Source organism: Massilia psychrophila, assembly GCF_002760665.1.
Classification (GTDB): domain Bacteria; phylum Pseudomonadota; class Gammaproteobacteria; order Burkholderiales; family Burkholderiaceae_D; genus JAFCUW01.
The window spans coordinates 115344-163053 of the sequence record NZ_PDOB01000005.1 but is presented as its reverse complement, the minus strand read 5'-3'; the positions used below and the strand labels follow the sequence as shown (position 1 = coordinate 163053).

The window sequence follows — 47710 nt, the reverse complement described above, 5'->3', positions numbered from 1 at the left end:
CCTTGTCGGTATCGGACAGTTGAGTCAAATCGGGACGGGGCGGCTTCGGTGGCATGGCGGGATGATGCGGCAAACCAGCATTGTTTACAACTGCTAATTGCGGGGTTTAGTGCGGCTGAATAGTTACAATCCAACTAGGTTACGCGCATTAGAATGATGTTTAAGAGCGGCGAAGAAAGAAACGCATGATTGTTGAACGGATCTGGACTGGCAATGCCTACCGCAATTTTAATTACCTGATTTGCCTGCCCGGAAACCCGTGGAGCCCTCGCGATTGATCCGCTGGATCACGAAAAATGCCTGACGCTGGCAAGCGTGCGTGGCCGGCAAATTACGCAGCTGCTGAACAGCCATGAGCACAGCGACCATACCGGTGGCAACGCGGCCGTGGTCGCTGCTGCCACCGGCGCCAAGGTCATTGCGCATTACAAGAGCGGCATCGCATCAGCGGTGTCGACTTTAGTGCAGGCGGGCGATGTGATCAAGGAGGGCAAGACGGTCGAGGGGGCGCCGCCGACCATCAGGATCGCCAGATGCCGCGCAGCCAAACATTGCGAGGCTGGTCAAATGGCTTGATATCCGCGTCCAGTTGAGTGCGTAGTAAGGTCGCAAGTCACATCTTCAACAAGCCTACACTGATGACGGGATGCTTATTGGCCGGTCATCAGCGCCGCCATCGCTGCATTGCCATCCCCAGACAAGCCTGCTGCGATGCTGCTCTGGTCGGGTCCCGAGCGGTTCTGGCTGATCTTCCATTTTCCTTCAAGATGTGCAATCGGTATTTCAATGCCGACAATGGCCGTCATTATTTGCTCGATGAAAGCGGATGGCGCATCGCTCACTTGCCATGGTGCGCTACGAACCGCTTCGTGCCGATTGGTCAGACGTTCGAGCAGGGCCAGTAATTGCTGGGCGTCGTCGATGATGCGCAGCGGGCCGTGGGCGTGCACCACCGCATAATTGAAAGTCGGTACGACTTTGCCGCTGATGGATTTTTCTTCATACCAAGCCGGGCTGATATAGGCTTGCGGGCCCTTAAATACCGCCAGCACGTCGCCTGCCTGTGCATGGCGCCATAATGGATTGGCGCGCGCGACGTGGCCGCGCAAGACGCCAAAGGGCGCAGCGACGCTTGGTGCGGTCAACTCGAACGGGATGTGATCGGCGCACAGACTGCCGCCGTCCAGCGTAATCAACGTGGCGAGTGGGTGGCTGTGGATCAATTGATGCAGCACCTCCAGGCGCGTTTCGTTAAAGTGTTTTGGCGTATACATCAAGGGGCAATCGCTTCGACGCGCACATCGGTCTTCAGTGAGTTGGCGATGTAACACTGCTCATGAGCTGCATGATGCAGTGCTGCCAGCTGTTGTGTATCGGGCCGCATGGTGCCTGAAAAAATGACGTCTGGACGCAGGGTAATGATTGTTAGCGCCATTTTATGCTCGGCATTTTTGCCGAGCTGGCCCAGTGCATGATCGCTGTAATGGTCAACGCTGAAGCCATTTTTTGCCGTCAGCGATAAAAAAAATAGCATGTGGCAGCTTGATACGGCCGCCACCAATGCCTCTTCTGGATCGACATTAGCCGGGTTCGACATTGGCAGCGGCACCGACAATGGCGACGATGACGCCGGTACGCGCAAGCCGCCGTCAAACTGCCACTCATGGGCGCGGTCATACCGCTGATCCAAGAATTCCTGGCTGTTTCTTTCCCATACTATTTTGGCTTCGAATTGCATCAATGTTCCTGTCATGTTCAAGGTTTGCGGCTGATCCAGCCATTTTCTACCGAGATAAAGCCGATTTTCGGGTAATACGCCATCGCCGTCGGCGCCGCCAGCAGCAACAGCATGGCTGTGCTGCCGATCGCGCTGCGAGTTTCTTGCACCAATTGGGCACCGATGCCGAGCTTCTGGTAAGTGCGGTCCACCGCCAGATCGGCCAGGTAGCAAGCCGCGCAAAAATCGGTCAGGGAACGCGCCACGCCGACCAGGAAATCGCCATCCCACGCCGTCACTAGCAAGTCGGCCGTATCCGCCATTTGCTGCATGCGCGGTTGATCTGCGGTCGGGCGGTTGATGCCGGAGCGAGCAAATACAGACGCGAGCTCGGCGCCGGTCATGGCGTAGCCGCGCTCGAAGCGAAACTTTTGCATGGATGCCGCCTTTGTTGAAAGAGATTATGTGAAAAGTTGAGAGGTTAGTTTCATCATAAGAAAAATTTTGGCTTTTTGAAATAGCCATTAAATGGTATTTTAAAAATACCAATTTCAGGAGCTTCAATGCACGTCAACCGAATCCTTGCCGCGTTGCCGCTCGAGCGCAGCGCGAAAACACCATTGTTCCGCCAGTTGTACGAAGGCATCAAAGGCGCGATTTTGAACGGCACCATCAACCCTGGCATGCAATTGCCGCCGACCCGCACCTTTTGCCGGCTGCTGGCCATCTCACGCCAGACCGTCTTGAACGCTTATGCGCAACTGACGGCCGAAGGGTATTTGTGCGGCGCCATTGGCAAAGGCACTTTCGTCACCCTGCAACTGCCGCAAAGACCGCGTGCATGCGCGGCGCTCGGCTTGCTGCGGCCGTTATCGGCGCGCGGCGCAGGCTTTGTGGCGGCGTTGGGCCAAACTCGCTATCACCAGGGCAAAAACTGCGCCTTCCGGGTCGGCATGCCGGGCCTTGAACAATTTCCATTTGCCGTATGGAGCCGTCTGGAAGCGCGCCGCTTGCGCCATCCCGACCATCATCTCGGCTATAGCGACCCGGCTGGCTATTTGCCCTTGCGTGAACTGTTGTGCATTTACCTGAAAACGTCGCGCGGCGTTCAGTGCACGCCAGAACAAATTATTATGACTTCCGGTTCGCAGCAGGCGCTGTTCCTGCTGTCGAATTTGCTGCTCGGGCCGGGCGACGCGGCTTGGATCGAATCGCCCGGCTATCGCGGCGCCAGTGGTCCTTTGTACGCGGCCGGCGCGCACGTGTGTGCAGTGCCGGTCGATGAGCAAGGCTTGAATGTGGCGTACGGGGCGGCGCACTGTCCGCAGGCGAAGCTGGTGTATGTGACGCCATCGCATCAACTGCCGCTTGGCGTGACGATGAGTTTGCAGCGCCGCCTGGAATTGCTGGACTGGGCGGCACGCAACAAAGCTTGGGTGATTGAAGACGATTACGACAGCGAATACCGCTACACAGGGCCGCCGCTGGCGTCGTTACAAAGCCTGGACCGCGCCGCTTGCGTAGTCTACGTCGGCACCTTGTCGAAAGTGCTGTTTCCTGGTCTGCGTCTAGGTTATCTGGTGGCACCGCCGGCGCTGGTTGACGCGCTCGTGTGTGCCAAGTCTGTAATCGATCGCCATACGGCTATCGTGCCGCAAATGGCGCTGGCCGACTTCATCGCCGAAGGCCATTTCGGGCGCCATATCAAGCGCACGCGCGAAGCCAACTCCGAGCGCCGCGCGGCCCTGTTGGCTGGTATCGCGCACGAGCTTGGCGATGTGCTCAAATGTGGCCCAGCCGATGGCGGACTCGATCTGTGCGTCTACTTTCGCCGTCAGCAAAACGAAGCTGAGGTGGCCAGTGCCGGCGCTGCGCGTGGTATCGAATTGCGGCCCTTGTCTTTTTACGCCGATCCCGGCGCCAGCGCCGTGTGCGCAGTAGCGCCCGGCCTGGTGCTGGGGTTTGCAGCCATCCCTGTGCCCGAGATCAAGCATGGCCTAGCCGTGCTCGGCGCCATTTTGCGCGGCCGCTAAGCTCGACTTTTCGGTTTTAGTCAGTAGCTCGAACATGGTGCGGGGGAGAGTTTCGCCCATCGCCCGCGCGCCCCTACGAACGATGAATGGTCCAGCGGGCCTGTCCCGGGCACGACTATATCGACACAGACCTGAAATCTGCGTTTTCACGCGAGTGGTCGCCGGGCATGACCCGGCAGTGTCAGCGGCGACAACGCGACAGAACGTGCATTTATCCAATTTCCGCTTCGGCATTGCGCCGTCCACGACGGATAACACCAGGCGCTCGACGGCGGTTGCGGCGCTATTGAGTGGAATATTTTTCGATGCACACAAGGCGATGAGGTCGCCGGTGCCGGCTTCCGGCATCATCGGCGCAAGAGCCTGTATCGTTACCCCATGGTCTGCCATCAGCGCGGATTTCAATATTCCCACCGAGTTGATCTCGATGACGTTTTGCAGTGCAAGGCCTGCAACACGTGCGATTTGTTCGACGCGCGGACGAACGCCGTGCTTCCAGTGCGATGCTAAAGCCGCATGGCGCAAATCTTGAATTGGCGGCAGTGATGAGCATCATTTTCTCCTCGACCATTACTGTCGTCTTGAATCTCCCAAGATTGTCATCATCGAATAAAATGGCAAGATTGAGGAGACTCGAGAAAAGTTGTTCGGTCAGTGTGCCTGATAATTTTTCGGTAAGTTGAATCGTTATTTCCGGATGGCGCTCGCGGGCAGCCTTTAATAATGGCAATGCCAGAATGCCAGAATGCCGGAAATACTTTGCGGTATACCAAGTGCGACAAAGCCCGAAGGGTGGTTTGCCAGTTGGGTCATGCCGGCTTTACAGTCGCTTACTTGCTTCGTGATAGCTTGGGCGTGTTCATAAAATTTTCGCCCCGCATCGGTCGGAACAACTCCTCTCGACGACCTGTGCAACAGTAAAACGCCTAATTCATCCTCCAGTAAATGTATTGGCTGTGTCAGCGCTGGTTGGACGATATGCAATGCAGTTGCAGCGCGGGACAGTGAGCCGTGATCGGCAATCGCGATGAAATAGCGAAGCTAGCGGAGTTCCATAGGAGCATTCGTGGTGCAACATTAGTCCTGACTTTAGCTTGGCGGTGCGGAGGCCCGCAACCGCGACAGCGCCCCCCCGCAAGTACCATGATTTTCCGGCCCGGTTGCATGGTGTTTGAATCGATCATTCAAATAGCGCCGGGACTGAAGCCACCGGATAAAGCGGAATTGGTTCCATGGACGCGTAGCCGCGATAACGGCTGTCATTGCTTTGGGCCTCGTGATACTGTAGGTAGTGTACCAATCGTCTCAGGAAAAATACGAATACGAATTGAGGGCGGCCCGATAAGGAAGTCTTATGTCGAGCCGGTCCGCTTGGCCGTTTTCGCTATGCTACGTTGTTGGCTGTGGCCACAGCGTGCGCGGTGCTATCGGCGGCGCTACGCATGCGCTGGATCATGAATTTTGCCGCCGTGGTGATATGTTCGCGCGCCAGACGTTCGGCGTCCGCGGCATCACCTTTGATGATTGCGTCAAGAATGAGCTCATGCTGATTCCAGATATTGCGTGGCGTTTCGTCGCGCATCAGGACCTCGCCCATCACGCGCTGTGTCTGGATCCAATGTGCATCCATTTCAAGCTGGATCAGTGGATTACCCGACAGGCTATATATCAGCTCATGAAATTTCATGTCCGCGGCGATCATGTTGGCGACAGACCCGCTCTTGACGGCGCTGAATCCATTCTTGATGAGCTTGGGTCCTTGTTTTGCGGCTAACGCCGAATTTTCTTTGGCGGCAAGTGCGCATGCCAATCCTTCCACGACGGCGCGAATATCGTACAGGTTCTTTACGTAATCAAGATCTATTGGCGCGACAATCAACCCGCGGCCAGGCGCGCTCTGTAGCACACCTTGATTGCGCAGCAGGAGCAGGGCTTGCTGTACCGGTTGGCGCGATACCCCCAGTTTCTGGGCAATTTGTTCCTGGATAATGCGCGAGCCGGGTGAAAATTTGCCTTCCGAAATCTCGGTAATAATCGCCTGGTAGACGCGATCGACCACCGTCGGAGTTGCTGATAATTCTTTCATAAACCAATATCCTTGTTAAAGCCCGGTTTACAGATGCTCGCCGCGGTATTTACAGCATTTGCTCAACCTGCCTCCAACCCGCCTGCGCCATTGGAATGGCCAGGCGGCCGGTTTTTTCAGCTTCCGGGCTGGAAGCATTGCCGTTTTTAGCGCGCCACCAAATGCCCTGGAGTATAGCTGCCATGCGGAACATATTAAACACAATGTAGTAATTCCAGTGTGGAATGTCTTCGCGTTCCGTTTGCCGGCAATACTTCCTGACGTATTCATCTTCGCACGGGATTCCCAGCGTCGCCAGATCGTGGCCGTGCAGGCCTCTGAACTCTTCCGGAGTGACGCGCCACGACATGCAATGGTACGCGAAGTCGATCAAAGGGTTGCCTAACGTGGACAACTCCCAATCCAGAACGGCCAGGATGCGTGGCTCGGTAGGATGGAAGATCATGTTGTCGATGCGAAAATCGCCATGCACGATCGACGTTTCCCCAGTTACCGGCAGGTTTTGCGGCAACCATGCGATCAGATGCTCCATGGCGGGGATCTTTTCAGTCTCGCTTTCGCGATATTGCCGGGTCCATCTGTTGAGTTGTCGCTCCAAAAAATTGGCAGGCTTGCCAAAGTCCTCAAGCCCATATGCGGCAAAGTCGAGTTTGTGAAGTGTGCAGATCACCCGATTTAACTCGTCATAGATCGCCGAGCGCTGTGCTGCCGGCACCGCAGGCAGCGACGGATCCACGAAAGTGCGGCCCTGCACGAACGCCATGACGTAAAAAGGGGAGCCAATAATCGAGGGGTCTTCGCAAAGCGCGTGCACTTGTGGCACGGGCACGCTGCTATCGCGCAGCGCGGAAAGGATCCGGTACTCGCGCTCGATTGCGTGGGCAGAATTGAGAAGTTTGCCGGGAGGCTTCTTGCGCAGGACATAGCTCTCGCCGCCGGCATCGACCAGGTAAGTCGGATTCGACTGGCCGCCAGTAAGCGCTTTTAGCACAGGCAACCCGGAAAATTGTCCGACATGGGTGCGCAGATAGTGCGCCAGCGCGCTGTGCTGCTGCGCTGAAAATGGCGGCTGCGGCTCGCCGCTGTTGCTGGTGGTCATAGCGTGCTCACCAAATGACCGCCATCGACGTTCAGGATCGTGCCGGACATATAGCTGCCGGCCTGCGACGCCAATAGCAGCAACGGGCCATCGAGGTGCTCGGCTGCGCCGAAGCGCCGTTGTGGAATGCGCTTCCTGAGGCGTTCGCCCACCTCGGAGTGCAGGAAGTCATGGTTGAGTTCGGTGCTGATATAGCCTGGCGACAGCGCATTGACCCGGATACCGGCAGCGGCCCATTCCAGCGCCATGGCTTTGGTCAGATGAATCAGTCCGGCTTTCGACGCACAGTAGGGCGCCACGCCGCCTGCCGGCCTGGCGCCTGTAATCGAGGCGATATTGATGATCGATCCTTGCTGGCCGGCGGCCGTCAAGCGCCGTGCCGCCTCCGTTGATACCATCCACGCTCCCTTCAGGTTAGTGTCGATGACTGTGTCCCAATCGTGTTCGGATTGCTCCAGTGCCGGACGAAAGATAGCGACCCCGGCGTTGTTGACGACGATGTCGGGCGTGCCGAATGATTTGTCGAGTTCCGCAAACGCGGCGCGCACCGAGGACGCATCGGTGACATCCATGTGTACCGACACCGCCTGTTGCCCGAAGGCTTCAAGTTCGGCGCATGTTGCTTTCAGGCGGTCGGTGCGACGCGCGGCGATCGCCACGCGCGCGCCGGCTCTGGCCAGGGTTATCGCAAAGTGGCGGCCCAGCCCACTGGAGGCGCCTGTCACCAGCGCCGTGCGGCCGTCCAATCGGAACAGCGAATCAATCGGGTGCATGATGCTTCTCCGGCGAGGGGGGGCTTTTCAACAGGTGTTTTGCCAGGCTCCAGCGATGCACTTCAGAGGGGCCGTCATAAATCCGGAACGCGCGGATGTCGGTAAAGATGCGCGCAACGAGGGACTCGCCGGTCACCCCGCGTCCCCCGAGGATCTGCACGCAGCGGTCGACGACCCGCCAGACGGCTTCCGAAACGATGACTTTCGCACGACTCGATTCGCGCAGCGCAAGATCGCCCTGGTCCAGCACCCAGGCGCAGTGCATGATGACCAGGCGCGCCGAATGCATGTCCATGTCATTGTCCGCCAGGCCAAAGCCAACCCCCTCGTGCTCGCCGATCGGGCGGCCGAAGGCATGGCGATGGCGGGCGTAGTCGACAGCGATGTCGTGCGCCCGGCGAACCGCGCCCAGCCATCGCATGCAATGGGTCAGGCGGGCTGGCGACAGGCGAATCTGGGCAAAGCTGAAGCCGCTCCCTTCGGCGCCCAGGATGTCGGCTGCCGCAACGCGCAAGTGATCGAACCGGATCACGCCGTGCCCGCCGGGAAAGCAGGTGTCCAGGCTGTCCATGGTGCGCTCGATGACGATGCCCTTGGCCGACATATCGGCCAGGAACATCGTCGCGCCGGAACCGGGAACCACCGCCATGATGATGGCCAGGGTCGCCCCGTTCGCCCCCGTAATAAACCACTTGCTGCCGTTGATGACATAGTCGTCGCCGTCGCGCACTGCGGTTGTGGCCAGCATGCGCGGGTCGGACCCCGCGCCCGGAGCCGGCTCGGTCATGCAAAAGCACGAGCGTATTTCGCCGAGCGCCAGTGGGCGCAGCCATCGCTCTTTCTGGGCCGGTGTCGCGACCGCTTCGAGCAGGTGCATATTGCCCTCATCGGGCGCAAAAATATTCAGCGCGATCGGCCCGAGGGGAGAATAGCCGGCTTCTTCGAACACGACCGCGCGGGCATGATGCGACAAACCCATGCCGCCGTAGTGCGGCGATACGTGGGGCGACAACAGGCCTGCGGCCCGCGCGCGTTCGATCAACACGCGCCGCAGGCCCTCCTCGGGCCCATGCGGTCCCTGGCGGCAATCCGACTCGAGCGGGATCACCTCTTCGCGGATGAAGGTGCGCACACGCTGTTGCAGCGCAAGCAGCGGTTCTGAAATCGAGAAGTCCATGATTATTCCAGGTTCCTGTTGTCGGTGCCGGCATCGCGCCATGCGCGTTCAGCGTCGTCCCACGCTGCGAGCGCTTGTAAATCGGGAACCCACGCAAGGCCTGAACGCGCATCCGACGAAATCGCCGTGGGCGTGACCACCACGTCGAGCAAGGCGGGCCGGTTGGCCAACGCGCGCGCGATGGCTGCCGGCAGGGCGTCGGCGTCGGTGACGCGCTCGGCATGCATGCCGAAACTTCGCGCCATCCCGGCATAATCGGAGAACTGCAGGCGGGTCCCGACGACGTGGCCATGGGTTTCGGCCTGGTCACGCACTTCGATGGCCCATGCGCCGTTGTTGGCGACGACAATCAATAGCGGTGCCTTGTGGCGCACCGCGGTATCGATTTCCATGGCGTTGAAGCCGAACGCGCCATCGCCTGTGGCTACCACGACGGTGCGCTCCGGAAGCGCGAGGCTGGCAGCGATGCCGAAAGGGGTGCCGATGCCGATGCAACCAAGCGAGCCGGGGTCGAGGTAGGTGGTAGCGGGCAAGCCAACCCGCGCAAAGCTGAGGAAGTCGCCGCCGTCGGCCACTACCACGGCGTCGGCCGGCAGCGCTGCGCGCAGGGCGGCTAACAGGCGGTTAGGATGCATTTTGCCATCCTCGCCAGGCGGCGCCTGGCGCATGGTGTTGACCAGCTTCTCCGAACGGGCAACGTGCGCGCTTCTGACTGTGCTGGCCCAGGCCATGTCGGTTGAGGGCGCGCGCTCGCCGGCGGCTGCCAGGATCGCTTCCAGCGCCAGCGTTGATGAGGCAAAAATCTCCACTGCCCCGCGCCGATTGTCGCGCAGTTCCGCCGCGCAATCGGCGATGCGCAGGAACTTCGCCTGCTTGAAAACAGCCGGCGAGCCATAGCCCAGCTGGAAGTCCAGCCGTCGTCCCACCGTCACCACCAGGTCGGCTTCGCCCATGACCGAGCCGCGCATTGCGGCGACGACCGAAGGGTGGCTGTCGGCAACGATGCCCCGGCTTTCGCCGGTATCGAGGTAAAGGGCATTGAGGCGCTCAAGCAGTTGCGTCAAAGGCGCCGAGCTGCCGCGGGCGCCCCTGCCCGAGATGAACAAGGGACGCCGTGCGGACCAGAGCAATTCCACCGCTTCCTGAACCGACGCCGGATCGGGCAGCAAGCGGCGTTTCGATTTGGGTTTGAAGTGTTCCGGCATCTGCAGCGCCAGCGGCACCTCGGCGCGCAGCGTATCGACCGGGAAGTCGAGATACACGGGCCCAGGCTCGCCGCCATCGCCGAAGGCGCGCGAGACGGCTTCATCGAGCTCTTGCAATACCAGCGCCGGCTGGCGCACGGTGCGGGCATAGCGGGTAATCGAGCGAACCAGGTCAGTGTGCGAGATGTCCTGCAAGGCGCCGCGGTTTTCTTGCTGGCGCGGCGCCACGCCGGACAGGACCAGCACCGAGGCGCGTGCCACATGGGCATTCGCGATGCCGGTCATGGCATTGGTCACACCAGGCCCGGCCGTAACGAGGGCCACGCCGAGCTGTCCGGTCAGTTCGGCATGCGCATGCGCCATGTACACCGCGGCCCGCTCGTCGCGCACATCGACAATCCGAATGCCTTCGGCGTCGAGCCGCATCCAGATCGGCATGATGTGGCCGCCGCACAGGGCGAAGACCCGATCGACGCCGCGTGATCGCAGGAAGCGGGCAATGACCGCAGCGGACGAGTTATCGGAAATCGGTGAATGTCCCATAAATTCTTTCCTGTCAGATAATGGCTTGCCGGTCAAAACAAGCCGATTGAAATCGATGGCGCGGCGGCGACGGCAATGAACCTGGTCGCCAGTGCGATGAGATAGGCAATCCGATCGCCCGGCATGCTGCCCGGGGCAGCCGAGGTAACAATTTTTCCAGGGTTGAGGCCGACCAATTTTCCTCCCCATTATTTCGGTAAGCTTTGTTGGATGCCTAGTTTTGGAATGTCCATCGAGAATTATTGTATTCCGAATTCGGAATTCCATCGACCTCAATTTTGCTGGTGCAAAGTCTAGGTTGTCAAGAAAAAAATTGTTTTTTTAGTTCTTAAAAAAACAATGCGCGTCCACGATTTACTGTATTCTGAATTCAATCGCTTTGCGGCTGCAGCAGGTCCGCGCCAGGCGTTTTTTCAAGGGCAACATGGCCCGACAGGGGCCGACGAATTCGCCCTACACTGGGAGACACGATGGACCACTTCTTGACCCTCGCCGATGTAATTGCAACCCATGCGCGGCTCACTCCGCAGAAGATCGGGGTACTGGATTCCACCCGGTCGCTGACATTTTTGCAGTGGGAAAAACGCGCGTGCTGCCTGGCCAACGGGCTGCTCGCTTTGGGCTTGAAGAAAGGCGATCGGGTTGCGCTGCTGGCCTACAACTGCATCGAATGGATGGAATTGTACGTTGGCCTGGCGAAGGCAGGCCTGGTTGCGGTGCCGATCAATTTCCGCCTGTCGCCCGACGAGATTGCGTACATCGCGCGCGATAGCGGCGCCTCCGCAGTGATCGTCCAGGCCGCGCTGTGCGACCGGGTCGATGCGGTGCGTCCTGCACTGTCGATCCGGCCGGATCGTTATGTCCATATCGGGTCGTCGGCGCCGCAGGGCTACCAGGATTACGAAGCCCTGATCAGCGCCGCCAGTCACGCCGCTGTACCGGTGGCTGTCGACGGCGCCGACCTGTTTGCCCTGATGTATACTTCGGGCACCACCGGCCGGCCAAAAGGTGCCATCCGTAATCACGCCGGGAATGCGCAGATTGCCGTCGCCACCGCGCTGGAAATGCAATTTAGCCGCAATGACCGCGGCTTGCTGGTCATGCCCATGTGCCATGCGAACTCGCTCTATTTTTGCGTCACCTTCGCCTACCTTGGCGCCACCATCGTCATCGATGACCGTAGCAGCTTCGATCCCGAAGCCCTGGTCGCCGTTCTCGCGCACGAACGCATCACTTTCACCTCGCTGGTGCCGACCCACTACGTCATGATGTTGGCGCTTGGCGACGCGGTGAAAGGCAAGTACGACGTCAGCGCCGTCGACAAGCTGATGATTTCGTCTGCGCCGGCGCGCAAGGAACTCAAGCTGGCGATCATGGATTACTTCAGCAACTGCAAGCTCCATGAGTTGTATGGATCGACCGAACTGGGCTGGGTCACGCTGTTGCGTCCGGAAGAACAGATCGACAAGCTCGGCTCGGTCGGCAGGGAGTGGGCATTTTCAGGGGCCATCAAACTGCTCGGGCTGGATGGCCAGGAAGTGCCGGAAGGCGAGGTCGGCGAACTGTATTCGCGTACGCCCTATGTCTTCGATGGCTACTGGAATAACCCGGAAAAGACAGCGCAAGCGTTTGCCGGGAAATGGTGCTCGGTCGGCGATATGGCACGCCGCGACAGCGACGGTTACATCTATCTGGTGGACCGCAAGAGCAACATGATTATCAGCGGCGGCGAAAATATCTACCCCACCGAAGTCGAGTACGCGCTCGCTTGCCATCCAAAGATCAAGGACGTCGCGGTGATCGGCATGCCGGACGACAAATGGGGCGAGGTCGTGAAAGCGATCGTGATCGTGCACCCGGGCCAGCAGGTGGCCGAGGTCGAGCTGCTGGAGTGGTGCAAGGAGCGCCTGGCCGGTTACAAACGGCCGCGCTCCGTTACGTTTGTCACCGAGGCGGCGATGCCGCGCACGGCAACCGGGAAGATCCAGCACCGGCTGTTGCGCGAGCGTCTGGTGGCGGACGCGGGCGGCAGTTGAGTCATCGCCGCGCAACGTTCGATGGTCCGGGCCAGTGTCCTGGCGACAGAAGGAAAGACCCTCATGCGACATACTCTGGCGCGAATCGCCGTTATCATCAGCCACCTCGATTTGCAAGTCTATCCGAGCCGGCTGGCACGTGAAGTGCAAAACATCGCGGCGTCATTTTGCGCCGTGGCCGAAATCCGCGTCGTCGATTTGCCCATTAGCGAGAGCCTCGCGTACGCCAGGAACGCCGAGCAGTCGGGCGAAATCGACGTCTTTGTGTGCGCTGGCGCGACGGGGGCTTTTTTGCAAAAGAACCTGACGACTCCGGTCGTGCTGATGAAAAACGGCACCAACGACCTGATGCATGCAATGTTCGAGGCAGTGCAGCATTCCACCGGCATTGCCTTGCTCAGCTATCGGCAGTCCAACCTGGAACTGGACTACACCGAGCGGCTGTGGAAAATTGCGTTCAAGCATTTTCAATATGACACGCTCGCCGAGGTCAGGGCGCGCGTGAGCAGCCTGCGCGAATGCGGTTGCGAAGTGATCATCGGCTCGTCAATGGTGACTGAAGTGGCCGCCGGTGCCGGCATGAAAGGCGTGTTGCTGTCGTCGGCCCGTTCGATCCGCCAGGCGTTCGAGGACGCCATGGCCCAGGTCCGCCTGCAGCGGCTCGAGTCTTCGCAGCGTCACCACATCAACGCCATCGTGCAGCACTTGGCCGATGGCGTTGCCGCGCTCGACGAGACGGGCAAGATACAGGCAGCCAATGAGGTCTTTGCGGGGTTTTTCAAGACGGCCTCGGCCAGCCTCATCGGGTCTCACATCAACGACGTTGCGCCCGAGCTGGAGCTGCACAAGTACCTGAAAACGGGAACGCCACCTGGCGGGTGCATGGTGTCGGCGCGACAGCGCACCTTGTTGGTCAACGCCTATCCGCTATCAAACGAACCGGAGCATGACGGCACCGTCATCATCTGCCAGGATACGAATGCGTTGCAACGGGCGGACCGCCAGATTCGCTCCGGTGCAAGGCGGCGCGATTTCCGGGCGACCCACTGCCTCACCGAAATTGCTGGCGAATCGAAAGCGATGCAGTACCTCGTCAAACTGGCCAGCGTCTACGCTCGTACCGATTCCACCATTTTGCTGCTGGGCGCGAGCGGCACCGGCAAGGAAATGTTCGCTCAAGGAATCCACAACGAAGGCGCGCGCGCGAATGCGCCTTTTGTCGCGGTCAATTGCGCTGCGCTGCCAGAAAGCTTGCTGGAGAGCGAACTTTTCGGATACGAAGACGGCGCTTTCAGCGGCTCGCGCCGAGGGGGCAAACCTGGCCTGTTCGAACTGGCGCACACCGGATCAATTTTTCTCGATGAAATTGGCGACATGCCGCTGGCGCTGCAGACCCGCTTGCTGCGGGTACTGCAAGAGCGGGAGGTCATGCGGCTCGGCGGCACCCACACCACCTGCGTCGATGTGCGGGTCATTGCCGCCACACACCACAATTTGCTGAAGCAGATCGCAAAAGGAATTTTCCGCGAGGATCTGTATTACCGGCTCAATATTTTGCAGCTTAACCTGCCGCCTTTGATCGAGCGCTTGGAGGACTTGCCTTACCTTTGCCACAAGATCATGGAAAGCATCGTCCGGCGTCTGAAGCTACGCGATTCGCCAAAAGAAATGATCGCGATGCTGCTGCCGTACTTCTACAAGTACCACTGGCCTGGCAATGTCCGGGAACTGGAAAACATGCTCGAGCGCGCGGTGATCTATTTCGCCAACATGAACGACCCGCTGTTCCGCGAGCAAGAAGGCAATTTCATCGACCTGGTCTTCGGGCACGGCGCCATGGCAGCCGATGAGGAGGAATCCACCGAGCAGCGGCGAACGGTCCTCAGCGCGCATACGCGGCGGGAACTGACACAGGCGGTCGATATCTGTGCAGGCAATTTCTCTGCCGCGGCAAAGTTGCTGGGAATTAGCCGCTCGACCTTGTACCGGCGCCTGAAATCCGAGAGCAGCAACACATGATCGGACCGCCAGGCAGTCCGCCAGTTGCCAAATAATGCGGACGCTGAAAATTCCATGCTTTCCGGTGCGCGCGACACGCGACGGAAAGCATGGGTGTTTGATCGTCGCTGTTACCAGGCGTAGACAAAGCGGGCGTTGATGGAATTGGTCTGCGCGCGGTTTTCACCACGGAAACCGCGGCCATAATGCATGGCGAAGGTGTAACCGGCCGGGAAGGTTAACACCAGGCCGAGGTTGCCCACCGCTTCATAGCTTGTCGGCTGACCGTTTTTTGCTTCTTGGCGCTCGTAGTCGACGCCGATATACGGCAACAGCAGCGCAGTTACCGAATAGCCAACCCGATGGTGGGTGGACCAGGTCTTCGCTGCTGTCGTGCGGGTGCCGGTGCTCTTGCCAGGCCAGTCCCAGACGATGTCGGCGGTATAGTTGAGGTTGTCACTCTTGACAGTGCCAAACACCGACTGGATGATCCTCCAGCGATCGCCGCCGCCGACGGTATTGCTGCCGACCGGCACCTGGAACAGGAAATCGGTGCCGATGGTGCTGTCCTTGGTCGGCTTGTACCAAACGAAGCCGCCGGCGACCGGGTCTGCCAGGCCGCTCGACGTGGTGCGCGCGGTCTTGTCCTGCACACTGAGCAGCGGTGCAATTACTTCCCAGCCAATGCCAACGTCCGGATTGCTTTCAAGGTTCCATGCATGGACATACTTGGTGAGGCCGACGTTGACATCGACGTTGGCTGCGCCGATCTTGTTGCCGACCCCGTTCCACTGTTTGTGCTCGCGGTCGATGTAGCCATATTGGACGACGACGTTGATTGGCTTGCTGAGATTGCCCGGTAACTGGTACTCGAACGGCCCGATAAAACCCCGGCTCGTTTCCGCATAGGCTGCCGGTGAGAAAAAGCAAGCCAGTAGCAAAGCTGCGCTCGTCAGACGATGCGCGGGTGGCTTCGGTGTTTCTCCATATTGTTTGCTCATTTTCGATCTCCTGTTATAAATATTTGCGTGACGGTCATGGCCACTCCGACAGCCATCCCGTGTTATCAACTATGCACAATGTATGCCTGAGAAAAGCCGGCCGTTTTGCGGCCCGGGCGGCGACGGACAAATGATGCGCAGCGCTGCGGTTGCGCCCCTCTGCGCTTGCACGGGCACGGGGAGACTGCCATGGCGCGCAGCATAAAGATGCGCTGACAGGTCTTTGCCGGGCCGCGCCGGAATGCCGGGCGCACTGTCGCAGGCTGTTGCGTCGCGCGGACACTGCCACAGTCGCGCGGGACAGTCGCGCTGACCAGGCGCCGGCGGACAACGGGCATGCGGCGCTATCCGGGCGCTTTGCCATGCATTGGCATACATCATGCTATTGACCCTCTTAAACGAACAAAGAGGAGAGCACAGTGAGCACAACTGTTGACAAGCACAATCAACCCCGCACCGGCGAGAAGACGCTGGAGCGTCCGATTCGACGCAATCTCATGCGCGCGGCAGGAACTTTGGCAATCACCTGCTTCGCAGGGGGCTGCATACCGATCGCGCGTGCTGATGACAAGGACACGCGGCCGCGGCCAGGCAATCGCCTGGTACGGGCCGACGCGGAGGGCGCCGTTACACCGCTGCGGGTGGCCGATATTGCGCTCAACGGCAAGCCACTGCTCGCGTACCCCTATACCCCGGCAAGCAAGGTGGTACAGGATGGTTCGCGCCTGAACAAGATCGCGCTGATTCGGCTCGATCCCGCTTCCCTGAGCGGAGAAATGGCAAAGCGGGCGGTGGACGGGGTGCTGGCGTTTTCCGCCATTTGCACGCACCAGGGGTGCGACGTCACGGAATTTCTGGCGAAAGAAAATGCGCTGATGTGCTTCTGCCATTTTTCAAAATTCGACGTCATGAATGCGGGATCGGTCACTGCAGGACCGGCCCCGAGAAATCTTCCGTACCTTCCGCTTGCCGCGGAAGGCGGTGAGCTGGTGGTTGCACAAGAGTTCAGCGCCACACCAGGTGTCAAAAAGGCTGGCTAACGGCCAGGAACGGAGCGGCAACGACCTGATGGGAATCGCCGCCAACAATGCGCACAGTCGAGTGATCGACTGCTGCCACATAACAAGATGGAGATGAAAATGTTGAAAAAGAACAGACTGACAGGCATGCTGACGCTGGCGGCTTTTTTGCCGATATCCGTGATGGCCGCAGCGCCGCCGGTGGGAACCGAGCTCAAACCCTACACACTGGTGACGGATCAGCGGCTATCGCGTCCGGAGCCACAAAACTGGCTAATGTACCGGGCCAACTACGAGTCGTGGGGGTACAGCCCTTTGAAGAAAATCACGACGGACAACGTCAAAAATCTGAAGTTGGCGTGGAGCTACGCAACCGGCATGACGGATGGCCACCAGGCCCCGCCAATCGTCAACAACGGCTACATGTACGTGACGACGCCGAACAACCAGGTGATCGCCTTCGAGGCCAAATCAGGCAAAGAGATCTGGCGCTACAAGAAACAAATTCCCGAAGAACTGCAGCAGCTGCATCCGACCAATCGCGGCGTTGCGCTGTACGGCGACAAAGTGTATATCGCCACGACCGATGCCTTCGTCGTCGCGCTCGACGCCGTGACGGGCAAAGAGATGTGGAAAACGGCGTCGGCAGACTGGAAAGCCGGTTACTACGCCACGCTGGCACCGCTGGCGGCGGAAGGGAAAATCGTGATTGGCGTCTCGGGCGGCGAGTACGGTATTCGCGGCTTTGTTGCGGCCTATGACGCTGAAACCGGTAAGGAAGTGTGGAAGCGCTACACCATTCCCGCACCGGGGGAACCGGGCGCCGAGACTTGGCCGAAAGACGACACCTGGAAGACCGGCGGTGGTTCGGTTTGGGTGACCGGCAGCTATGACTCCAACACCAAAGTGTCTTACTGGGGAATTGGCAATGCTGCCCCATGGATGCCGGACACCCGCCCAGGCGACAATCTGTTTTCGTCATCGGTGATGGGAATCGATGTCAATACCGGCGAACTGAAAGGGCACCATCAATACCACCATAGCGACGGATGGGACTGGGACGAGGTGTCCGCACCGCTGCTGATCGACATCGACCGCAATGGGAAGAAAGTGAAATCCCTGGTGCATGCCGGGCGTAATGGCTACCTGTGGTTGCTTGAGCGCGACAAGAACAAGATTGGCTTCGTTGATGCGTGGCCCTTCGTGTTGCAAAACGTTTTTGCCAGCGTCGACAAGAAGACGGGCCGACCGACATATGTGCCGGCGCGGATCCCGGCAACCGGCAAGACGGTCAACTTCTGCCCATCCCTGTGGGGTGGCAAGGATTGGCCGCCTGAAGCGTACAACCCGAATACCGGGCTGTTGTATATCCCGGCAAATAACAATTTATGTGCAGAAATTACTGGCGTCGCGGCCGGCAAATACAAGCCCGGTTCGCTGTACATCGGCGTCGGGCTGGACAACATCCTGACGCACGTGCGTCTTGACGAGGCGGCAAAAAAAGGCATCGGTGAAGTACAGGCATGGGACTTGAAGACCGGCAAGAAGGTCTGGACTCACGTCTTTCCGCAAATGAACTGGGGCCCGCTGCTGACAACCGCAGGCAATCTGGTATTTGGCGGCGGCACCAATGATCGCAAGTTCAGGGCCTTCGACGCGCGCGACGGCAAGCTGCTGTGGGAACAGGCCATGAGCTCTGGCGTGACCGGCGTTCCGACCAGCTTTGAAGTCGATGGCGAGCAGTTTATCGCAGTACAGTCTGGCTGGGGTATTGACGCACAGCGCATGCAAGGGGCCTTCGATACCATCATGCCGCACAAAACCCTTGTGCCACAAGGCGGCGTTGTTAACGTGTTCCGGCTCGAATAGCACTATTGCGCGCAGGTTTTCCTGAAAAATTTCAGCACGGCGGGCATGCCGCTACCGCGTCAGCTGGCGGCATGCTTTAACTAACAATGAATGGAGCAAAGCAATGTCGAATAACTACCAAAACTATATCGGTGGCCGCTTTATCGAGCACAGCAGCGGCGACCAGATCGAAGTGTTCAATCCCGCCACTCAGGCATTTGTCGGCGCCGTACCCGAAAGCACCTCTGAAGCGGTGAACGCCGCGGTTGCGGCGGCGCGCCAGGCGCAGCGCGGGTGGGCGAAACTGCCCGCCGTTCAGCGCGCCGTTCACCTGCGGGCAATTGCTGCGAAGATCCGCCAGCATGTTGACCGCCTGGCCGAGATTATCACCCGCGAACAGGGCAAGACGCTCGATCTTGCTAAGGTGGAAGTGGCGTTTACTGCCGACTACATCGACTACATGGCCGAATGGGGGCGCCGTATCGAAGGGGAGGTGATCACCAGCGACCGCGCCGGTGAAACCATCTTCATGCTACGCAAGCCACTTGGCGTCGTCGCTGGTATCCTGCCGTGGAATTTCCCATTTTTCCTGATTGCGCGAAAAATGGCGCCGGCTCTGATTACGGGCAACACCATCGTCATCAAGCCGAGCGAGGAGACCCCGATCAATGCGTTCGAATTTGCCAAGCTGGTGCATGAGACCGACCTGCCGAAAGGCGTGTTCAACCTGGTGAGCGGGCGCGGCGCTTCGGTGGGCGCGGATCTCACTGCGCATACAGATGTCAACATGGTCAGCTTTACCGGTAGCGTTGACGTTGGCATGCGCATTATGAGCAGTGCCTCGAAGAACCTGACCCGGGTTAATCTGGAGCTGGGCGGCAAAGCGCCGGTCATCGTGCTCGACGACGCCGACCTGGACCTGGCTGCCAAGGCAATCTGGGATTCGCGCGTCACCAACACGGGCCAGCTGTGCAACTGCGCCGAGCGCATCTATGTAGCGCGTTCCGTTGCGGACGAGTTGACCTTGAAAATTGCGACGTTCATGAAAAGTACCAAGTTTGGCGATCCGCTCAAACAGTCGGGCTTGCATATGGGCCCGCTGATCAACAAACAAGGTCTGCAAAAGGTGGATGCGCTGGTGCAGCGTGCACTTGCCCAAGGCGCCGAACTGGTCACCGGTGGCCGCATCGCGGATCTGGACGAAGGATTTCACTATGAGCCTACCGTGCTGATCAACTGTTCAAACAACATGGAGATCATGCACAAGGAAGTATTCGGGCCGGTCATTCCAATTCAGAAAGTCAGCAGTCTTGAAGAAGCAATCGGGCTGGCCAATGACAGTGAATACGGCCTGACGTCATCGGTATTTACCCGCAATTTAAACCACGCAATGCAGGCATGCCACGCGCTCGATTTTGGTGAGACGTATGTGAACCGGGAGCACTTCGAAGCGATGCAAGGCTTTCATGCAGGGCGGCGAAAATCCGGTATCGGGGGGGCTGATGGCAAACACGGGCTGTATGAGCATTTGGAGACCCATGTGGTCTACATGAATCACGGCCAGCTTTAAAGGCGCGGTGGTCTGGCCCGGCAAGCTGGTTCAGATAGTTGACCTGGCACAGCCTGGTCCGGCTTGATGGCAATCTCGACAGTTCGAGCGCTACCGCTCGTAAAGCAAAAGGCCGACCCTGATGGCAGGGTCGGCCGCAGCGGTACGATCAGGCTGCAATAGCCTCTTCGATTGACTCGGCGGGCACGGCCAAGGGCTGGCGGATCAGATAATCGAACGCGCTCAGTGCAGCCTTCGAGCCTTCGCCCGCGGCGATGACGATCTGCTTGTACGGCACCGTCGTCACGTCGCCGGCCGCGAACACCCCAGGCACGCTGGTGTGGCACTTGGCATCGACGACGATTTCGCCGAATTTGCTCAGTTCCAGAGTCCCCTTCAAAAATTCGGTATTCGGGACCAGGCCGATCTGCACGAACACGCCTTCCAGCGCCACATGATGGATCGCGTTGCTTACCCGGTCTTTATAGCCGATGCCATTGACCTTTTGGCCGTCGCCCGTGATTTCCGTGGTCTGGGCGTTGACGTGAATGGTGACGTTGTGCAAGCTTTTCAGCTTGCTCACCAGTACCGCGTCGGCCTTGAGCGTGTCGGCAAATTCGATGACCGTTACATGCTGCACCAGGCCTGCCAGGTCGATGGCCGCTTCGATGCCGGAGTTGCCGCCGCCAATCACGGCCACGCGCTTACCCTTGAACAGGGGGCCGTCGCAGTGCGGGCAATACGCCACGCCCTTGTTCTTGTATTCGGCTTCGCCTGGCACGTTCACATTGCGCCAGCGTGCACCGGTCGAAACGATCACGCTGCGTGCATGCAGCACGCCGCCGTTTTCCATATGCACGGCAACCAGGCCGCCCGGCGTTGCAGCCGGCACGATGCGGTCGGCCCGCTGCAGGTTCATGATGTCGACGTCGTAGTGGCGCACCTGGGCCTCGAGCGCGAGGGCAAATTTCGGACCGTCCGTCTCCAGCACGGAGATGTAGTTTTCAATCGCCATGGTGTCGTTGGTCTGGCCGCCGAAGCGCTCCGCCGCGACGCCGACACGAATGCCTTTGCGCGCTGCGTACACGGCAGCGGCAGCGCCCGCCGGACCGCCGCCAACGATCAGCACGTCGAACGCCGCTTTTTCATTGAGCTTGGTGGCTTCGCGGTCGGCCGAATTGACGTCCAGCCTGGCGACGATTTCTTCCAGCGACATGTGGCCGGCAGTGAACAGGGTATCGTCCTTGAACACCATCGGCACCGCCATCACCTGGCGGGTGTCGACTTCGTCCTGATACATGCCACCGTCGATAATCACCGCATCGATGTTCGGGTTGTAGATTGCCATCAGGGCGGCGGCCTGCACCACGTCGGGGCAGTTATGACAGGAGAGGGACATGTACACCTCGAAGTTGGCGCCGTCCAGCGACTTGATCTGGTCGAGTACGTCCGCTTCCACTTTCGGCGGGTGGCCGCCGGTCCACAGCAGGGCCAGCACCAGCGAAGTAAATTCGTGTCCCAAAGGAATGGCGGCAAAGCGCACGCCACGCGTTTGGCCTTGTTTGGCGATGACGAACGAGGGCGTACGACGGTCGGTGCCGGATTCGTCGACGCTGACTTTGTCGGACAAGCCTGCGATGTCGGCCAACAGCTCACGCAGCTCCACGCTCTTGGCGCTGTCGTCCAGCGTGGCAATGAGCGTGATCGGGGTGCGCAAGTTTTGTAGATAGGCCTGCAATTGCGTTTTTAAAGTGGCGTCGAGCATGTCGGTATCCGTAAAAAAAGTGCATTCGTTGAACTGTGAGAGCCCGTGCAGCTGGACTCGGCACAGAAGGGCGGTCACGCGGCCCTTCTGTACTGCTACTATTTAAATCTTGCCGACCAAATCCAGCGATGGGGTCAGCGTCTTGGCGCCTTCGTTCCATTTTGCCGGGCAAACTTCGTTCGGGTGTGCGGCAACGAACTGGGCAGCCTTCAGCTTGCGCAGGGTTTCCTTGACGTCGCGGGCGATGGCGTTGTCATGGATTTCCATGGTCTTGATGACGCCGTCCGGGTTGACGATGAAGGTGCCGCGCAATGCAAGGCCTTCTTCGTCGATGTGCACGCCGAAGCCGCGCGTCAGCGTGTGGGTCGGGTCGCCGACCAGTGGGAACCGGGCCTTGCCGACGGCTGGCGAGGTTTCGTGCCAGACTTTGTGCGAGAAGTGGGTATCGGTGGTGACGATGTACACCTCGGCGCCCACTTTTTGGAACTCGGCGTAATTGTCAGCTGCGTCTTCGACTTCGGTTGGGCAGTTGAAGGTGAACGCGGCAGGCATGAAAATGATGGCCGACCACTTGCCTTTGAGGGTTTCGTTGGAGACTTCGACGAATTTGCCGTTGTGAAAAGCTTGCGTTTTGAAAACAGGGACTTGGGAATTGATCAGCGACATGGGAGATCCTCGTGTATTGAATGCCGGTTAATAGAAACTATCAAATGAGAAGAACTCATTGGTATTCATCATACCTCAAGATGGGGTAGCGCCTGATTGCTTGTATTAATCGGCCTGATTGAAAAATGTCATTGCTGTACTGTCAAGGTAGGGCATGAGAACGGCTTGGCGGCATTCCTTACGCTTTGCTAATGCAAGTAAGTGGGGTTTCCTAACGGCAGCAATTTGCCGTCGGCGCCGCGTACGTCGACGCGTAGCCCGTGCCGCTTGCCATCGCTGATCCACGAAAAATCTTGCTGTGCGTCATCGTTGCCGACAAGATCATCTTCGCGCAGCGTCGTAGTCTGGCCAACGTGGCCGCTGCGACGGGCCCAATGAATGTCATGTGTCTGTCATTCTGAGTCGATAGAATCAAGCCGCTTTCAACTTAACAGGCGCCCATGACTCATCCCAGAATCCTCGTACTCAGCGCCTCGGCGGGCACCGGCCATACGCGGGCGGCGGAGGCATTGCGCTCGTATGCCAGTGCAGAACAGTCCAGCATCGAGGCCACCCATCTCGACGCACTGCAATTCGTCACGCCGTGGCTCAGGTTCGTCTACACCGATGCCTACATTTTCCTGGTGCGTCATGCGCCTGCGTTATGGCGTTACATCTATCGCACGACCAACCTTGCCAGGCACGAGGGCTTCGGCCACCGAATACGTCGCTGGGCAGAGCGGATGAGCAGCAGGTCCCTGCTGGCGGAAATTGCAAGACAGAAGCCCGACCTCATCATCTGCACCCATTTCTTTCCGGCCGAGCTTTTGTCGCGACTGCTCGCGGCGGGTGACGCCGACTATCCGGTCTGGGTGCAAGTCACCGATTTCGATTTGCACCGGATGTGGGTACACAATCACATGGCCGGCTATTTCGCACCCAACGACGAGGTCGCGTTTCGCATGCGCGAACAGGGAATCGCCGCCGATCGGATATTTGTGACAGGAATCCCGATCATGCCGGCGTTTGCCGAGCCGCTCGATAGAAGCACATGCGCACGCGAACTCGGCATCTCGCCGGACCGCGCAACTGTCTTGCTGTTGGGCGGCGGGGCCGGGTTCGGGTTCGGCAGCGTTCGCGAGATAGCCGAATGCCTGCTCGAACTCAAAGAGAATTTTCACATCATTGCGCTTGCCGGCAAGGACAAGGCGATGCTCGCCGAATTGCACCAGCTTGCCATCGAATATCCTGACAGGCTGGTGGCGCAAGGCTACACCAGGCAAATTGAACGGCTCATGGCGTGCGCCGACCTGGTGGTGACCAAACCCGGTGGACTCACCGCTGCGGAGTCGCTGGCCATGGGATTGCCAATGATCGTGATCGCGCCAATTCCGGGACAGGAGGAGCACAACGCGAATTTCCTGCTGGAGCGGGGAGTGGCGCTGAAGGCATTTGACATGGCAACGCTGAAATACCGGGTCGGCTATTTGCTCTCGCATGATGCCAGGCTTGCTGCGATGCGCGCCAAGGCAAGCTCGCTGGCGCGCCCGGACGCCGCCCATCGGGTACTCGCCATTGCGTTGCAAAGGGCAACGCAATGACCGCACTGTCACTGCCACTATCACTACCACTACCTATGTTGCAGCTGCTGCTCACGCTGACCTTCGTCATTTTACTCGCCTGGTTCTTCGCCAACGCCGAAGTCCATATCGAAGGCGATGCCGGCTGGGCAGCGAATTTGCCAACCTGGCGCATCGAGAACCATTGGTTGCTGGACCTGTTCTGGGGTGGCCGCGCCATGACTGGCTATCACGCCTATGTATTTTCATTTATTGCGATATTCTTCCATTTCCCCATCTTCTTCCTGGCGCAATGGTCGTGGAATATGGAAGCGCGAATCATTGCGTCGGTCATGCTGTTCTGGATCGCCGAGGACTATCTGTGGTTTGTGATCAACCCCGCTTTTGGATGGCGGCGCTTTCGTCCCGAGTTCGCCGTTTGGCATCGCTACTGGGCCTTCGGCGCGCCGGTCGACTACTGGCTGTTTTCCATCCTGGGCACCGCGCTTTTCTGGATTTCGTATTAACAGCCGCGCTAAGGCATGTCGAAAGCATGTCGAACCCGGCTGCAAAGTTCTGCCGAGGAGCGCGAAATGACTTCATCCGGAACGGCAAATTTTTCCGTCAGCCGGCCATGGTCTTCGAAACCGTACGACACCATGAACGGATGCATGCCGGTGCAAATTGCCGCGAGATAGTCTTTGTGTTCGTCGCCGCAGATGAACGCCCTGGCGGGATTGACGTTGAAGCGCTCGCGCGTGGCGCGAAATTGCGCGGTCTTGCCTTCGCTTAGCGGGACATGATCGAAAAAATCCATCGCCGCCACGTCGATGTCATGTCGGGCAAACAGCTGGCGCAGCGTTTCCAGGGGTTCGTTGGTGATATTCCTGGTGACCAGGCCGACGACGATATCGGGCGCTGCGATCAATGACTTGATCAGTTCGGCGATGCCGGGGTAAAGACGCGCCTCCGCCCGGTACACATCGGTCAAGCTGCCGACAATTTTCTGGCGGCCTTTCTGGCGCATGTTCTTGCGGATGATCGACGGGAACTCCTTCAGGCCGCCCAGGTATTTGAACAGATGGTGACGTTTCTGGAAGCTTTTTTCCGCACCCAGGGTCATGCCGTTGCGCGCAAATGCTTCTTCGATCGCCGGATAGGCATCGATGGTGGTGCCATCCGCATCGAGGATGATCAAGCGTTTATTCTGGAACATAGTTAGCAGTCCGGGATCCAAAGAAATTTGTGCGAAATTGCCCCTCCAGCCGCTGCCATGTTGTCATCTACCTGCGACGAATGCCTTGGAACATTGAATGAAATTGTCAAACTTCCCGGCGAGGTCCTGGGCCAGATTGTCGAGGTCTTGAATCCTGCCGGCCATGATGATCGCCTGGAATCGATCATGAAAGCTGTCATTGGCCTTCCTCCAGATCATGTGGGCATGTCGAAATTCATCTTGTGTCGACACAGATAACCGGGCCTGGATATTCATGAACACTCCTTGAATAATTTAACGGAAGACAAAGAATCTGTGCAGTCGCTTCAGGATACTCCGCGTTTATGACAAGAATGTTTCAAGTGGCAGCACCAAGGACAACCACGCCTGGGCTGCACGCTGGGCAGGACTGGTTTGATGTCAGGGCGGCGAGGCCAGCGCCGCCGCCTTGATCTGGGCCCAGACTACCTTGCCGGAGGTCAATCCAAGCTGGTCGCGCGAGCGACGCGTAATGCGGGCCAGCAGCGGCGTGCCGCCCGCATCGAGCCTGACGATGACGTGCGCGCCCTCGTTGACGGTTCGTTCAGTGGTTACGGTTGCCTGCAGATGGTTCAGGATCGAGCCGTCGGTCTGGGGTGTCAGCGCCAGGCTGACGTCGCGCGCGAGGATGCGCAGCCGCAGTGTGGCGCCACATGAAAGTGGACTGCGCAGCGCACCGCGCGCAATATGGATCGTACCGCCAGCGGCGCGCAGGCGCACTAGGCCATATTCCTCGTCGAAACCCTCGACCACCCCGTCCACCAGCGTGCCGGCGTCGTCTCCCAGCGCCGTCGACAGGTCAAGCCGCGCCAGGATTTCGGCGGCCGGGCCGCTCGCCAGCACCCGGCCGGCCTCGATCAGTACCATATGGTCTGCCAGGCGTGCCACCTCTTCCATGGAATGGCTGACATACAGCACCGGAATGTCGAGTTCTTGATGGACCCGCTCCAGGTAGGGCAGAACTTCTTCCTTGCGTTTGCTGTCGAGCGAGGCCAGGGGCTCATCCATCAGCAGCAGCGCCGGCCGGGCCAGCAGCGCCCTGGCGATCGCCACCCGCTGGCGTTCGCCGCCGGACAGCGTGGTGGTACGGCGATCGAGCAGGTGGTTGATGCCCAGCAGGGTCAGGGTCTGCAGCATACCTAGCTCGCTGCCATCAGCGCGAGCGCGCTTGCGCGCAAAGTCCAGGTTGCCCTGCACCGACAGGTGCGGGAACAAGCTTGCCTCCTGGAACACATAGCCCAGGGCACGGCGGTGGGGCGGTACGAAGACGCCGGCGGCTTCATCCTGCCAGAGCTCGCCATTGATTTTCATGTAACTGTCCGGATGTCGGTCAAGCCCGGCAATGGCGCGCAACAGCGTTGTCTTGCCGGAGCCGGAATGACCGAACAAGGCCGTGACGCCGCGCCCCGGCAATGCCAGCTGCGCCTGCAAGTCGAAATTGTCACGCTGTACGCTAAAGCGCGCGTGGATCGCGATCGGCTGGCTCATGCTGGTCGATTCATGGATTTTTGCGGGGTGGATTGAAGGTGTACAGCATCAGCAGGGCGAAAAAACTGATCGCCAGCATGCCGCCGGCCAGCCAGTGTGCCTGCGCATATTCGATCGCCTCGACGTGGCCGTAGATTTGCACCGAGACCACCCGCGTCTCGTTGGGAATATTACCGCCGATCATGAGTACGACGCCAAATTCACCAATCGTGTGGGCAAAGCCGAGCGTGGCGGCGGTGATGAAGCCGGGTTTGGCGAGTGGCAGTACCACCGAGAAAAACGTGTCGAGTGGACTTGCGCGCAGCGTGGCCGCCACTTCCAGCGGGCGCGTGCCGATCGCTTCAAAGGCATTTTGCAGCGGCTGCACGACGAACGGCATCGAATAAAAAACCGAGCCGATCACCAGGCCGGGAAAGGTGAACGGCAGCAAACCGATGCCCAGCGCCTGTGTCAGGTGGCCGATCGGCCCGTTCGGCCCCATCGTCAGCAGCAGGTAAAAGCCCAGCACTGTCGGCGGCAGCACCAATGGCAACGCGACGAGCGCGCCGACTATATTCTTCAGGCGCGATTGCGTGCGCGCCAACCACCAGGCCACGGGCGTACCCAACAATAGCAGCAAGAATGTGACGAGCGTGGCCAACTTCAGGGTCAGCCAGACGGCGCCCCAATCGTCAGGGGTGAGCATGCTGCGAGCTAGAGGTCGTAACCGGACGAGCGAATCAACACTTTTGCTTTTTCGCTTTTCAAGTACGTGAGGAAAGCGCCGACGGCGCTCTTGCCTTGGCCTTTTCTCAGCACAACAGCATCTTGGCGGATCGGTGTGTAAAGATTGCCGGGGACGATCCAGGCTGAACCCGATGTCAGTTTGCCGGCTTCAAAAACCTGCGACATGGCAACGAATCCCAATGGGGCGGCACCCGAGACGACGAACTGGTGGGTCTGTCCAATGTTTTCGCCTTGTACGAACTTCGGTTCAAGTGTGCTGAACAGATTTAGTTTCTGCATCACTTCGACCGCCGCTGCGCCGTAGGGAGCCAGCTTCGGGTTAGCGATGGACAGGCGCGCGAATGTGCCTTTACCGAGCACGTCCCCCTTGTCGTCGACCAGCCCGGTTTGCGCGCTCCACAATACCAATTTTCCGATCGCATACGTAAAGCGGCTATCCGGCGCGCACGCGCCTTCCTTCTCGAGCCTGGCGGGCGTTTCATCATCGGCCGCCAACAAGATGTCGAATGGGGCGCCGTTCTTGATCTGCGCATAGAACTTGCCCGTAGCGCCGTAACTTGCCAACACCTGGTGGCCGGTTTCGCGCTCGAAGCGGGCGGCGATTTCCTTCATCGGCGCGGTAAAATTGGCTGCGACAGCAATCTGCACCTGGTCGGCGTGAGCGGCGTTGGCGGCAAGAAGAATTAGCAAGGGAGCAAAACGGCGCATCGGACTGCCAGTATGAGTGATCGATATGACACGTAGTGTACAGGCTTTGCGCCCGCAGCCGATACCAGCAAGGCGACCGAAGCCTTCCTGCCCAGCCTCCAGTCTTCGAGGTACCTCAAGAGCCCGTCGGCAATGTCAGCGTCGCCAGGGTGCCGAGCAGGGCGCCGGGTTCGCCATCAGGTCGACGCGCAGGCGCCTGCGCAGCTGTTCGAGCGCGACGTGCTGCCCATGACAGGCGGCCGCATCGGCGCGCAGCATGCATGGCCGTTAAGACCGCCGCTTCAGCCGTGTTGCTGCATTGCCCAGGTTTTTGCTATGCTCATACCATGCTGTAAACCGTTAAACCTTGTCAGGAGTGTTCCATGAAACCCTATGTCATTTGCCACATGATGTCCTCGATCGATGGACATGCACTCACCGACGGCTGGGACCGTCCTTTCAAGAACAGCGCGGGCGAACTCTACGAGAAACTCGCGCAGCAGTTCACGTTCGACGCCTGGATTTGCGGCCGGGTCACGATGGAGGAAGTCGCCCATGGCGACGGCTATCCGACCGGCCTGGCCAAGGCGCCAATTGCGCGCACCCATCATTTCGCCAAACGCGACGCTTCTCGCTACGCGGTGTCCATTGACCCGCACGGAAAAGTCGCGTGGAAAAATAATTGCGCGCTCGATTCGCATGTCGTCGAGGTCGTCACAGAAGCGGTGTCCGACGATTATCTCGCTTACCTGCAGTCGATCGACGTGTCGTATGTGTTTGGCGGCAAGACCGAGATCGATCTGGCGCGCGTCGTCGCGATCCTCGCCGATGAACTCGGCACCAAGCGCCTGATCGTCGAAGGCGGCCCGCACGTCAGCGGGTCGTTTGTCAACGCCGGCCTGGTCGATGAAATCAGTGTGCTGGTCCTGCCGCTGATCGACGGCCGTGGAGAGCATCCCGCATCGTTCGAGGTCGCCAGAGATGAGTGGGTCAAGCCGGCTTATTTGACCCTGGTGTCGGCCGATATCCAGGAAGGCGGCGCGGTGTGGCTGCGCTACAGGAAGCCGCAGTAGCGCGCCAAACGCAGCCCTCGGGACCTCACCTTCTCCGCTGGCCAGGCGATTGAATCGTTGACGCGAATCGGCTGTCGCTTTGCAGAGCATATCGGCAGCGGCGAGAGCACCGCCGCATTCTGCCGGGACGTGGCAAGGCAGTTTCAAGTACCAAGCGCAAAACTTCCCTCCGTGGTGCCATCAAGGGCGCCATCTCCAACACTTCCCCTTGCCCGTCGGCGTGCTCGACGGCTGTCACCCCCTTGTAGCCACGACGTGTCGACCATCAACAGGCACGCACTTTGTGCGCTCATGACAGATGAAAACACTGCCAAAAAAACGACGACGATCAGCATTCGGGCCACTGCTTCGATAAATCATTGAAACTTGATTTTATCAAAAACAAAATCGCCGTTATTTCCTTATTATTATCTGGCCCCTGTAAATGTAATAATTTACACGTCACTTTACGTGTAAAAATATATCCAAAATTATTTGTTGACGGCCCATAAAAAACGTTTCATAGTTCGCTTCAGGAACGAGTAAAGCCGGATAAAAAAAGAAAATAATAAACAGCGATGCCGGTTGAATAAGTTTAGCTGATTTAATAAATGGCAACGGGCGGTTGGCAATGATTTATCTCGCAATAAACCATATTGCATTCGAATTGAATCAGTTTTTGCGCCGGTCGTCGATTGCGGGCGAGGACATCGTTGTGCTGGCGAATCCGGTGGGATCGGACGGCCGGACGGACCAGTTGACCGCTGACAAAGTTGTCTTGTTTTTGGCAGGAGTTGAGCGCGATACCATGCCAGGCCGCACCGGCAACAGCCACATGCTGGCGCACAGCGCGCCGACGTTTCTGAATCTATACCTGATGGTGGCGGCAAACTTTACCGGCAAAAATTATCCAGAGTCCCTGAAGTATTTATCGCGCGTGATTGCATTTTTTCAACAGCATCCTGTATTTGACCGCAGCTCCAGCCCGGCCATGGATGAAGGAATCGATAAGCTGATCCTCGATATGGAGAATCTGGATCGCCGCGAATTGAATAATATCTGGGGCATGTTCGGCGGAAAGTACATACCATCGGTTTTATATCGCGTCCGCATGGTCGGCATTGATTCGAACAGCATCACCGGCCGCCGGCATATTATTTCCGAGCCAACCGTTGCAGTCCATTTTGCGAAAGGAAAGTGATATGCCGTCGTCTTGTCAGTTGATCTTTCGCGTCTCGTTCGAACACGCGTTTTTCGCCGATGGCACCCTGCGCTGCTTGCGCATCGAGCCGTCCGCCGCCTGTCACAACCTGCTGCGCAGGGCAGGGGTGCTGCTGCGCGCCCAGGATGACGGCATTGCCGCCTTTGGTGACGGGGAGGTGGTGGAACGCTTGCGCCTGCACGTAGCCGAGGCCGGCGCGCCGCTCAACATGGCGTTCCTGGTCTTTTTTACCGACGTGCATTTTTTTGAATACACGGTGCCGGCATGGCCGAAGGGACAACTGCTACTGCTCGACACCGCCCGCAGCGTCCCCGACGATGCCGGGCGCCAGGTTCTGCATGTCACGCCATACGTGTCGGCGTCCGCATTTATCGAACGCGATCACGCCGACCTGGAGCCGATTCTCGGCAAGCCTTTTCTGGCGCCAGCGCCGGCCATGGTTCTTCAGGTCGCCGTGTCGTCTGACCTGTTGACCGCGCTTGATGCCCGGCAGCGCCATTTTTATTCCCGCTTCGACGCCGCCAGCAGCCACTGGAAATACTGTCTGTTCGGTGCTGGCGAAGCCCAGGCCGCCATAGTCGACCTGGCGGGCGACATGGAGTTCGATCACTGCACCGGCGTCGAGATCGGCGGCCATCGTGGCGCCGACGTGTTCCTGTCAAAACGTGCAATTGCGATGCGCGAAGTTTGCGGAGCGCGTTTCCAGTTGCGTGCCGCTTCGCCGGCCGGGGACAAGGTGCTGATCAAAAGGATGCCCAATGCCAGTGTGGGCAAGCATTTCCGGGAAAGCAAAGACGGGAACCAGATTCTGGTCTCGGAAATATTCATCAACCAGTAATCATCGGAGCTGAGAACGTGGCCTACAAAACCCCCGGCGTCTACATCGTCGAAAAAAATGCCTTCCCCAACTCGGTGGTCGAAGTCGCGACTGCCGTCCCTGCCTTCGTTGGCTATACCGAAAAGGCGGTCAATAAAGGCAATAAGCTCAGGGACAAGCCTTGGCGCATCACCTCCATGTCCGAGTACGTCGAGTATTTTGGTGGCGAACCCGACAGCCGCTTCACGTTGACGTTGTCGCAAAAGACGCCAGCAGCGGACGGCAAGCCGGAAGCGGCGGCCGTGCCGGGCGACTTTTCGATTCCCGCACCCGGCGCGTCGCCGCCCCGGGCCGAATACTTGTTGGGTCGGGCCGGCACGCCCTACTTGCTGTACGCTTGCATGCAATTGTTTTTCCAAAATGGCGGCGGGCCGTGCTACATCGTCTCGGTCGGCGACTATACGGAGGAGATCGGCGGCGCCAAGCTCACGGGCGGCGTCAGCCAGCTCAAGAAAGAGCTGGAGCCGACCCTGGTCGTCATTCCCGAAGCGGTAATGCTGGACTCGGAATCCGATTGTATCTCGGTGCAGCAGGCGGTCCTGCAGCATTGCGGCATCGACATGAAGAACCGGTTTGCCATCCTCGACGTCTACCAGGGCTACCTGGACCGCGCGGACGTCATCGATCCGGTCGAACACTTCCGCGACCACCTCGGCACCAACAGCCTGAAATTTGCTGCTGCATATTACCCGTGGCTCGAGACGACCATCGTCAAGGAAAGCGACCTCAGTTACCGCAATATCGACGCGGCCAGTGCCAAATTGCTGGGCCAGCTGCTGCAGGCTGACATGAAAATTGGCGACATGCCGGCCGAAGCCATCCCGAGAAAAAGTTACCAGGAAAAGGTCGATGCCCTGGGTCTTATGAGCGACGGGTGGGTGATTGCCAAGGTCAAGGACGGCAAGTACGGCTTGCTGTCGGCCAATGACTTCATGCAAGCCCAGGTCGTAAAAGAAAAAGCTGACTACAAAGGTTACGACGAGATGGTGAGCCTGCTTGCGGCCGCCCTCGACGCGGACGCGCGCGCCAAGCTGCTTTCGGCGGAGCAACTGGACGAAGCAAAGGCAATGATCGAGAAAGGGCGCCTGGCGGTGCACCAGCTGCTGTCGAAGTCGAGCGCGCTGTACAACACCATGCTGCGCACGATGGCCGTCAAGCTCAACCGCCTGCCGCCGAGCGCTGCCGTCGCCGGCATGTACACCAGCGTCGACAACGCCCGCGGCGTCTGGAAGGCCCCGGCCAACGTCAGCCTCAACTCGGTCGTTGCGCCAAGCGTCAACATCAGCCACGAGGAGCAGGAAGACCTGAACGTGACCACCGGCGGCAAATCGATCAATGCGATCCGGTCGTTCATCGGCGCCGGCGTGCTGGTGTGGGGCGCCCGTACGCTCGACGGCAACAGCCTGGACTGGCGCTACGTCAACGTGCGCCGCACCATGATCATGCTCGAGGAATCGCTGCGCCTGGCGATGGCGGCCTACGTGTTCGAGCCGAACACGGCCAACACCTGGGTCACGGTCAAGGGAATGGCGAACAACTTCCTCACCGGCATCTGGAAACGCGGCGGCTTGGCCGGCGCCAGCGCGGAGGATGCGTTCTCCGTGCAGGTCGGCCTGGGCCAAACGATGACGGCCGAGGACATCCTGGAAGGCCGGATGAACGTGACGATCCTGGTGGCGCTGTCGCGTCCAGCCGAGTTTATCGAGATTACCTTCCAGCAGCAGATGCAGAAATCCTGATGCGTAATCGGCGCCTGGCGCCGCTTCGCAGCAACACAACGCAGATAACGACAACCGAAGGAGGATGTGATGGCAGATGACGGATCAAAACAATCGGCGGCCCTGTGGCCGTTGCCGAAATTTCATTTTCAAGTGAAGTGGGACGCGCAGGTCATGTCATTCCAAGAAATCAGTGGTCTCGATATCCAGTCCGAGGAAATCAAGTACCGCAGCGGCGACAGCCCGCTGTTTTCGGTCATCAAGATGCCGGGCATGACCAAGTTTGGCAATGTGACGATGAAAAAGGGCATCTTTAAGGGCGACAACAAGTTCTGGGACTGGATCAACCAGATCAAAATGAACACGGTCAAGCGCCTGCCCGTCACGATCAGCCTGCTCGACGAGGAAGGCAAGCCGACCATGGTGTGGACGCTGGCCAATGCATGGCCGACCAAGGTCAGCGGCACCGACCTGAAGGCCGAGGGCAATGAAGTGGCCATCGAGACGATCGAGATCGCGCACGAAGGCCTGACCGTCGCCAATGGCTGAACCTGGAAACGTCACACAGACGGCGGCCGGGCACCCCGGCGACTGGTTCGGCGACGTCTATCCGGTGCCGGCCTTTTATTTCAAGGTCGCTTTCGCGGCTGCCGAGCTGAGCGACGATGCATCGTTCCAGGAAGTATCTGGCCTGGGATCGGAGATGGCCTTCGAGGAGTTCCGGGAAGGCGGCGAGAACCGCTTCATCCACCGTCTGCCGACCGGTGTGAAGCACGTGCCGCTCGAACTCAAGCGCGGGGTGGGATCGGTCGAGTCGGCGCTGGTGCGATGGTGCCGCGCGGCGCTGGACGGCGACGGCCTGGCGCGCATCCAGACGCTGCCGCTGGCGGTATACCTGATGAATGCCTACAAGGTGCCGATTCGCGCCTGGCAGTTCGCCGATGCTTTTCCGATCAAATGGGAGTTCGACGCGTTCAACTCGACCAAAAATGAAGTGGCGATCGAAAAGATCGTGCTCAGCTACTCGTATTCAACCAGGCTCATCTGATTGCCATGTCCATCGAAATCCGACAAATGTTGATCAAATCGCAGGTGGTGCAGCGGGCCGCCGACGGCGCCGATGCCAATGACGTCCATGCGGAGGAGCCACAGCCGCAGTTCGGCCGCGACTGGCGCGCCGAATGCCGGCGCATGATCGGCGAAGTGCTCGACGAGCGCAAGGAGCGGTGATGCCCGGCGCCAAAGAAAAGCTGACCATCCGCCGCGTCAACACCCGAAACCTCCAGGCTAAGGACAGCCTGGAATTTTCCGCCATGCTCAATCCGGCCAAATACACCCGCACCAGCGCCGTTTTTTATACCGAACCGCAAGATTCGGCGAGAGGCGAGGAGCGGCAAAGAAAATTAGCCAAGAAGGCGGTCGACAAACTCGATCTTGACGAGCTGGTACTCGACGGCACCGGCATCGTTGACGCGCCCGCCAGTACGGGCGATGTAGATGCTCAAGTCAACTTGCTCAGACGGGTGCTGAACGATCCGGCTGGCGACGCCAATGTCGTCAATGCCGTGGTCGACGTTGTCTGGGGCACGCTGGTGTTTCGTGGCCGAATTGCTTCGATGTCGGTCAACTACACCTTGTTCGACGCGTCCGGGACGCCGTTGCGCGCACGCGTCAAGCTCAGCTTCATCGCGTATGACCAGAGCGGCCCCATGATGGGCGCACCAAGCGGGCCGCAGACGCGCCAGATCCGCGTGGTGGCAGGCGACAGCTTGCCGCTGCTGTGCTTCACGGCTTACCAGGACCCGTCGCTGTTCCAGGCCGTCGCGCTGTATAACGGCCTGACAACGTGTCGCCAGTTGTTGCCGGGCGAGCGGCTGACATTGCCGAAACTGGGATAAGCATGGCCGTCTCCCCCATCCTCGACAGCGACGGCGACACGCGAGTGTCCGTGTACAGTGGCGGCCAGGCCATCGATGCGGCCATCGGGATCCTGTCGGTGGTAGTCAGCCACGCCGTCAACAAGGTGCCTAGTGCGCGCATCGTCATGGCCGAAGACGACGAGGTGCGCGGCCGCCTGTCGCTGTCCGACTCGGACCTCTTCAAGCCCGGCAAGGAAATCCGCATTGCGGCCGGTTACGGCAGCAAGGAAACCACGATCTTCGAAGGCGTCGTCGTCTCGCTTGGCCTGCGCAGCGCCGGCGGCGCTGTCCGCCTGGCGATCGAGTGCCGCGACAAGGCGCTGGCGATGACGCTGGGGCGCAGGTCGGCCAATTACGTCGACGCCAGCGACGCCGAAATCCTGTCCAGGCTGATCGGCGCCTATAGCGGCCTGACTGTCAGCGTCCGGGGCACCGAGCCCACCCACAAGGAACTGGTCCAGTACGACGTCAGCGACTGGGACTTCATGTTGGCGCGGGCCGAAGCCAACGGCCTGGTGGTGGTTGTCGAGGCGGGCAAGCTGACGGTTGCGCCGCCGGCGACCAGCGGCGCGGCGGCACTGCTGCTCACCTTCGGCGTCGACCTGCTTGCATTCGACGCCGACCTCGATGCGCGCAGCCAGCTTGGCGTCGTCGATAGCACGGCCTGGGACCCGGCCACGCAGGAAGTCGTCACCCACGCCGAAAAGCCAAGGGCGCTCAACGCTCAGGGCAACCTGGATGGCGCCGCGCTTGCCAAGGTACTCGACCTGGGCAGCTACCGCATGCAGTCGGCTGCGCCGCTCGGGGCGCAGGGCCTGAAGGCCTGGTCGGCGGCGCGCCAGATGCGCGCCGGACTGGCGCGAGTGCGCGGGCGCATGCGCTTCCAGGGCAGCGCGCTGGCCAGGCCTGGCACCCTGGCGCAGCTCGCGGGCGTGGGCAAACGTTTCGAAGGCGACACATGGCTCAGCGCCGTGACGCACACCCTGGCCGATGGCGACTGGATTACCGAAGCGCAGTTCGGGATGGCGCCAGACAGCCTGGCCGAGCGCCACAACCTGGCCGCGCCGATGGCCGGTGGGCTGACGGCCGGTGTGTCGGGACTGCAGATCGGCGTCGTCAAGAAGCTCGACGAAGACCCCAACAAGCAGTTCATGATCCAGGTTACGGTGCCGGTCATGCAGGCCGAGACCGACGGCGTCTGGGCGCGCCTGACCAGCTTTTACGGTTCGGACGGTGTCGGCAGTTTCTTCATTCCCGAAATCGGCGACGAAGTGATCCTCGGCTTTCTCAACAACGACCCGACGCACCCGCTGATACTGGGAAGTTTATACAGCAGCAAGCGCGCACCGCCGTACCAGCTCGGCGCCGAAAACAATACCAAGGCAATCGTCACGCGCAGCAAGCTCAGAATCGAGTTCGATGAAAAAAAGAAGATGGTGACCGTGCTGACGCCGGCCGGCAACAAGGTCGAGCTCAGCGACGACGCCAAGACCATCACGCTGCTGGACGAAACCGGCAACAAGCTGACCCTGGCGCCAGGCGGCATCACGCTCGACAGTCCCAAGGACATCGTGCTTTCGGCCAAGGGCAAGCTGACCATCGACGCGGTCGGCAATGTCGACATCATCAGCAAGGCCGACCTCAAGCAGGCGGCCCTGAACATCACCAGCCAGGCCAGCATGGGCTTTACGGCCAAGGGCGCGACCAGCGCGGAATTGTCGGCCACCGGCCAGACGACCGTCAAGGGCGCCATGGTCATGATCAACTAAGAACGACAGGATTAACCATGCCCCCAGGCGCCCGCATTACCGATCTTCATGTCTGTCCCATGGTCACACCGGCGTTGCCGCCGATTCCACACGTGGGTGGCCCGGTCATCGGTCCCGGCTTGCCCACCGTCATGGTGGGCAAGATGGTGGCCGCCGTGGTGGGCGATGCCTGCCTTTGCGTTGGCCCGCCCGATACCATCGTCAAGGGTTCGGCCACGGTGATGATCGGCGGTAAACCGGCGGCGCGTGTCGGCGACGCCTGCGCCCACGGCGGCACGGTCATGCTGGGCTGCGCCACCGTCATGATCGGCGGCTGAGCCATGAACGTCGACTCGAGCCATTCTTTCCTCGGCAGCGGCTGGGCGTTTCCGCCCCGGTTCCGGCGCGACGGCAAGCTGAGCATGGTCAGCGACGAGCAGGACATCCGTGAAAGCCTGCTGATCATCCTGTCGACCATGCCCGGCGAGCGGGTCATGCATCCGACCTTCGGCTGCGGCTTGCGCGCGCTGCTGTTCGAAAGCGTCGACGAAAGTCTCAAGACGCGCATCAAGGATGCAATCGTGCGCGCCGTTGCGCTGTTCGAGCACCGGGTCGAAGTCGAGCTGGTGGCGGTGCACACCAACGCTCTCGACGAGGCGCTGCTGAAAATCGAACTGGGCTACCGCATTCGCGCCACCAACACCGCTGCGAACATGGTGCTTCCCTTCAATCTCGGCGACGAGCGGGAACCCCTGATCGGCGGCGTACCATGAGTTCACGCAGCGGCACGTCCCAGGCGCAGCGTGTGCCGGAGGCGCTGGCGGAACACTATGTCGATGTCGACGAGCTGAGCTTGCAGCAGCTGCTGGTCGTCGCACTCGACAGCGCGCGCCAGGTCGGCTTTGAAGGGCGCGCGCCCGGCACCAGCTGGGAAAACTACTTCAAGGATGACGAAATCGTCGTCTTCGCCGAGATCCTCGCCACCCGCGTGCACGCCGTGACGGCGCGCTTCGAGCAGGTGCTGGCGCAGTCGGCGCCCGCTACGCCGGACGCCGACGCGCTGTCCGCGCACATGCTGCAGCAGTGGTTCGGCCAGCTGGGCCGCTGGTCCGAGATCCTGCTCAACCACGGCGGCGTCCAGGGCGCCGATTTAGGCGCCATGCTGGCCGGACTGCGCCGGCAGCTTGGCCACGAGCTGCACGGCGTCGGCGTTTCAGACGGCACGCCCGAGCGCGGCCATCCACTGGAAGCAGCCGGAGGGGCGCCCGCCGCACCACCCGCGCAAAAGCCGCAATTGCGCGCCGCCTTCCATCAGGTGATGAAAGCGGTCGAGATGGCGCAGCGGAGCGCGCAAGCGCGCCTGCCGCGAGCGCTGCGCAGCGGCCAGCACGATCCGGGCATCGGCATGCTGATCGCGTTCGCCCAGCTGTACCGGCGCGCGCAGGAAAAGCTGAACCGGTTTACCGGGCGCCATCTCGACTTCTACTACGACCAGGTGCTGCGCGTTCGCCCGCACGGGCCCGAGCGCGACGCCGCCTTCCTGGTGTTCGAAGCGGCGCCGCCCGGGCTCGCCATTCCGGTCGACGGCGGAACCCGTTTCCTGGCGCCGTACGACCGCAGCGCGCCCGAACTGGAATTCGTCACCGAACATTCGATGATCGTGACCGACGCCAGGGTGGTGGCGCTGCATACGGTTTTCTTCGAGCGCAACCGCCTCAGTTTTCCGGAGTCGAGGCTGTACGAGCATCTCGGCCAGCGCGAACGGCGCTATCCGACCGCTTGCCGGCTCAATCCGATCGCGCTGGCCAGCCCCGGGATGCTGCCCAAGGATGAAAGCTGCGAGGCGGCGCCGTTGTTCGGAGCACCCCGCAGCGCTGCGATGGCGCCGCCAGGCGCGGTGGCGCGCATCGGCTTTGCACTGGCCAGCAACGTGCTGCTGATGCGCCAGGGCGAACGCAAGGTCGACGTCGTCCTGCATCTGGGAAGCGACGGCACGGGCCCGGCGGGCAGGCTATGGCAACGCATGGACGGCTTGCTGGCCGAGGTCACGCAGGCCATGAAGAAGTCGCAGGCGGAGCAGGATCCCTTGACGACCCATGGCACAAACGCGAACGACCCGGAGATCCTGTACCGTGTGCTGGAGCGCATGTTCAGCATCAGCGTCAGCGGCAGTGCCGGCTGGATCGACATCGCCGAATACAGCGCCGGCTTCATGCGCGGCGCCGGGAACGTCGATACCCTGAGCTTGACGTTTCGCCTCGGCGCCGAGGCCGCGGCGGTAGTGCCGTATGCGCCGGCCCTGCATGGCGAGCAGTATCCTGGCAACTGCCCGATGGTGCGCTTCGAACTCAACGCGCTGGCCTACGTGTACCCGTACGGCCTGCTGCGCGGGCTGCCGCTGGTGCGCGCCGACATCGAAGTCGAGGTGAGCGGGCACCGCGCGCTCGAATTACAGAACCACATCGGCCTGCTGTCGGCGGCCTCGCCGTTCCAACCCTTCGGCCCGTTGCCGGCGGTCGGCTCCTACCTGATTGTCGGCAGCGCCGAAACAGCGTGCAAGAACCTTACCGGCTTCGAGCTGGTATTGGAGTGGGGAGGCCTGCCGCGTGCCGTGCGCGGCCTGGGCGCTTACTATGCGGGCTATGCGGGCGACGCCCGCGACGGCCTGACGCCTTTTGGCGACGTGCGCGCAAACCTGAGCGTGCTGTCCGATGGCGCCTGGGCGCCCCTCGACGAAAGCGAACGGCCAGCGGTGACGCTGTTCGGCGCGGCCGCCGCCCCGGATGCAACACCGGCAGGGGCATCGGCAAGCTCGCCGGTGGCCGCCGCGCGCCGCCTGCGCTTTGACCGCGTACTGCCGCAGGGACGGCGCATCGGCCGCGTCGAAGGTCCCGCGCCGTTCGTCTACACGAGTGGTGCGCGCGGCGGCTTTTTCAAGATCACGCTGGCCGGACCGGACTTCCTGTTCGGCCACCGCGACTATCCGTTCATTCTGGCTAATTGCCTCAGCTACAATGGGCAGCCGCGCAACGGCGCGCGCCTGCGCGAACTGCCGGCGCCGCCGTACACGCCGCTGCTCGACGCGATCTGGCTCAATTACCGCGCCACGGCCACCATCGTGGCCGCGCCGAGCGCCGCCGGCGACGCCTTCCTGCGGCTGTCGCCGCTGGGCTGGGACGCCGCGCGCGGTGCCGGCCATCAGCGCGACCTGTTGCTGCCGCGCTTCGACGACGGCGGCAACCTGTACATCGGCCTGTCGGCCAGCGACCTGCGCGCGCCGCTGACGCTGTTCTTCCACCTGCGCGAAGACGCGCTGCCGATGGTCGAATTGGCCAACCGCGAGCTGTACTGGTCTTACCTGGCCGATAACGCCTGGCGCCCACTCTTGCCATATGCGGTGCGCGCCGATTCCACCCATGCGTTCCTGCGCGCCGGCATCGTGACGCTGACGCTGCCGCCCGATATCAGTTGCGACAACACCGACCTGCAGTCCGGTCTGTTCTGGCTGCGCGTGTCGTGCGACACCGACCTGGAACGCTTTTGCAGCCTGTATTCGATCAGCACCCACGCCGCCCAGGTATTCCGTGACCTTGGCGCTGTCGCTGCGCCGCTGGCGCCTGCCTCGATCGCGGCCGGCACCATTACCCGCCCGCGCCAGGCAATTCCAGGCCTGGGCCGCTTGAAGCAGGTGACCGCCTCGTACGGCGGGCGCCTGGCCGAGAGCCGCCACGACATGCGCCGGCGCACCGCCGAACGCCTGCGTCACAAGGGCCAGGCCATCACGCCGGAAGATTACGAACGGCTGATCCTGCAGCAGTTCCCGGCGATCGACCGGGTCAAGTGCTTTGCCAACCTGTCGGTCGCACTGCGGCCCGACGGCGCCTGCTGTCCTGGCCATGTGCTCATCGTCGGCCTGCCTGCGTGCCGTTCGAACGGCCACCTGGCCGAATTTCCGCGCCTGAACGGCTACCTGATCGGCCAGGTCAGGCAATTCGTCGAGGCGCATATTTCACCGGCCGTCACGCTCGAAGTGGTCAACCCGGTCTATCAGTACATCCAGGTGCGCTGCACGCTGGTGCTGCGTGCCGGGGCCGACCTGGGCTGGTACGTCAACCAACTCGACGCGCTGATCTCGGACTTCATTTCACCCTGGAACCCGATCGGCAACACCTGCCATTTCGGCTGGATCATCCGGCGCCACGACATCGAGTCGTTCATCCTCGCGCAGGACGGCGTGCTGGCGGTAAGCGGTTTTTCGATGCTCAGCGTGAGCGGCCGCGATCTCGACCTGTTTTCGCTGAAGGACACAGCGGCGCCCGGCATGACGGGCGAGCCGGTCATCGAACCGACCTATCCGTGGAGTATCGCGGTGCCGATCAAGCGCCACCACATCACGGTCAAGCATGCGGGCGCTGCGACGCCGGCGTCGCCGACCGGCATCGGCCAGATGGAAATCGGCAGCACATTCATAATTGGAGGCAAACGAGATGAAGAATAGACCAAGGACCGAACTGAAAGCGCGCTTCGCCGAGGGCAGCATGCCGTCCATGAGCGACTTCGACATGCTGATCGACTCGACGGTGAACATCAACGACGACGGCATTGAGCACAGCCCCGCGCGCGGCCTGTGCCTGACGCAGAGAAATGGCGAGGAGCGCCGCCTGCTCAGCTTCTACCGGCAGGGCATGGCGCGCGCCTGGGCGATGGGGCTGGATGCGGGCGGGCACAGCATGGCTTTCGGGGTGGCGCAACCGAAAGGGGCCGAAGGACAGCGCCGCACGGAGGGCGCGGAGACTGCTGTGCTGACCCTGGTGGCACCCGGGAGCGACGACCTTGACCAGCATGCGCCCGGCGGCGTGCCAGCGGAGACGCCGGCCCGGGTCGGCGTCAACAACCCCAGGCCGGCCTACGAACTGGACGTGCGCGGCACGGTCGCCTCGAGCGCGCGCCGCGGCGTGGAGGGCCCTCAGGCCTGGGCCGACAGCGACTGGCACACGATCCGCGCGGGCCTGGACGGCTGCGTGGCGCTCGAAGTAGTGGCAGGCACCGGCAAGGAGGGCAGCGGCAAGTACGCCCTGATGCACGCGTTCGCATTGAAGATGTTCGACGCCAAGGGCGAGATAAGCTACCACCGCAGCCATTACGGCGCGCGCCGCCATCGGCTTGAACTGCGCTGGCTGCAGCACAGCGGCCGCCGCGAGTTCGACCTGCAGGTCAAGGTCAACTGTCACTACGGCGAAGGAGTGGCTATCCGTTACCACATCACCGAGCTGTGGGATGACCCCTTGATGGCCGGGTGCAGCGTCGCTACGCACAAGCGATGAGCGCGCCGGTGAGCCATCATGGCTGAACACGATTTCCCGCCCGTGCGCAGTGACCCGATCGGCCTCAATTTCGCCGCCCTCAAGGCCGAAGGTATCGACGCGCTGCGGGGCTTGTGCGGCGAACTGTGGACCGACTACAACCTGCACGACCCGGGCGTGACGGTGCTCGAGCAGCTGGTGTATGGACTGACCGACCTGGCCTATCGCACTGAATTCGACGTGGCCGACTACCTTACCGGGCCCGACGGCGCCATCGCGTACGATGCGCTCGCCCTGTATGCGCCGCAAGACGTGTTCCACGGCCAGGCCCTGACGGTGGGCGACTACCGCCGCTCGCTGTATGACGCCATCCCCTCGATCAACGAGATCTGGGTACGCGCGTGCGGCAACGGACTGCTGGCGATCGACGTCGCCGTTCCGACCGAAATCCAGACGCCGCAGGGCCGCGCCAGCATCGCGCAGCAGGTCAGGATTCACTACGCCAGCAATCGCAACCTGTGCGAAGACCTACGCCAGGTCACCGTGCTCGAGTCGGTCGCGTACTACCTCGACGGCGACATCGAGTTGTACGGCGAGCGCGCGCCGGCCGAGATCCTGGCGCAGATACTGTTCGACTGCTGCGAATACATTTCATCCGGCATGGCGGCGCTTCGGCTGCGCGACGTCGTCGCGCAGGGCATGCCGCCGGAGACGGTGTACGAAGGGCCGCCGACATCGAATGGCTTCATCAGCATAGGTGAGGAGCCGACGCAGGCGCGCAGCGTCACGGTCAGCGAGCTGGTTGGCGTGATCCGGCGGATCGACGGCGTCAGGCGCGTGCGCAGCCTGGTTTTTCTCGACGCCGATGGCGTCAGATCTGAGGAAATCAGCTGCGACACCCGCAATGGCTATTATCCCTGCCTGCAGTTGCCGAAGGACGCCGCGCGCGCCTTCCTGCGCCTGCATGCCGAAGACAGCGCGGGGTTCGGCATGGATGGGCTGGCGCGTGAGCCGGCATCGGCACTGCTGAAAAACCAGGCTTTCCACGAGGATGCCGAGCACGCGCTGAGGAAACTGCGGTTCGACCGCAATGCGTTCCGCACGATAACGGCCGATGGCGCCGTCTTCCCCTTGCCGGTGGGGCGCTACCGCGAACTGGCTCAATACTACTCGGTGCAGAACGATTTTCCCGCAGTGTACGGCATCGGCCAGTACGGCTTGCCGCAATCGGCGGGACCGGCACGCATCGCGCAGGCGCAGCAGTTGAAAGGCTTCCTGTTTCCTTTCGAGCAGATGATGGCGAACTACCTGCAAAATCTGCAGGAGATTCCGACGCTGTTTTCTGCGGACAGCGGCGGCGATGCCAGTTATTTTCACAAGCAGCTGTCGAACCGCGAGATTCCGGACATCGAAGCCTTGCTGATCGATCCGGAGGGCGCGGATTTCCGCGCGCTGAAAGAACAGGATGACTACTGCGAGCGCAAAGGCCGCGTACTCGATTATTTGCTGGCGCTGCACGGCGACGCATTTCCCCAGACCACGCTGCGCCGCTTCAACCAGTACCACGCCAACGATACCGAACGCTGGCTGCTGGGAGCCAAGGCGCAGTTGGTGCGCAGCCTGGTCGTGCTGAGCGCATGGCGCGGCACCGCCTGCAACTACCTGGCCGAACCGGGCAGCGAGAGCGGCGTGTCGGTGCTGGAGCGACGCGTCGCCATCTTAATTGGTCTGGATGGCGGGACAAGCCGCGGCGATGACGGCGCGGCATGGAGCGGCGCCCCGCACGAGACGGCGGGCGCGCAAATGCGCGCCCGCGCGCCCGGATGGCAAGGCGTTGCGCCGGGCCTCGATTCAGGCCTGGACCTGGATGCGCCGCCGGCGCCTGCGGCCGATGCGTTCACGCCGACGATGTTCCGCGCCGGGGTTGCGTTGGCAAACTACGCATTGGACAGCGATGAACATGGTACGGGCACAGACCTGTACTGCGGCATTGGCGACACCTGGAGCCGGGTCGGGCACTACCCGACCCGCCGTGCGGCGGTTCAGGCTGCCCATGCGTGCGTGGATACCCTGGTCGCCGCCAACCAAGCCTGCGAATGCCTGCGTATTGTCGAGCATATCCTGCTATGGCCGAGCGACCGGGTGCCGCTCGAAAAAGACTTTTACGGCGCGCGCATGAGCGTTGTCTTGCCGGACTGGACGGCGCGCTGCGTCGATGGCGACTTTCGCCAGTTCGTGCAGGAGACCGTGCGCCGAAATTGTCCGGCCCACGTGCATCCTACCTTCCTGTGGCTGGCCCCGGCGCCGATGGCGGCATTCGACGCGCTGTGGCGGAACTGGCGCGGCGCGCTGCGTACGCTGCATCGGGACCGCGCCGCGCCCGCGGCGCATGCCGCGTCCGACCGCGCCGCCGGCGCCCTGGCGGCACTGCTGATGACGCCGGAGGGCAGTCGATGACAAGCCACCTGATCGATGAACTGGTTTTCGATATCGCCATCGACAGCCGCAACCGGACCATGCGGGAGGATGCTTACCTCAGCCGGCTGGTGACGGCGACCTTGCTGCCGGTAATCGAGGAAGTGTTCGACGGTTTTGACGATGGCGACACGGTGCTGGTGCTGCCTTGGCTGGAAATCGACTTGGGCGCTATCGTCGAGGCCGATTATGAAGCTACGGCGGTCGAACGCCTGCGCGCGGCCTTGGGCGACGCCTTGCAGCGGGCGCTGGCCGACGCCCGGCAACCACGTGGCGCCGGCGGCGCCGCCGCCAGCGCCGGCCGCGGCGACGTTGCGGCAACCATCGTCAGCCGCCATGAATCGGAGCTGGCCCAGCTTGGGCGCTTTCTCGATACCGGCACCATGCCGTGGCATGCCGACATCGGCCAGGCGCGGCTGCACGAAGCGCTGCTCGATCGCCTGCTGGCGCGCGCTGGCGCAGGGCTGTGGACGGTGCTGGCACGCGCGCTGGCCGACCCGTGCAGCGCACGCCGGCTGGTCGGGCAGTTCCCGGAGCATCAGCTGCTTGCCGTGCTGCGCGGTTCGGCCGGCGCACGCGCGGGGCTGTTCGAGGCCTTGCTTGCGCAGTTCAAGCAGCGTCCGCCCGGGGCAGCCCTGCTGGCGGCGGCGTGGGTGCAGGTCCTGGCGGCGTGCACCGCCGCTGCCGCTGCCGACCCTGACGTCGACCTACACGCCGCCTGCGCGCGCATCTGCACCGCGCTTGCACCATCCGCGGCCGGGGCACAGGTCCCGCCGCACGCCGATATCGACTTACTGGCTCACTTCCTCGACAGCGGCGTGCTGCCTCTTGGCTCCAAAAACCCGGATCAGTCGGAGCACGAGGCTTTGCTCGAGCGCTTGCTGAAACATGGCGGCGATGAGTTGCGATCTGTCCTGGCACGCGCGCTCGCACAGCCACGCACCGCACGCCGGCTTGTCGAACAGTTTTCACAGCGCCAGTTGCTTGCTGTATTGCGCCGCATGGCGGGTGCGCATTCGGCGCAGTTCGAATCCTTGCTCGAGGAGGCGACACCGCGGTCGCCGGGGCGCGCCGGGGGCGCGCCGGCCGCGATCTGGGTGCGCGTGCTGACAGCTTGTACGGACTCGGGATACGTCGATGCGCAGGCGCAGTGCGCGCGCATTCGCGCTTGCCTGGCCCATCCTGCCGACGACGCGAACGCATCATCGACTTCCGATATCGGCCTGCTGGCGCACTTCCTCGACAGCGGGCAGCTGCCGGCCGGTCGCGCCAGCCTGACGGGCCAGCCGGCGCACGAGGCGCAGCTCGACCGGCATCTGGCGCAAGGCGCCGCATGCTTGTGGCCCGTGTTGTCGGCTGCCCTGGCCGAGCCGCACAGCGCGCACCGGCTCGTTACGCAATTCCCCGAGCATCAGCTGCTCGGCATAGTGCGGAGCACGGCAGGCGCACGGGCCGAACCATTCGAAACCTTGCTGGCGGAAGCGAAATTTGCAGCCACCGCGTGGGTGCGGGTGCTGGCCGCCTGCACAGGCAACGCCGGCGCTGTGGATGCGGAAGCGGCGTGTGCGCACATTCGGGCGGCGCGTGGGCGAACTGCGGCCGGCGCCGGCGCATCGTCAATGCCGGACATCGATCTGCTCGCTGATTTTCTCGACAGCGGTCAGCTGCTTCGCGCTCCTGGCGGCGCGGTGGGCCAGCCTGCGCACGAGGCGCTGTTCGACCGGCTGCTGGCGCAAGGCGCCGCATCCTTGTGGCCCGTGTTGTCGGCTGCCCTGGCCGAGCCGCACAGCGCACGCCGCCTTGTCGAACAATTTCCGGAGCGTCAGCTGCTGGCCGTGCTGCGGCAAGCGGCGCCGGCAGACGCCGTGCAGTACGAAGCCTTGCTGGCGGAGGCCCTGCAAGGGACGGGCGGGGCGCAAACGATGTCGATGGCGTGGCGGCTGGTACTGGCGCAACGCAGCGTGCCGCCGGTGTCCGGTGCAGGCGTCCGGCTTGCCCTGGCAAAGATCGGCTCAGCGCTCGCTCCGTATCTGTCCACCTGCGAACATCCCGACAGCACGGCTGCGCCCCCGCGTGTTACGGCCGTCCCTGCCGGTGTGCAGCGCCTGGTGGCGCGATTTCCCGGAAATCCGTGGCCGGGTTTGCCGCAGCAAGGCGCGACAGCGGCATCCGCGCGGCGCCTGGCGGTACTGGCAGGAGGGGAGGCTGGTGCGGGTGCAGAGGCGGCGACGATGGCCTGGCGGCGGCTGCATGCCGATTCCAGGCAAACGAGCCTTTTGCAGGAGGGGGGAGGTGCGGTGTGGTCGGTGCTTGCGCGCTCGCTCGCCAGTCCTGCGCGCGCACGGCGCCTTGTCGAACGTTTCCCCCAGCATCAGATGGGTGCCGTGGTGCAGCGCCTCGCGCCTGCCCAGGCGACGCAGCGGGAATCATTGCTGACGCAAACCAATCACAATCCCGCCTCCATGATGAATACGAGCGGCCACGCCGCGCCTGCCGCCCCGCTGCAAGGCGGTTCTCCTGCGCCGACCGACGACGCGCCTCGCGCGGCGGACGACGCCATTGAGCGCACCAGCGGGCAGGGTGCGCAGTCGTACCGCGTGCAGCTGCGGCACTTGCTGCGGTTTCTGGAAAGCGGCTCGTTGCCGCGTGCTGCCGGTACCGACCAGGCGCACCTGCACGTAGCGCTGCTCGACGACGTGATCGGGCGTGCCGACGACGCCTTGTGGCCGATAGTGGCGCATGCGCTCGAACACGCCGACAGCGCCGCCCGGCTGTTGGCGCACTTCCCGCCGCGCCAGCTCATCGCCCTGGGCAGAAAGAGCGCTCCCGGCTACGCGCCGGCGCTGGAGCGGCTGGGTCAACGGCTGTCGGCGATGCAGGCGGATGGGTCCGGCGCCGGCGCGGCGGGCAATGGCCGCCAGGCCCAGGTGTGGCGGCGCCACGTGCTGGCAGCCTGTGTCGCGCGCCCGGCGATCAATGCCTTGCCGGCACGCGTGTATGCCAGGGTGGCGCTGGAGCTGAGCGGCAAGGCGGCGCCTGCAGCGCAGACCAGTTATGCGCACCGCCTCGACGCGCCTCCGGCTGGCGCCACCGTCCCCTGGCGCGCGAGCCGGGCCGAACGCGGGGCCGGCCTGGCGCTCGTCCGTCTGGCCGGCATGGTCGAACAATTCCGGCCGCTGATCGACGA

43 protein-coding genes and 1 pseudogene (1 of these 44 running past the window's edge) are annotated in these 47710 nt (G+C 61.4%); 24 read left to right on the top strand and 20 right to left on the bottom strand.

The window, feature by feature from the left end:
* Positions 1–315 precede the first annotated feature (315 nt).
* Positions 316–576 carry an MBL fold metallo-hydrolase gene (locus tag CR103_RS05575; protein WP_229442816.1) on the top strand — a complete coding sequence of 87 codons (261 nt, stop codon included), beginning with the start codon at positions 316–318 and terminating at the stop codon, positions 574–576.
* Positions 577–650: 74 nt separating this feature from the next.
* Here the strand turns inward: CR103_RS05575 and CR103_RS05570 are convergent, their stop codons facing one another.
* The 3 genes from CR103_RS05570 to CR103_RS05560 are packed head-to-tail and all read right to left on the bottom strand — an operon-like array spanning position 651 to position 2154.
* A complete protein-coding gene (locus CR103_RS05570; protein ID WP_307719678.1) occupies positions 651–1331 on the bottom strand; it encodes an FMN-binding negative transcriptional regulator in 681 nt (226 codons plus the stop codon).
* Positions 1274–1741 carry an OsmC family protein gene (locus CR103_RS05565; protein WP_180279288.1) on the bottom strand — a complete coding sequence of 156 codons (468 nt, stop codon included), beginning with the start codon at positions 1739–1741 and terminating at the stop codon, positions 1274–1276. Before CR103_RS05565 ends, CR103_RS05570 begins: the two co-directional genes overlap by 58 nt.
* A gap of 14 nt (positions 1742–1755) precedes the next feature.
* The gene (locus CR103_RS05560) at positions 1756–2154 is read right to left on the bottom strand and encodes a GNAT family N-acetyltransferase (RefSeq protein WP_099915012.1); all 399 of its coding nucleotides are present in this window, start codon (positions 2152–2154) and stop codon (positions 1756–1758) included.
* A 126-nt stretch (positions 2155–2280) separates the two neighbouring features.
* On the opposite strand from CR103_RS05560, the gene pdxR reads away from it, so the two are divergent.
* Complete coding sequence (gene pdxR / locus CR103_RS05555; RefSeq protein ID WP_099915011.1) at positions 2281–3750, top strand: MocR-like pyridoxine biosynthesis transcription factor PdxR; 1470 nt, start codon at positions 2281–2283, stop codon at positions 3748–3750.
* Here the strand turns inward: pdxR and CR103_RS23245 are convergent.
* The 9 genes and pseudogenes from CR103_RS23245 to CR103_RS22495 all read right to left on the bottom strand — a co-directional run bounded on the left by CR103_RS23245 (position 3715) and on the right by CR103_RS22495 (position 10809).
* Positions 3715–4275: a type 2 periplasmic-binding domain-containing protein gene (locus CR103_RS23245; RefSeq protein WP_229442817.1), complete on the bottom strand. Its 561-nt coding sequence runs from the start codon at positions 4273–4275 to the stop codon at positions 3715–3717. The genes pdxR and CR103_RS23245 overlap by 36 nt on opposite strands.
* A gap of 52 nt (positions 4276–4327) precedes the next feature.
* Positions 4328–4480, bottom strand: a pseudogene (locus CR103_RS23240) (LysR family transcriptional regulator); the annotation flags it as partial.
* A complete protein-coding gene (locus CR103_RS23235) occupies positions 4468–4734 on the bottom strand; it encodes a LysR family transcriptional regulator (protein ID WP_229442815.1) in 267 nt (88 codons plus the stop codon). The gene CR103_RS23235 and the pseudogene CR103_RS23240, both read right to left, overlap by 13 nt.
* 400 nt (positions 4735–5134) lie before the next feature.
* Positions 5135–5836 carry a GntR family transcriptional regulator gene (locus tag CR103_RS05545; protein ID WP_099915010.1) on the bottom strand — a complete coding sequence of 234 codons (702 nt, stop codon included), beginning with the start codon at positions 5834–5836 and terminating at the stop codon, positions 5135–5137.
* 49 nt (positions 5837–5885) lie between these two features.
* Positions 5886–6935: a phosphotransferase family protein gene (locus tag CR103_RS05540; protein WP_099915009.1), complete on the bottom strand. Its 1050-nt coding sequence runs from the start codon at positions 6933–6935 to the stop codon at positions 5886–5888.
* Positions 6932–7708: an SDR family NAD(P)-dependent oxidoreductase gene (locus CR103_RS05535; RefSeq protein WP_099915008.1), complete on the bottom strand. Its 777-nt coding sequence runs from the start codon at positions 7706–7708 to the stop codon at positions 6932–6934. The genes CR103_RS05540 and CR103_RS05535 overlap by 4 nt, the downstream gene beginning before the upstream one ends.
* Positions 7695–8885, bottom strand: coding sequence for an acyl-CoA dehydrogenase family protein (locus tag CR103_RS05530; RefSeq protein ID WP_099915007.1), 1191 nt, complete (start codon positions 8883–8885; stop codon positions 7695–7697). Before CR103_RS05530 ends, CR103_RS05535 begins: the two co-directional genes overlap by 14 nt.
* Positions 8886–8887: 2 nt before the next feature.
* The gene (locus tag CR103_RS05525) at positions 8888–10633 is read right to left on the bottom strand and encodes a 2-hydroxyacyl-CoA lyase (RefSeq protein ID WP_099915006.1); all 1746 of its coding nucleotides are present in this window, start codon (positions 10631–10633) and stop codon (positions 8888–8890) included.
* A gap of 32 nt (positions 10634–10665) precedes the next feature.
* Positions 10666–10809: a hypothetical protein gene (locus CR103_RS22495; protein WP_180279287.1), complete on the bottom strand. Its 144-nt coding sequence runs from the start codon at positions 10807–10809 to the stop codon at positions 10666–10668.
* 294 nt (positions 10810–11103) lie between these two features.
* Between CR103_RS22495 and CR103_RS05520 the strand changes: the two genes are divergently transcribed.
* Positions 11104–12669 (top strand): class I adenylate-forming enzyme family protein, encoded by a 1566-nt coding sequence (locus CR103_RS05520; RefSeq protein ID WP_099915005.1) that lies wholly within the window; start codon positions 11104–11106, stop codon positions 12667–12669.
* A gap of 21 nt (positions 12670–12690) precedes the next feature.
* Positions 12691–14688 (top strand): sigma 54-interacting transcriptional regulator, encoded by a 1998-nt coding sequence (locus CR103_RS05515; RefSeq protein ID WP_099915004.1) that lies wholly within the window; start codon positions 12691–12693, stop codon positions 14686–14688.
* A 110-nt stretch (positions 14689–14798) separates the two neighbouring features.
* Here the strand turns inward: CR103_RS05515 and CR103_RS05510 are convergent, their stop codons facing one another.
* Positions 14799–15668: a transporter gene (locus CR103_RS05510; protein ID WP_143752529.1), complete on the bottom strand. Its 870-nt coding sequence runs from the start codon at positions 15666–15668 to the stop codon at positions 14799–14801.
* A gap of 419 nt (positions 15669–16087) precedes the next feature.
* On the opposite strand from CR103_RS05510, the gene CR103_RS05505 reads away from it, so the two are divergent.
* The 3 genes from CR103_RS05505 (at position 16088) to aldA (ending at position 20105) form a co-directional block, all read left to right on the top strand.
* Positions 16088–16708 (top strand): QcrA and Rieske domain-containing protein, encoded by a 621-nt coding sequence (locus CR103_RS05505; RefSeq protein ID WP_218968444.1) that lies wholly within the window; start codon positions 16088–16090, stop codon positions 16706–16708.
* Positions 16709–16807: 99 nt separating this feature from the next.
* Positions 16808–18556, top strand: a complete 1749-nt coding sequence (locus tag CR103_RS05500; protein ID WP_099915024.1) for a methanol/ethanol family PQQ-dependent dehydrogenase — start codon at positions 16808–16810, stop codon at positions 18554–18556.
* 103 nt (positions 18557–18659) lie between these two features.
* Positions 18660–20105, top strand: coding sequence for an aldehyde dehydrogenase (aldA, locus tag CR103_RS05495; RefSeq protein WP_099915001.1), 1446 nt, complete (start codon positions 18660–18662; stop codon positions 20103–20105).
* 148 nt (positions 20106–20253) lie between these two features.
* Here aldA and ahpF read toward each other — a convergent pair whose 3' ends face one another.
* Entirely contained in the window at positions 20254–21849 is a 1596-nt protein-coding gene (gene ahpF, locus CR103_RS05490) for an alkyl hydroperoxide reductase subunit F (protein ID WP_099915000.1), read from the bottom strand.
* 102 nt (positions 21850–21951) lie between these two features.
* Positions 21952–22515, bottom strand: coding sequence for an alkyl hydroperoxide reductase subunit C (ahpC, locus tag CR103_RS05485; RefSeq protein WP_099914999.1), 564 nt, complete (start codon positions 22513–22515; stop codon positions 21952–21954).
* A 440-nt stretch (positions 22516–22955) separates the two neighbouring features.
* On the opposite strand from ahpC, the gene CR103_RS05480 reads away from it, so the two are divergent.
* Together CR103_RS05480 and CR103_RS05475 are read left to right on the top strand one after the other, a co-directional pair.
* Positions 22956–24095, top strand: coding sequence for an MGDG synthase family glycosyltransferase (locus CR103_RS05480; protein WP_099914998.1), 1140 nt, complete (start codon positions 22956–22958; stop codon positions 24093–24095).
* 35 nt (positions 24096–24130) lie between these two features.
* A complete protein-coding gene (locus CR103_RS05475) occupies positions 24131–24580 on the top strand; it encodes a hypothetical protein (RefSeq protein ID WP_099914997.1) in 450 nt (149 codons plus the stop codon).
* A gap of 8 nt (positions 24581–24588) precedes the next feature.
* Here the strand turns inward: CR103_RS05475 and CR103_RS05470 are convergent, their stop codons facing one another.
* The 5 genes from CR103_RS05470 to modA form a co-directional block, all read right to left on the bottom strand.
* Positions 24589–25269 (bottom strand): HAD family hydrolase, encoded by a 681-nt coding sequence (locus CR103_RS05470; RefSeq protein WP_099914996.1) that lies wholly within the window; start codon positions 25267–25269, stop codon positions 24589–24591.
* 63 nt (positions 25270–25332) lie between these two features.
* The gene (locus CR103_RS21970; protein WP_143752528.1) at positions 25333–25545 is read right to left on the bottom strand and encodes a hypothetical protein; all 213 of its coding nucleotides are present in this window, start codon (positions 25543–25545) and stop codon (positions 25333–25335) included.
* A gap of 144 nt (positions 25546–25689) precedes the next feature.
* Positions 25690–26796: a molybdenum ABC transporter ATP-binding protein gene (modC, locus tag CR103_RS05465; protein WP_099914995.1), complete on the bottom strand. Its 1107-nt coding sequence runs from the start codon at positions 26794–26796 to the stop codon at positions 25690–25692.
* Between the two features lie 10 nt (positions 26797–26806).
* Positions 26807–27481, bottom strand: coding sequence for a molybdate ABC transporter permease subunit (modB, locus tag CR103_RS05460; protein WP_099914994.1), 675 nt, complete (start codon positions 27479–27481; stop codon positions 26807–26809).
* An 8-nt stretch (positions 27482–27489) separates the two neighbouring features.
* The gene (modA, locus tag CR103_RS05455) at positions 27490–28230 is read right to left on the bottom strand and encodes a molybdate ABC transporter substrate-binding protein (protein WP_099914993.1); all 741 of its coding nucleotides are present in this window, start codon (positions 28228–28230) and stop codon (positions 27490–27492) included.
* 362 nt (positions 28231–28592) lie between these two features.
* Here modA and CR103_RS05450 point away from each other — a divergent pair, with 362 nt between their 5' ends.
* The 15 genes from CR103_RS05450 to CR103_RS05385 all read left to right on the top strand — a co-directional run.
* The gene (locus CR103_RS05450; RefSeq protein ID WP_099914992.1) at positions 28593–29282 is read left to right on the top strand and encodes a dihydrofolate reductase family protein; all 690 of its coding nucleotides are present in this window, start codon (positions 28593–28595) and stop codon (positions 29280–29282) included.
* 610 nt (positions 29283–29892) lie between these two features.
* Complete coding sequence (locus tag CR103_RS05445) at positions 29893–30462, top strand: Pvc16 family protein (protein ID WP_099914991.1); 570 nt, start codon at positions 29893–29895, stop codon at positions 30460–30462.
* Complete coding sequence (locus CR103_RS05440) at positions 30434–31321, top strand: hypothetical protein (protein ID WP_143752527.1); 888 nt, start codon at positions 30434–30436, stop codon at positions 31319–31321. Before CR103_RS05445 ends, CR103_RS05440 begins: the two co-directional genes overlap by 29 nt.
* A 17-nt stretch (positions 31322–31338) precedes the next feature.
* On the top strand, positions 31339–33099 hold the full coding sequence (locus CR103_RS05435; RefSeq protein WP_229442814.1) for a phage tail sheath family protein: 1761 nt from the start codon (positions 31339–31341) through the stop codon (positions 33097–33099).
* Positions 33100–33168: 69 nt separating this feature from the next.
* Entirely contained in the window at positions 33169–33627 is a 459-nt protein-coding gene (locus CR103_RS05430; protein WP_099914989.1) for a phage tail protein, read from the top strand.
* A complete protein-coding gene (locus tag CR103_RS05425) occupies positions 33620–34126 on the top strand; it encodes a phage tail protein (RefSeq protein WP_099914988.1) in 507 nt (168 codons plus the stop codon). Before CR103_RS05430 ends, CR103_RS05425 begins: the two co-directional genes overlap by 8 nt.
* A 5-nt stretch (positions 34127–34131) precedes the next feature.
* A complete protein-coding gene (locus tag CR103_RS22490; protein ID WP_267873972.1) occupies positions 34132–34308 on the top strand; it encodes a DUF5908 family protein in 177 nt (58 codons plus the stop codon).
* The gene (locus CR103_RS05420) at positions 34308–34976 is read left to right on the top strand and encodes a CIS tube protein (protein WP_099914987.1); all 669 of its coding nucleotides are present in this window, start codon (positions 34308–34310) and stop codon (positions 34974–34976) included. The genes CR103_RS22490 and CR103_RS05420 overlap by 1 nt, the downstream gene beginning before the upstream one ends.
* 2 nt (positions 34977–34978) lie before the next feature.
* On the top strand, positions 34979–36766 hold the full coding sequence (vgrG, locus tag CR103_RS05415) for a type VI secretion system tip protein VgrG (protein WP_099914986.1): 1788 nt from the start codon (positions 34979–34981) through the stop codon (positions 36764–36766).
* 17 nt (positions 36767–36783) lie between these two features.
* On the top strand, positions 36784–37083 hold the full coding sequence (locus CR103_RS05410) for a PAAR domain-containing protein (protein WP_099914985.1): 300 nt from the start codon (positions 36784–36786) through the stop codon (positions 37081–37083).
* A gap of 3 nt (positions 37084–37086) precedes the next feature.
* The gene (locus CR103_RS05405) at positions 37087–37518 is read left to right on the top strand and encodes a GPW/gp25 family protein (RefSeq protein ID WP_099914984.1); all 432 of its coding nucleotides are present in this window, start codon (positions 37087–37089) and stop codon (positions 37516–37518) included.
* Positions 37515–41243: a baseplate J/gp47 family protein gene (locus CR103_RS05400; RefSeq protein WP_099914983.1), complete on the top strand. Its 3729-nt coding sequence runs from the start codon at positions 37515–37517 to the stop codon at positions 41241–41243. Before CR103_RS05405 ends, CR103_RS05400 begins: the two co-directional genes overlap by 4 nt.
* A complete protein-coding gene (locus CR103_RS05395) occupies positions 41233–42069 on the top strand; it encodes a hypothetical protein (protein ID WP_099914982.1) in 837 nt (278 codons plus the stop codon). Before CR103_RS05400 ends, CR103_RS05395 begins: the two co-directional genes overlap by 11 nt.
* 18 nt (positions 42070–42087) lie before the next feature.
* Positions 42088–44505 carry a baseplate wedge protein gene (locus CR103_RS05390; protein ID WP_143752526.1) on the top strand — a complete coding sequence of 806 codons (2418 nt, stop codon included), beginning with the start codon at positions 42088–42090 and terminating at the stop codon, positions 44503–44505.
* A protein-coding gene (locus CR103_RS05385; protein WP_099914980.1) for a contractile injection system tape measure protein crosses the window boundary here: on the top strand, positions 44502–47710 show its 5' portion. 1477 nt of this gene lie beyond the right edge of the window; the window shows 3209 of its 4686 coding nt (coding positions 1–3209); its start codon is at positions 44502–44504; its stop codon lies off the right edge, out of view. Before CR103_RS05390 ends, CR103_RS05385 begins: the two co-directional genes overlap by 4 nt.

Coding starts and splice junctions, on each gene's coding strand:
- CR103_RS05560 (WP_099915012.1), bottom strand. CDS start 2,154: ATGCAAAAGTTTCGCTTCGAGCGCGGCTACGCCATGACCGGCGCCGAG.
- pdxR (WP_099915011.1), top strand. CDS start 2,281: ATGCACGTCAACCGAATCCTTGCCGCGTTGCCGCTCGAGCGCAGCGCG.
- CR103_RS05545 (WP_099915010.1), bottom strand. CDS start 5,836: ATGAAAGAATTATCAGCAACTCCGACGGTGGTCGATCGCGTCTACCAG.
- CR103_RS05540 (WP_099915009.1), bottom strand. CDS start 6,935: ATGACCACCAGCAACAGCGGCGAGCCGCAGCCGCCATTTTCAGCGCAG.
- CR103_RS05535 (WP_099915008.1), bottom strand. CDS start 7,708: ATGCACCCGATTGATTCGCTGTTCCGATTGGACGGCCGCACGGCGCTG.
- CR103_RS05530 (WP_099915007.1), bottom strand. CDS start 8,885: ATGGACTTCTCGATTTCAGAACCGCTGCTTGCGCTGCAACAGCGTGTG.
- CR103_RS05525 (WP_099915006.1), bottom strand. CDS start 10,633: ATGGGACATTCACCGATTTCCGATAACTCGTCCGCTGCGGTCATTGCC.
- CR103_RS05520 (WP_099915005.1), top strand. CDS start 11,104: ATGGACCACTTCTTGACCCTCGCCGATGTAATTGCAACCCATGCGCGG.
- CR103_RS05515 (WP_099915004.1), top strand. CDS start 12,691: ATGGTCCGGGCCAGTGTCCTGGCGACAGAAGGAAAGACCCTCATGCGA.
- CR103_RS05510 (WP_143752529.1), bottom strand. CDS start 15,668: ATGAGCAAACAATATGGAGAAACACCGAAGCCACCCGCGCATCGTCTG.
- CR103_RS05500 (WP_099915024.1), top strand. CDS start 16,808: ATGTTGAAAAAGAACAGACTGACAGGCATGCTGACGCTGGCGGCTTTT.
- aldA (WP_099915001.1), top strand. CDS start 18,660: ATGTCGAATAACTACCAAAACTATATCGGTGGCCGCTTTATCGAGCAC.
- ahpF (WP_099915000.1), bottom strand. CDS start 21,849: ATGCTCGACGCCACTTTAAAAACGCAATTGCAGGCCTATCTACAAAAC.
- ahpC (WP_099914999.1), bottom strand. CDS start 22,515: ATGTCGCTGATCAATTCCCAAGTCCCTGTTTTCAAAACGCAAGCTTTT.
- CR103_RS05480 (WP_099914998.1), top strand. CDS start 22,956: ATGACTCATCCCAGAATCCTCGTACTCAGCGCCTCGGCGGGCACCGGC.
- CR103_RS05475 (WP_099914997.1), top strand. CDS start 24,131: ATGTTGCAGCTGCTGCTCACGCTGACCTTCGTCATTTTACTCGCCTGG.
- CR103_RS05470 (WP_099914996.1), bottom strand. CDS start 25,269: ATGTTCCAGAATAAACGCTTGATCATCCTCGATGCGGATGGCACCACC.
- CR103_RS21970 (WP_143752528.1), bottom strand. CDS start 25,545: ATGAATATCCAGGCCCGGTTATCTGTGTCGACACAAGATGAATTTCGA.
- modC (WP_099914995.1), bottom strand. CDS start 26,796: ATGAGCCAGCCGATCGCGATCCACGCGCGCTTTAGCGTACAGCGTGAC.
- modB (WP_099914994.1), bottom strand. CDS start 27,481: ATGCTCACCCCTGACGATTGGGGCGCCGTCTGGCTGACCCTGAAGTTG.
- modA (WP_099914993.1), bottom strand. CDS start 28,230: ATGCGCCGTTTTGCTCCCTTGCTAATTCTTCTTGCCGCCAACGCCGCT.
- CR103_RS05450 (WP_099914992.1), top strand. CDS start 28,593: ATGAAACCCTATGTCATTTGCCACATGATGTCCTCGATCGATGGACAT.
- CR103_RS05445 (WP_099914991.1), top strand. CDS start 29,893: ATGATTTATCTCGCAATAAACCATATTGCATTCGAATTGAATCAGTTT.
- CR103_RS05430 (WP_099914989.1), top strand. CDS start 33,169: ATGGCAGATGACGGATCAAAACAATCGGCGGCCCTGTGGCCGTTGCCG.
- CR103_RS05425 (WP_099914988.1), top strand. CDS start 33,620: ATGGCTGAACCTGGAAACGTCACACAGACGGCGGCCGGGCACCCCGGC.
- CR103_RS22490 (WP_267873972.1), top strand. CDS start 34,132: ATGTCCATCGAAATCCGACAAATGTTGATCAAATCGCAGGTGGTGCAG.
- CR103_RS05420 (WP_099914987.1), top strand. CDS start 34,308: ATGCCCGGCGCCAAAGAAAAGCTGACCATCCGCCGCGTCAACACCCGA.
- vgrG (WP_099914986.1), top strand. CDS start 34,979: ATGGCCGTCTCCCCCATCCTCGACAGCGACGGCGACACGCGAGTGTCC.
- CR103_RS05410 (WP_099914985.1), top strand. CDS start 36,784: ATGCCCCCAGGCGCCCGCATTACCGATCTTCATGTCTGTCCCATGGTC.
- CR103_RS05405 (WP_099914984.1), top strand. CDS start 37,087: ATGAACGTCGACTCGAGCCATTCTTTCCTCGGCAGCGGCTGGGCGTTT.
- CR103_RS05400 (WP_099914983.1), top strand. CDS start 37,515: ATGAGTTCACGCAGCGGCACGTCCCAGGCGCAGCGTGTGCCGGAGGCG.
- CR103_RS05395 (WP_099914982.1), top strand. CDS start 41,233: ATGAAGAATAGACCAAGGACCGAACTGAAAGCGCGCTTCGCCGAGGGC.
- CR103_RS05390 (WP_143752526.1), top strand. CDS start 42,088: ATGGCTGAACACGATTTCCCGCCCGTGCGCAGTGACCCGATCGGCCTC.